We start from the raw sequence: 57,671 nt of genomic DNA, 5'->3' as shown, positions 1-57,671 counted from the left end.
ACCGCCATGCACTCGTAGAGCGCATCACTCGCCGAGCCGCTCGAAGAATCGATGCGTCAGCGCATGTCCGCAGCATCGAGCAGGGTGACCACAGTGGGCGCGATGAGCCCGGTGAGATTGTCGGCTCCGATCCCCGCGCGAGCACTGGCGCCGTCGAAGACCAGGCTGAGCTGCCGGGCCAGCAGGTCCGGATCGCTCGCGCCACCCTGTTCGGCCTCGGCCCGGAAAAAGGCCGTCAGGTTCCCCTTGATCCGGTGCGCCACCCGGCTCGCGGGGTGGTTCTGATCCTTGAGTTCGATCTGCACCGCCAGATACCGACAGCCTCGGAACTCGGGAGCCCCCGCCTGCGATTCCACGTTCTCGAAGACGCGCAGGATCCGCTCGCGGGGTGAGCGGCCATCGTCCGCCGCGGGCAGGAGCCTCGTCACGAAGGCAGAAGCGCGCTCCTCCAGGCTCGCCGCCAGCAGTTCCTCCTTGCTGTCGAACAGCATGTACATCGAGCGCTTCGAAACCCCCGCCGCCTTGCAGAGCGCCTCGACACCGATGCCGACACCGTCTCGGTAGGTGAGCGTGGCCGCCGCCTCCAGCAGCCGCTCTCGGGAACTGGGCTTCACCTCGGTGCTCATAGGAGGAGGATAACTCGATTTCAGCGAAATGAAAACTGATCGGTTTCCAGGGTGTCCCGGGCTCCGCGCGACACGAGGACCCCGCCCCGGCGTGACGTTCCGCTACGCCGGGACGGCGGTCTTGTCAGGCTTCGTCCCGACGGGGACGCGGTGCAGTCCCTTGCGGTCGTACCAGCCTGTCACGCCGAAGTCGAACAGCACGGCCGCCACGAGACCGACTGCCATCATCATCCATCCTCGGGCCAGGCCGGCGTCGGCCTGGGCGTCGTAGTAGAGGATCGAGCGGACACCGCCGGTGATCTGCCGCAGCGGCTCGAACTCCGCGAGGAAGCGGTAGAAGCCCGGCAGCGCCTCGATCGGGGTGGTGGCACCGGCCGTCGGCACCGCCATCCCGATGAAGACCAGCGTGACGACCAGCATGCCGGGCGTGCCGAACGCGGCGAGAAGGGTGAGCGCACCGATACCGGAGACCGCGATGGTACACACCGAGTACAGCCACAGCAGCGGCAGGTGGGAGGCGGCCATCCCCATGATGCCGACCGCGCCGACCATGACCAGGGTGCCCATCAGCAGCGACAGAGCGATCATGAGTGTGCTGCTGATGGCCAGGGTCTGCGCCCTGGTCGCCCGGATCAGCGGACGGTGCAGGCGCAGTGGGCCCATGTCGTTGTGGGTGTAGCCGAGGGCGTGGTCCGTCTGGCCGCTGATGACATTGGCGGAGAGCATGCCGCAGACCACGAGGACGAGCGCGTAATAGAACGCGGTCAGGCCGAGGCCGCTGTGCGGGTCGAGCGGATGGCCGTCCTCAACCGTGACGGCGGCCGGGTCGGCCAGCAGGACGCGCGCCGCGGCGGGCAGCTTCGCTTGCTCGACCACGGTCTGCGCGGTCAGTTCCTTGCCCAGCCGCAGCGAGGCGCGCTCAGCCGCCGTAGTCGAAGCCGACCGAGCCATGCTGGAGCCCAGGCTGCCGGCGGACTGGTTGGTCAGCACCGTCAGTGTCGGGCGAACCGGGCTCTTGGGGCCTGCGGTGCCGGTCAGTGCGGTGACGGAGGAGGTGAAGTTGCCGGGCACGACGAGCGCGCCGTACAGCTTGCCCTCGCCGATCTCCTCCTTCACCTCCTTCCCGTCCATCATCTTCCAGTCGATCCTGTCCCCGCTCGTGGTGGATTTCTTGATCGACTCGGTGATCCGCGCCCCCAGATTGACCTGCTTGCCGCCGACAGCGGCTCCCGCGTCAACGTTGACCAGACCCACGGGGAGCTTCTTCATGTGATCGGCCGGATCGATGTTGGCGCCGACGTAGAACACAGTGAACAGCAGCGCGAGGACGCCGGTGATGACGCCGTTGACGATCCACAGCGGCTTGGCCCGCAGGACGCGGAAGGGGTGGATTTCATTCATGACTCACTCCGGTCTGGACGACACAGCTGCATCGGGAGGAGACCGGACCGCGCAGTCGCGGACCGGCGGCCCTCGGAACGTTCGCCCCCGGCGGACCCGACCGCCGCAGAACGGGGGCCTCCTGACTCGGTGAAGGCCGTCCGGCGACCGATCGAAGCTCCATCCGATGAGCCGGGCACCAGGCCGGATGACATGAGAGGTGCCTCGTGCGCGAGTACAAGGCCCTGTCGTCGCATACCGAAGGCACCTCGTGCGGTACGAGCACGCCCCCGTGTACGCCGACGCCGGCGAGGGCGTTCACGATCGAGCACGGGTGCGGGCGCGGTGCGCCGGGTCAGGAGGTTGCGGAGCGTTTCACCGGGGGCTGCCACCCGCCGGTGACCTCTTTGACGGGCTTGTGGGGGAAGCGGCGCCGGGCGTATTCCTGCGCGTGTGAGCCCGGCAGGACGTAGAGGGTTTCCTTCTTCTCCTGGAGCGGTCGCAGCACGGTGTCCATGAAGCTCTTGCGGTCCTCCAGGTACGGGCCGAGGACGTCCTCGCCGCCGGGACAGACGGCCATGCAGTAGCCGGACTTGTAGCCGGGAGGAGAGGCCAGGCTCTGCCACATGGATGCGCTTTCGGAATCGGTGACCCGGGACCGGTAGTCGGCGGCGTCCTGGCTGTCGGCCACGGTCTGCGCCCAGTCGGTGAACCCGCTCATGAACTCACGGTAGTTATGTGTGGTGCAGGCGAAGAAGTCGAAGTCTCCGTCCTTACTGATGGCGCCGACCGGGCAGGAGGCGACGCACAACTTGCAGCCGATGCAGGGGTTGTAGTCCAGCGCCTGCCCGTACTCGCTCACCTGGGCATCCACCAGGACGGTGGCCAGCAGCACGAAGTTGCCGAACTTGGGGTGGATGACGTTGCGGTGCAGACCCATCACGCCGAGCCCGGCGGCCACCGCGACGGTCTTGTGCGCCACCACCCAGATCCGCTCGTTGGGGAAGCGGTCCATCTCCTGGGGGAAGCCGACAGACGGATTGAGCGCGCGGTAGCCGGCGTCTTGCAATGCTCGGGTAACGCTGCGGGCGGCATGATTGGCCTGCTCGTCGGTCTGATGGAACTCCTGGTTGGCCACACTGCGGGCCGGGGAGCGGCAGTTGTCGCGGTTCATCCGGACCACCATCGCGATCAGGGTCCGCGTGCCGGGCAACGCGGCCAGCGCGTGCTCCCGCTCGCCGGCCAGGTCGGGGTGGTCCAGGCTGACCGCGGCCGCGTCGTCCGCACCGGCCGCCAGGCACAGTTCGCGCAGCCAGCCCGCGTCGATCACCGCCGGTGGGCTCGCCGCGTCACCGGCCCCGCGCCGAGCGAGTACGGCCTGCACCGACGGGTGCGCAGCCAGCTTCGCCGGAAGTTCCCGAGCCGGAGGTTGCCGATCGGCGTCGCGCGCGGTGGTCATCCGATCCCCTGGTCAGCGTAGTTTTCGATCTCGCCCCATTGGCGAGAAACCGATCAGTTTCCGACCACCGTAAACCGATCAGTTTCAGCACGCAAGTCCAAGCGGCGGACAGCTCCCGACCCGTGGTGGCCACGCTCCGGCCAAGGGGCCGGCCCCTGGATCACCACCGGGCACGGATCCACCCGGTCGCCGCCCGAACGCCACCCCGCCCCCGGTCCACTACGCGCGGCGAGCAGGCCGCCGGCCGGGGGTTTTGAGAGCACAGACCTCACCGCACTCTCGCAAGTGCCGCGCCACTCCACCCCCTACGACGCGATCGCCTCGGCGGCCTCCTGCACGAGTACCGACATGCTGCGTGACCAGTACAGACGTAGTTCTTGGCACCTACAGGGGCTCGGCCGGCGCCCGGGCCTGGGCACCAACGTCCGTCCCGATCACGCATTCCTTCAATGTCCCGGCCATGGCGGGCTCGCCGGTCGCAGGGGCACGCACACCTGCGATCCGACCGCCCGGACGCCACGGGATCTGCGCAGGTCGGCCACGGCGAAGCAGCGCCGCAGCCACCGGTCGTGGCCGTCGTAGCGGGGCGTGAAGGCGGTGCGGCCGTGCACGGCGGCACGGTTGTCGATGACGATCAGGTCGCCGGCTTCGAGCACCGTGCCCACCAGCACGGCGCACATGGCGTCGTGGAGTTCGCCAAACGCCCGCGCCGCGGCCTCGTCCAGCGGCTCCATGGCGTGGAAGTCGGCGACGAGTTCGGGGGCGGTGTCCGGTCCGGACAGGACGGGCAGCGGAAGTGAGACGGCGCCGGTGTGGCCGAACGAACTGCTGTGCCGGATCTTGAACAAGGGCTCGCGCAGCACGGATACACACTCGGCGGACAGCCGGGGCAGCGCCCGGCTGATGGCACCGGAGGTGGTGCGCGCGCGGCGCTCGCGGTCGGCGCGCAGGCACAGCAGGGTCAGGAAGTCCGGCTTGAACGGGTGGAAGCCGTCCTCGGTGTGCATTTCGAGCATCACACTGCCGCTGTTCTCCTGCCGCGGCTCGGCGCCCCGGACCGGGATGATGTCCTGGACGAGGCGGCCGCCCTTCTCGTCGGCGTAGGCGATGACGTCGCCCAGCCAGGAGACCGCCGCGAGCTGGGCGAGGGTCGCCAGAGGCAGCAGTGACCAGTCCGGGGCGACACCGTCGGTCGGTGTCGGGGGCAGTGTGCCGTCGAGGGGTACGTTCCGCACGATCAGGGTCCCGTGCGGGTTGCCGGCCCGCCGGAAGTGGCTGAGCGCGCGGGCCATGCGGGGTGGCAGCCAGCGGGCCGCCACCTCGATCTCCGCGAGCAGTTCGGCGGCGTCGAGCGATGCCGGGCCGGGGTGTGGCAGCGTGTGGGCCAGCTCGGTGACGAGCTTGCGGAACCGCTCCGCCTCGTCCGGAGTCAGCTCCAGCGTCACCTCTTCCACACCGCCGAGGGCGGTCTCCTGGGGGGGCGTGAGCAAACCGGTCCTCCTCACGGTCCGATGCGCGTAAGCGGGCGGGTCAGGCCCCGGCCTCGTCCATGGCCCGGACGAGGCTCGTCGGACGCATGTCGGTCCAGTGCTCCTCGACGTAGGCGAGGCAGGCTTCCCGGGTGTCCTCGCCGTGGGCGACCGTCCAGCCGGCCGGGACCTCGGCGAAGGACGGCCACAGCGAGTGCTGGCCCTCGTCGTTGACCAGTACCAGGTATCTGCCGTCGGGGTTCTCGAACGGATTGGTCATGCGTGGGTCTCCCTCTTTCCTGTCGTGGTGCCCTTGTCCGGGGTGTCGGTGCCGTTCAGCTTTCCGGCCAGCACACGGCCGATACGGGACAGTGGTACGGCCCGGCACATCTCGTGGTGGGTGCAGTCCACCGCGTACCGCTCGACCTCTCCGGTGACCCTGGGTTCCCAGGCGGCCGCGGTGGGCATGCCGTCGGGGCGCTCGACGGCCGCCGTGAAGTGCACGAGGTCTCCGTCGAACCGGCCGGGGACGTACGCCGCCGAGAGCCTTCTGTGGTGCGCGTAGACCTCGGTCAGCGCCGTGACGCGTCGCTCCCCGATGTCCGCGAGGGGCCCGCCGCCGCGTCGCAGGAGTTCGACGGCGTCATCGATGGTCAGGGGCTCACCGGTGTCCTGGTCATGGCCCGCGAAGCTGAGCAGGGTCGACAGGATGTCCGCCACGTTCGTTTCGTCCACGGTCCCGACCGGGGTTCCGGCGTCCCGGGGGTAGGAGTCGAGCAGGGCGAGCAAGGCCACTTCGTCACCCTCCTGCTGGAGGCGGACCGCGATCGCGTGGGCGGCGAGACCGCCGAACGACCAGCCGAGGAGGTGGTAGGGGCCGGTGGGCTGTACCGAGCGGATCCGCTCGACGCAGTCGGTGACCAGGTCGTCCATCGTCTCCGGGTACGCCTCGGACCGGGCGAGTCCACGGGCCTGCAGCCCGTACACCGGCCGGTCCGGGCCCAGATGCCGCAGCAGCCCGGTGTAGCACCAGCTCAGGCCGCCGCCCGGGGGCAGGCAGAACAGCGGCGGACGGCCACCGGTGGCCCGCAGCGGGAGCAGGACGTCGAAAGCGTCGTCCGAGACCCCCAGGCGCAGCCTTTCCATGAGGCGGCTGACCGTCGGCGCCGCGAACAGGTCCCGGACCGACAGGTCCAGGCCCATGGTGTCCCGGATCCGGCTCACCAGCCGGATCGCGGCCAGTGAGTCGCCTCCGAGTTCGAAGAAGTCGTCGTCGATCCCGGTCCCGGCCATGCCGAGGATGTCGGCGAACAGACCGCAGAGGATCTCCTCCTCGGGAGTGCGGGCGGGCCGCCCGGCGGCCGTGAAACCCTGGCCAGGCTCGGGCAGGGCACGCCGGTCCAGCTTGCCGCCGGCCGTCAGCGGGAAGGCGTCCAGCACGACCACAGTGGCCGGCACCATGTGCTCCGGCAGCGTCGCGGCGACGTGGCCGCGCAGGTCGGCCGGGCGCGGTTCGGCGCCGCGGGCCGCGAGTACGTACGCCACCAGCCGCCGTTGTCCGGGCCGGTCCTCACGGGCCACGACCGCGGCCTGGGCCACCGTCTCGTGCCGGGTCAGCACCGCCTCGATCTCGCCGGGCTCGATACGGAAGCCGCGGATCTTGACCTGCTGATCCGCCCGGCCGGCGAACTCCAGGACCCCGTCCGCCCGCCAGCGGGCCAGGTCACCGGTCCGGTACATCCGCTCCCCCGGCGCCCCGAACGGGCAGGCCACGAACCGCTCCGCGGTGAGGCCGCGCCGGTTCAGGTAGCCCCGGGCGAGCTGGACACCGGCCAGGTACAGCTCCCCCGTCGCCCCGGGCGGCACCGGGCCGAGCCCCGCGTCCAGCACGTAGGCCCGCAGGTTCCGCACGGGCCGCCCGATCGGCACCGGTCGGCGGCGGGCGTGTGCGGCCTCCGTGTCCGCCGCGCCGGTGTCCGGGCCGGGCAGGGGCGCGCAGGTCCAGGACGTCGCGTGGATGGCGGTTTCCGTCGGCCCGTACAGGTGGTGCTGTTCCACACCCAGCAGTCGCTCGACGCGGTCCCGCAGGTCCGCCGGGAGCGGCTCCCCGCCTGTCAGGACCTGTCGCAGGCCCGTGCATCCGGCGGCGGCGGGCTCGTCGAGGAAGACCCGCAGCATGGACGGGACGAAGTGCACGGTCGTCACCGCGTGCTCGCGGATCACCGACGCCAGGTACACCGGGTCCCGGTGGCCCTCCGGATCGGCGACCACGATCCGGGCGCCGGTGGTCAGCGGCCAGAAGAACTCCCACACCGAGGCGTCGAACGCGGCCGGCGCCTTGTACAGGACGACGTCGGAGTGCCCCAGCGGGTACTGGGCGCCCATGCCGAGCATCCGGTTCACCACGGCGGCGTGCGGGACGACCACGCCCTTGGGGGTGCCGGTGGAGCCGGAGGTGTAGAGCACGTACGCGGGGTGCGACGGCCTCAGCGGTGTGGCGGTGTCGCCCGGGTTCCGGTCCGGCCGGTCGCCGGGGTCGCGCACCAGGCCGTCGGCGTGCAGCACGAGGACGGGCCGGGCGTCGTCGAGCATCAGTCGGGTCCGCTCGGCCGGCTGGTTCACATCGACGGGCAGATAGGCCGCGCCGGTCTTGATCACGGCGAGCAGGGCCACCACCAGCTCGGCGGAGCGCGGCAGGGCGAGGGCCACCACCCGCTCCGGGCCGGCCCCGCGCTCGATCAGCGCGTGGGCGAGCCGGTTGGCCCGCGCGTTCAGCTGCGCGTACGTCAGGGTGATGTCCTCGGCGACCATGGCGACCGCGTCCGGGGTGCGGGCCGCCTGCGCCTCGAACAGGTCCCGCAGCGTCACCGGGGGCAGCGGCCGCGCGGTGTCGTTCCACCCCGTCAGCACCCGCTCGCGTTCGGCCGGGGCGAGGAGGCCGAGCCGCCAGATCCGCTGGGCCGGGTCGGCGGCCGCGGCCTCCAGCAGCCGCAGGAACCTGGTCACCAGGTCCCGGACGGTGTCCTGGTCGAACAGGTCGGCGTTGTACTCGACGCCACCGGCCAGCCCGCCGGGCAGACCGTCCGGTCCGCGCTGCTCGGCGACCCTGAACAGCAGGTCGAACTTGGCCGACCGCGACACCACCTCCTCGGCCCGGCACCGCAGACCGGGAAGGTCCAGGGACAGGTCACCGGCGTGCTGGAGGGTCAGCATCACCTGGAACACCGGGTGCCGGCCCACCGAGCGGGCCGGGTTCAGCACCTCGACCAGATGCTCGAAGGGCAAGTCCTGGTGGGCGTAGGCGGCCAGTCCGGTCTCCCGCACCCGCTCCAGCAGTCCGGCGAAGCTCGGGTCCCCGCTGGTGTCGGTGCGCAGCACCAGGGTGTTGACGAAGCATCCGACGAGGTCGTCGAGGGCGTCGTCGGTGCGCCCGGCGACCGGTGTGCCGATGGGGATATCGGTGCCCGCGCCGTCACGGGTGAGCAGGGCCGCGAGCGCCGCCGACAGGACCATGAACAGGCTCGCGTCGCCCGCGCGCGCCAGTTCGGCGAGCCGGGCGTGGAGGTCCGGGCCCACGCGCAGCGGCACCACCCCGGCGCGGGAGCCGGCCGTCTCCGGGCGGAGCCGGTCCCGGCGCAGCTCCAGTTCGGCGGGCAGCCCGTCCAGCGTGCGGCGCCAGTGGGCGACCTGGCGGGACAGCACGCTGTCCGGGTCGTCCGCGTCGCCGAGGAACCGGCGCTGCCACAGGGTGTAGTCGGCGTATTGCGCGGGCAGCGGCGCGAAGGACGGCGCCCGGCCCGCGCACCGGGCGGTGTAGGCGGCGGACAGGTCGCGGGCGAGCGGACGGTTGGACCAGCCGTCCCCGGCGATGTGGTGGAGCACGAGCAGCAGGACGTGCTCGTCCGGGCCGAGCGCGAACAGGGCCGTGTGCAGGGGCGGTTCGGCCGTCAGGTCGAACCGGTGCGCCGCGGTTTCCGCGAGGGCCTCGGCGAGAGCGGCCTCCTCGACCCGCCGGACGGGCAGGTCGACCGTCGCGTCGGCTGGGTCCAGGATGTGCTGGCGCGGTACGCCCCCGGTGTCCGGGTAGACGGTGCGCAGCACCTCGTGCCGGGCGATCACGTCGTTCAGGGCGGTGTGCAGCGCGGCGATGTCGAGGTCTCCGGTCAGGCGCAGCGCGTACGGCATGTTGTAGCCGGCCGACGTGGGGTCCAGCCGGTGCAGGAACCACAGGCGCGCCTGCGCGAAGGACAGGGGCAGTTCGGCGGGGCGTTCCCCGGCACGCGGCGATGGCCGCCGCCCGTCCTGGGGCGCCGTGCGGAGCCGGGCCGCGAGCCCGGCCACGGTCGGGGCCTCGAACACGTCGCGTACGGCGAGTTCGGCGCCGAGCGCCGAGCGGATGCGCGACACCAGCCGGGTGGCGAGCAGCGAGTGCCCGCCGAGGGCGAAGAATCCGTCGTCGGTCCCGACCCCGGGAACGCCGAGCACCTCGGCGAACAGGCCGCACAGGACCTCCTCCGCGTGGCCGCGGGGCTCCCGGCCGCCCGCGCCGCGCCGGCCGGCGGCCGGGGCCGGGAGGTCCCGGCGTGCCAGCTTGCCGCTCGGGGTGAGGGGCAGCGTGTCGAGCACGACGATCGCGGCGGGCACCATGAACTCGGGCAGCACGGCGGCTACGTGTTCCCGCAGCTCGTCCGGATGCGGCGGCCGGGACCCGGGCGCGGGCACCACGTACGCCGTCAGACGCCGGTCGCCGGGCCGGTCCTCGCGCACCACGGCGACCGCGTGCCCGACCGTGGCGTGCCGGGCCAGCACGGCCTCCACCTCGCCCAGCTCGATCCGGAACCCGCGCACCTTCACCTGGTCGTCCGCCCGCCCGGCGAACTCCAGCAGCCCGGCGGCGGTCCAGCGGGCCAGGTCACCGGTGCGGTACATCCGCTCCCCCGGCGCGCCGAACGGGTCGGCGGTGAACCGCTCCGCGGTCAGGCCCGGCCGGTTGAGGTAGCCGCGGGCGAGTTGCGCGCCGGAGAGGTAGATCTCCCCGACCACACCGGGCGGCACCGGGCGCAGCCGTGCGTCGAGCACGTAGACCCGCATGTCGCGGATCGGCCGGCCGATCACCGGCCGGGAGCTGTCGCGGACCCGGGCGCCGACGGCGTCCACGGTGCATTCGCTGGGCGCGTAGTAGTTGTGCACCTCGGTGTCCGGGTGCTCCCGCAGTGCCTCCCACAGCGCGGCGCCCGTGGCCTCCGCGCCGAGGAGGATCACCCCCGGCCGGTGCCCGGCGCTCTCCAGCATGCCCAGTCCGGTCAGTTCGCGCAGCATGGACGGCGTGATGCCCAGGTAGTCGATGCCCCGGTCACGTACCCAGGTCAGCAGCGCGTCGGGGTCGCGGCGGGTCTCGTCGTCCACGACGTGCAGTTCGTGGCCGGCCACGAGGCCGAGGAGCTGCCCCATGCTCGCGTCGAAGGAGAGCGAGGCGGTGTGCGCCACCCGCAGTCGCCGCCCGTCGGTGGCGGCCACCTTCGCCGCCGCCGGGGCGAAGACCAGCTCGCGGTGGCTGGCGCACAGGTTCGCCAGGCCCGCGTGGGTCACCACCACGCCCTTGGGCACACCGGTCGAGCCGGAGGTGTACACGACGTACGCCGCGTGGTCTCCGCGCACCGCCGGCCGTGGGGTCCGGGCCGGCGGCGGGCCGGCGGCGAGGGCGTCGTCGAGCAGGACGACGTCCGCCGCGCCGCCCTCCAGCCGTGCGGTCACCGCGCGTTCGGTCACCACCACGGGCACGGCCGCGTCGTCGAGCATGAACGCGAGCCGCTCCGCCGGGTAGCCGGGGTCCAGCGGCACGCACACCCCGCCGGCCTTCCATACGGCGAGAACGGCGGCGATCATCGCGGCCGACCGGTGTACGCACAGCCCGACCATGACATCGGGTCCCACGCCGCGGCCGGTCAGCCGCCGCGCGAGCCGGTCCGCCCGGGCGTCCAGTTCCGCGAATGTCCACCGCGTCCCGCCGGACACCACGGCCACCGCGTCCGGGGTCAGCGCGGCCTGCGCCTCGAAGCACTCCGGCACCAGCGCGGCCGGGGCACCGCCGACGGTGCCGTTCCACTCCACCAGGACCCGGTTCCGCTCCGCCGGGGCCAGCAGGTCCAGGGCGCCGATCCGCAGGTCCGGGTCCGAGGCGGCGATCCGCAGGACCCGGACCACCCTGCCCAGGATGGCCTCCGCGGTGTCCCGGTCGAACAGGTCGGTCTGGTGGTCAAGGCGCAGCCGCAGCGGTCCGCCCGGCATCACCATGAAGTTGAGCGGGTAGTGGGTGACGCCGTGGCTCGGTCCCGCCGTCACCCGCAGCCCGCCGCCGAGCGCCGCGGCGGCGAGTCCGTCGCTCTGGGCCGGAAGGTTCTCGAACACGGTGGCCGTGTCGAACAGCTCGCCCGAACCCAGGGTGCGCTGGATGCCGGACAGCCCGACGTGCTGACAGGCCATCAGCCGCGTCTGGTCCCGCTGCAGACGGGCCAGCATGGCGGACAGGGGCTCCGCGGGGTTGAGCCGTACCCGGACGGGCAGGGTGTTGGCGAACAGGCCGATCATCTTCTCGGCGCCGGGCACCTGGGGCGGGCGGCCGGAGACCGTGGTGCCGAACACCACGTCCGTCCGGCCGGTCAGCTGGCCGAGCACGACCGCCCAGGCGCCCAGGAACACCGTGTTCAGGGTCAGGCCATGACGGCGGGCCAGTCCTTCGAGTGCCGTGGCGAGGTCGTCGGGCAGGTCGCGCAGGACCTGACCGGGCAGCCCGGGCGCCCGGGACGGGTCCGCCGGCGCGACCCTGGTGGGCTCGTCGACGCCCTTCAGCACGTCGCGCCACACGTCCTCGGCGGCCGCCCGGTCCTGGCCGGCCAGCCAGGCCAGGTAGTCACGGTACCGGGCCGCCGGGGGCATCCCGTCCTCCCGGCCGCCGCGCGTGTACAGCCGGAACAGCTCGTCCAGCAGCAACTGTGCGGACCACCCGTCGATCACCAGGTGATGGGCGGTGAGGAGGAACCGGTGGCGGTCCGGGCCGAACCGGATGAGGGTGAACCGCAGCAGGGGCGGGCGGGCCGGGTCGAAGCGACGCAGCCGGTCGTGCGCGGCGAGCCGCTCCGCCTCCGCCTCCCGCGCGCCGGGGTCCACCGCGCCGAGATCGTGCTCCTGCCAGGGCAGCTCCACCGCGCTCGGGATGATCTGCACCGGCTCGTCCAGGTCCTCGTGCCAGAAGCCGGCCCGCAGGCTCGCATGGCGGCGGAGGAGGGTGGACGCGGCGGCGCGCAGCGCCCCGGTGTCGAGGGCGCCGTCCAGGTCGAAGGCGCTCTGCACGGTGTAGAGGTCCAGCGCCGACTCGTCGTAGAGCGCGTGGAACAGCAGCCCCTCCTGCAGCGGTGCCAGCGGCAGGATGTCTTCCAGTTCCGTTTCCGCTTCCGCCCGCGTCATCGTGTTCTTCTCCTCCATGCGGCTTCGAGCTGCTCCAACTTGTTCTGGCTCATCCGCACCAGCGGTACGTCGGACGGGGTGCGGCCGCCCGCGTCGGGCCGGGCGGCGTGGGTGGCCAGGGCTTCCAGGGCGCGGCTCCAGGTGTCGGCCAGGTCGCGTACGACGGCCTCGGTCAGCGCCGCGCGGGGCCAGCCCCAGGCCGCGGTCAGCCGGGGGCCGTCCGGACCGTCCACGACGGCCACCCTCACCTCGGCCCGGTACTCCGGCGGCAGGCCGGACCCCTCCGGCCACGTGCCGGACGGAACGCGCGGAAGCCGCCCGAGGTAGTGGAACGCCACCTGGGGCGAGGGCCGCTCGGCAAGCGCCGGGGCGGTGGCGGGGTTGAGGTGGCGCAGCAGACCGAATCCCAGACCGCCCTCCGGCAGGGACCTCAGCTCCTCCTTGACCCGCTTGAGCGCCGTCCCGGCGGCGTGCCCGCCGTCCCACACCTCGCGCCGGTCCAGGCCGGTCAGGTCCAGGCGGACGGGATGGGTCGCGGTGAAGCGGCCCACGGTGCGGGACAGGTCGATGCCCTCGGCGATGTGTTCCCGGCCGGGCCGCCGGACGTCGGCCACCACGGCGTCTCCCCCGGCTTCCAGCGGGTCCGGGGCGGCCGGAGTGTCCCGGCGGCGCCGCCAGTCGGCCACCGCCAGCGCGAACGCGGTCAGCAGCACGTCCTCGGTATCGGCGTGGAAGACCGCCGGCACGCTGGTGAGGAGCGCCTCGGTGCGCTCGGCGGACAGGGTGACGGTCAGCGTCCCGGCCCCGGCCCCCGGCTCCCGGCCGGCCTCCGGCCGTATGCCGGGCTCCTCACCCGGCGCGTCGGGCCCGGCGAGGATCGCGGTCCAGCGGGGCAGCTCCGCCTCCTGCCGGACGTCCTGTGCCCGGGTGCGCAGGTGCTGGGCCCACCGCCGGAACGACGTGCCGACCGGGGCGAGTTCGGGGCGGCGGCCGGTGGCGGCCGCCGCACAGGCCGCGGCCACGTCGGCCAGCAGGATCCGCCAGGACTCCGCGTCCGCCACGAGGTGGTGCAGCACGAGCGTCAGCCGCCCGGCCCGGCCGGGACCGGCGTCCCACCAGACCGCCTGGAGCATCGTCCCGGCCTCCGGTGCGAGACGGGCCGCCGCGTCCCGCTCCGCCGCCTCGGGCCCGGGCCCGTCCGGTTCGGTGCCCACCCGGCGCAGGCAGGCCGCGGCCCGGACCGTTCCGGGCGGCGTCACCTCCAGCAGCCACTCGTCCCGGCCCTCCCCGGCGGCTTCGCCGGGGGTACGGGTCAGGCGCGCCCGCAGCGCGTCGTGGTGGTCCAGGACCGCTTGCAGGGCCGCCTCCAGCCGTTCCGCGTCCAGCCCGGCCGGGACCTCCACGGCCATCGCCTCGTACCCGGTGCCGGGGTCGGCGCCGCGTTCCCGCAGCGCGTGCAGGGCCGGGGTCAGCGGCACCGCGCCGATGCCCGCCCGCGGCTCCCCGTCCGGGGCGGGGGCGGCGCCGGGCGTCCCGGCGGCGGTGGCCAGCGCCGCCACGGTCTTGTGCCGGAACACGTCCTGCGGGGCGATCGCCACCCCGGCGGCGCGGGCCCGGCTGACGACCTGGATGGAGACGATGCTGTCGCCGCCGAGGTCGAAGAAGTCGTCGTCGACGCCGACGGACGGGAGTCCGAGCACCTCGGCGAAGATCTCGCACAGCAGCCGCTCCCGCGCGGTCGCCGGCGGGCGGCCCGCCGGGGTACCGGCCGCCTCCGGCGCGGGCAGCGCCCTGCGGTCGACCTTCCCGTTGGGCGTCAGCGGCAGTGCGTCGATGGTGACGACGGCCGAGGGCACGAGGTATTCCGGCAGCTTCTCCCGCAGCCGGGCGCGCACCGAGGCACCCAGGGGCACCGGTGGCGCCGACGCCGGGTCGTTGGTGAAGGCCCGCGGCGACGACCGGTCCCCCGTCGTCGCGGCCACCGGGAGGTAGACCCCGGTGACGGCGGACCGTGTCGCGGTGTCCGCGTCGGCGAACACCGCGTCGAAGCGGCCCTCGCCCTCGCCGTCCTCTCCCGACCAGGTGACGGCCACCCAGTACCCGAGCCGCTCGCCCAGCTCGCACAGCGTCTCCGGGTCCACCGCGCCCTCGCCCGCCAGCCGGGCGTTGGGTATCCCGGTGATGCGCAGTGGCCGCGGCCGGCGCTCCGCCAGCAGCGTGGCGCATTCCTCGGCGCCTCCGGTCACCTCCCGCCAGCGCAGCACGGGCACGTCGGCGAACGACCGGGCCGGGGAGGCGAGCGGGGCACGGCGGAGCACGACGTCGTAGCGGTACCGGGACAGCTCGTTGTGGTACCGGCCGCGCTTGAGGCGGAGGTCCACGGCGCCGACTTCGGGCACCACCCCGGCCAGGGCGGGGAAGAAGTCCGGGTCGACCAGCAGCTCCCGCTCCGGCGCGGTGCTTCCGGTGGCCGCCCGCAAGGCCGGCAGGAGCCGCAGGTCGCGGATGTCGCCGAGGAACAGGGCGCCGCCGGGCGCGAGCAGCCTCATCGCACCGCCGATCACCTCGGTCAGGTAGTCGGCGCCCGGGAAGTACTGGGCCACCGAGTTGAGCACGACGGTGTCGAAGTGGCCCTCCGGCAGCCCGGTGAAGTCGTCGGCCGGCTGGGCCCGGAGCACCACCCGGTGGGCGATGTCCGGTTCGCCCGCGACCTGCGCGGCCAGGGCTTCGACGGCGGCCGCTGACACGTCGGTGCCCCAGTACTCCGCGCAGTCGGCGGCGAGCGGGGCGAGGATCAGGCCCCGGCCGACGCCGATCTCCAGGACGCGCCCGGAGCCCGGGGCCCCGCCGCCGCGCGGGCCCAGGTCCCGGATCGTCGCGACGGTGGCGTCCCGCCACTGCCGCATCTCCGCGACCGGGATCGGCTTCCCGTCGTATGCGCTGTTCCAGCCGGTGAAGTCCTCGCCGAACGGGGCGGGCTCCGATCCTCCGTAGAGCGTGTCGTACAGCCGCCGCCACTCGCCGACGGCGGCCTCGGACTCCCCGGCCGTACCGGCCCGCGCACGGGTCCCGGTGTCCGCAGCCGGGACCACGTACCCGACCAGGCGGGTCCCGCCGGGGCCGTCGTCGCGGGCCGCCGCGACGGCCTGGGCGACGCCCGGGTGGCCCGCCATGACGGCCTCGACCTCGCCGAGTTCGATCCGGTGGCCCCGTACCTTCACCTGCTCGTCCGCCCGTCCGGCGAACTCCAGGTCGCCCGCCGCGTTCCAGCGGGCGAGGTCGCCGGTGCGGTACATCCGGGTGCCCGGCGCGCCGAACGGGTCGGCGGTGAACCGCTCGGCGGTCAGGCCGGGCCGCCGGAGGTAGCCACGGGCCAGGCCCGCCCCCGCCAGGTACAGCTCGCCGACCACGCCCGGCGGCACCGGGCACAGGGCGGCGTCCAGGACGTACGCGCGTGCGCCGGGGATCGGCGTGCCGATGGGCGGGACGCCCCCGTCGCCGGGCAGCGGACGGCTCATCGTGGCGCAGACCGTCGACTCGGTCGGCCCGTAGGCGTTGACCATCCGCCGGTCCCGGCTCCACGCCGCGGCCGTCTCCGGCGGGCAGGCCTCTCCCGCCACCACCAGGTCGGTCACCGGGGCGATCTGGTCGGGCGTCATCACGCCCAGCGCCACCGGCGGCACGGTCAGGTGCGTCACACCGTGCTCGGCCACCACCGCGCCGAGGCCGGGCCCGGGCAGCAGCCGCTCGGCCGGGGCCACCACCAGCGCAGCACCGGTCAGCAGCGCCATGCACAGCTCCCAGAACGCCGCGTCGAAGCTCGGCGAGGCGAACTGCAGGACCCGGCTGCCCGGCCCCGCGCCGAGGGACTCCCGGTGTGCGGACGCCAGGGCGGCCGCACCGGCGTGGGTGACGACCACGCCCTTGGGCAGTCCGGTCGAGCCGGAGGTGTAGAGCACATAGGCCGGGTGTGCGGGCGTCAGCGGGCGTGCCCGGTCGGTGTCACCGGGGTCGGCGGCCGGGCGGGTGGCCAGGTCCGCGCGTGAGCGGCCCCGGGCGTCGTCCAGGTCCAGCCGGGGCAGGCCGTCGGCGCCGGGCACCCGGGCGCCGCCGGTGCCGCCCGTCAGCAGCAGCGCGGGGCGGGCGTCGTCGAGCATGAACGCGATGCGCTCGGCCGGGTAGTTCAGGTCGAGCGGGAGGTAGGCCGCCCCCGCCTTGAGCGTCGCGAGGACCGCCACGATCAGGTCGGCGGAGCGCGGGAAGGCCAGGGCGACGATCCGCTCGGGTCCCGCGCCCCGGGAAATCAGCAGATGGGCCAGGCGGTTGGCCCGGGCGTTCAGCTCCCCGTACGTCAGCACCTCGTCCCCCGCGAGGACCGCCGGCGCTCCGGGGTCGCGCGCCACTTGGCGCTCGAACAGCGCCGGGAGGCAGTCCGGCGGGATCGTCCGGCCGGCCCCGCCGCCCAGCATGCGGCCGCGTTCGGCGGCGTTGAGCAGGTCGGCCCGGCCGATGGGGAGGTGCGGATCCGCGCAGACCGCTTCCAGCAGCCGGATCCACCGCGCCACCATCGCCTCGACCGTCCCCCGGTCGAAGAGGTCGGTGCTGTACTCGACCGTTCCGCGCACTCCCCCGAAGGAGCCACCAGCCGCTCCCGGCGGCGCGGGGCGTTCCGTGAGGCTGAAGAACAGGTCGAACCGCGAGGCGCCCACGCCCACGGGTTCGGGCGTCACCTCGACGCCGGGCAGGGCCAGCCCCGCCTCCGGGGTGTTCTGCAGGACCAGGGCCACCTGGAACAGCGGATGGCGGTTCGGGGTCCGGACCGGGTTCAGCACCTCCACCAGGTGCTCGAAGGGCACGTCCTGGTGGGAGTAGGCGGTCAGCGCCGTCTCCCGCACCCGGTCGAGCAAGGCGGCGAACGACGGATCGCCCGAGGTGTCGGTGCGCATCACCAGGGTGTTGACGAAGAGGCCGACCGCGTCGTCGAGCGCCTCGTCCCGGCGCCCGGCGACCCCGCTGCCGATCGGCAGGTCCGTACCCGCGCCGAGCCGGGTGAGCAGGGCGGCCAGACCGGCGTGCAGCACCATGTGCAGGCTGGCCTCCCCGGCCCTGGCGAGGCCAGCCAGCCGGCCGTGCAGGGCTGGGCTCAGGCCGAAGCCCAGCATCTCGCCGCGGTACGTGGAGACGGCGGGGCGGGGGCGGTCCACCGGGAGCGCGAGCTGCTCGGGCAGGCCGGCCAGGGCCTTCGTCCAGTACGCCACCTCCTGGGCGAACCGGCTGTCCGGGTCGTCCTCGTCGCCCAGCAGCGCGCGCTGCCAGAGCGTGTAGTCCACGTAGCCGACCGGCAGCGGCGCCCACGACGGCGCCCCGCCGCGGCACCGCGCGGCGTAGGCGGTGGCGAGGTCGCGGGACAGCGGGGCCATCGACCACCCGTCCCCGGCGATGTGGTGCACCACCAGCAGCAGGACGTGTTCGCGCTCGCCCATGACGAACAGCTCCGCCCGCAGCGGCAGGTCGGCCGCGAGGTCGAACGGGTAGCGTGCCGCCTCGCGCAAGGCGTCGCGCAGCCCCGGCTCGCCGATGTGCCGGACGATCAGTTCGGGGCGGGCGGCGGCCGCGTCCAGGACGACCTGCCGGGGCACCCCGCCGACCGCGGGGAACACGGTGCGCAGGCTCTCGTGCCGCGCCGCGACGTCCGCCAGCGCGCTCCGCAGCGCCGTCCGGTCCACCTCACCGCGCAGGCGCAGGGCGACCGGCATGTTGTACGTCGCGCCCGGCCCCTCCAGCCGGTGCAGGAACCACAGCCGCGTCTGCGCGAACGACAGCGGCACCACATCGGGCCTGGGCATCGGCCGCAGGGCCGGCCGGGCCGCGTCCGCCCGGTGCTCCGCCTCGTCCAGCCGCTCGGCGAGCCCGGCGGCCGTGGGCGCCTCGAACAGGGCCCGCACGGGCAGTTCGGTGCCGAGGGCGGAGCGGATGCGGCTGATCAGCCGGGTGGCCAGCAGCGAATGCCCGCCGAGGTCGAAGAAGTTGTCGTCCACGCCGACCGACGCCACGCCCAGCACCTGCGCGAACAGGTCGCACAGGGTCCGCTCGCGCGGGGAGGCGGGCGGGCGCGAGCCCGCCACGGAACCGAGGTACGGCGCGGGGAGCGCCGCCCGGTCGAGCTTGCCGTGGGCGGTCAGGGGAAGTTCACCGAGGACCGTCACCGCGGTCGGCACCATGTACGCGGGCAGCCGTTCGCGCAGCGCCGTGGCCAGCTCGGCGGCCAGTCCGGCGCGCTGCCGCGAGGCCGCCGGGTCGTTCGCGAACGCCTCGGGCGGTGTGGTGGCGGCGGCCGGCGCCGGGCGGTGGACGCCACCGAGCGCGGTCGTCGCCCGGCCGGGGGCTTCCGGGGTCACGAAGAGCACGTCGAGGTGGTCGGCGGTGTCGCCGGAGCGGGTCACCGCGACCCGGTGGCCGGTGCGCCCGCCCAGCGCGTGGAAGGCGTCCGGGCCGAGTTCCGGCGCCGACGACCGCTCCGCGGCGTCGAGGAGGCCGAGCAGTCCGGCGGGCGGGCGGCCCTCGTCCAGGGCGCGCAGGGCGGCGACCTCGTCCGCGATCCGCTGGTCCGGTACGCCGGTCACCCGCAGCGCCTGCCCGCGGTGCCCGGTCAGGCGCCGTTCCAGGTCGTCCATGCCGGACACGTCGTGGCCCCACCGCAGTTCCGGGGAGGTCTCCAGCGGGCGGGACACGGCGGGCGTCTTGTGCAGGACGGCGTCGTACCGGTAGCGGCTCAGCTCGTTGACGTAATCGCCGCGCTTCACCTGGAGGTCGACCCCGGCGATGTCGTCGCGTCGCGCGGCGAGCGCGGTGAAGAACGCGGGGTCCAGCATCAGTTCCTTCTCCATCAGCAGGGCCTGGTCCACCGCCCGGCGCAGCACGGCGCCGTCGGTGGAGGGCGCGGCGCGGCGCAACTGTGCCGCCGTGTGCAGGCACCGCAGCAGCCGCAGATCGCGCACGTCTCCGAGGAACACGGCCCCGCCGGGGGCCAGCAGCCCCAGCGCGGTGTCGATCACGCTGGTGAGGTAGCGGGCGTCCGGGAAGTACTGGACGACCGAGTTGATCACCACCGTGTCGAAGAAGCCGGCCGGCAGGCCGCCCGTGTCCGCGGCGGACTGGACGCGCAGCTCCACCCGCCCGGCCAGCTCTTCCCGGGCGGCCACCTGGGCCCGCAGCCCTTCGACGGCGTCCGCCGAGATGTCGGTTCCCCAATAGGTCTCGCAGTCCGGTGCGAGGCGGGCGAGCAGCAGGCCGCTGCCCACGCCGATCTCCAGCACCCGGCGCGGCCGCAGTTCACGGATCCGCGCGACCGTGGCGTCGCGCCACCGGCGCATCTGCCCGACCGGGATCGGTCGCCCGTCGTAGCTGCTGGTCCACCCGGCGAAGTCCTCGCCGAACGAGGCCGGTTCGGCGTCGGCGCGCCCGGGGCCGTAGAGGGAGTCGTACACCTCCTGCCACTCGGCGAGCTGGGCCCGTGCCGCCTCGCCGTCCCGCCGCTCGCCGGCCGCCGGGACGACGTAGGCCACCAGGTGGGTGCCGGACGCCCGGTCCTCCCACGCGACGACCGCCGCCCGCGCCACGGCCTCGTGCCGGGACAGCACCGCCTCGATCTCCGCCGGTTCGATCCGGTGGCCGCGTACCTTGACCTGCTCGTCGGCGCGGCCCGCGAAGACCAGGTGGCCGTCCGAAGTCCACCGGGCCAGGTCCCCGGTGCGGTACATCCGCTCCCCCGGCCCGCCGAACGGGTCGGCGACGAACCGCTCCGCCGTGAGCCCCGGCCGGTTCAGATAGCCGCGGGCGAGCTGCGCCCCGGCCAGGTACAGCTCCCCCGTCACGCCGGGCGGCACCAGCCGCAGTCCGGCGTCGAGCACGTACGCCCGGGTGTTCGGGACGGGCCGCCCGACCGGCACCGGGCCGTCCGGGACGGCGGCGCCGGGCGGCACCCGGTAGGTGACGCAGCCCACCGTGGCCTCGGTCGGCCCGTACTCGTTGACCACCGTGGCCTGCGGCTGCGCCCGCCGCCAGGGGCCCAGCAGTTCGCCGGTGAGCTGCTCGCCCCCGACGACCAGGTCCGCGACCGGCGTGACGGTCCCGTCCCGCCCGTCCCGCCCGGACGGGATGGTGGGCAAGGCGAGGTGACTGGGCGTCGCCTTGAGGAACGTGTACGGTCCGGGCGCCGGCGCCCCGGGTGCCAGATCCCCGATCAGCACCCGCCCGCCGCTGGTGAGCGGCGCGAACAGCGCCGTGACGGTCAGGTCGAAGGTGACCGCCGAGTGCAGCAGCGCCGTCCCGGCCGTGCCCGGGTACGCCTCGCGGGCGAACGCCAGGTAGGCCGCCACCGCCCGGTGCTCGACGAGCACGCCCTTGGGCCGGCCCGTGGAGCCCGAGGTGTGGATGACGTACGCGGGATGCGCGGGACGCAGGTCCGCCGTCCGGTCGGCGTCCGTCGGATCGCTCGGCGGTTGCTCCCCGGCGACCCGTACCACGGCGGGGGCGTCGATGGCGAGCCACCGCGAGCGCGGTCCTGGCAGGTCCGCGGCGAGCGCGCCCAGGGTGAGCCCGCAGGCCACGCGGGTGTCGTCGAGCAGGAAGCGGAGCCGCTCGGCCGGGTGGTCCGGGTCGAGCGGCAGGTACGCGGCGCCCGCCTTGAGTACGGCGAGCAGCGCGACGACGAGACCGGCCGAGCGCGGCAGGGCGACCGCCACCACCTGCTCCGGGCCGGCGCCGCGGCCGATGAGCGCGTGCGCCAGCCGGTTGGCCCGCGCGTTCAGCTCGGCGTACGTCAGGTCGGTGCCGCCGTCGGTCACGGCGACCGCGTCCGGTGTCCGCGCGGCCTGTTCCTCGAACGCCCGCGGCAGGGTCGTGGGCGGCAGCGGGGACACCGCGCCGTTCCACGTCCCCAGCAGACGCTCGCGCTCGGCGGCGTCGGTGAGGCCGAAGACGCTGATCGGCCGGTCCGGCCCGGCCGCCGCGGCCTCCAGCAGCCGCACCAGGCGCGCCGCCAGGGCCTCGGCGGTGGGGTGGTCGAACAGGTCGGCGCTGTACTCCAGCACCCCGTCGAGGCGGTCCGGGTGGCCGGTCTCGGTGTAGCGGTCGGTGAGGCTGAACAGCAGGTCGAACTTGGCCGCGTCGGTCTCGGCGACGTCGGGGGTCACCCGCAGGCCGGGCATGGCGAACTCGGGCTCGGCGTTGTTCTGCAGCGTCAGCATCACCTGGAACAGCGGGTGCCGGGCCGCCGACCGGGCCGGGTTGAGCAGCTCGACCAGGCGCTCGAAGGGCAAGTCCTGGTGGGCGTAGGCGGCCAGGTCGGTTTCCCGCACCCGCTCCAGCAGACCGGCGAAGGTGGGGTCCCCCGAGGTGTCCACGCGCAGCACGAGAGTGTTGACGAAGAAGCCGACGAGGTGGTCGAGGGCTTCGTCGGTGCGTCCGGCGATGGCGCTGCCGATGGGGATGTCGGTGCTGCCGCTGACCCGGCTGAGCAGGGCGGCGAGCCCGGCCTGCACCACCATGAACAGGGTCGTGCCGTGTGCGCGGGCCAGTTCCGCGAGCCGCAGATGCAGTCCGGCGTCGAGGGTGAACAGCACCCGTCCGCCCCGGTGGCCGGCGACCGCCGGGCGGGGCCGGTCGGTGGGCAGACCCAGTTCCTCGGGCAGCCCGTCGAGGGTGCGCGTCCAGTGGGCGATCTGGGCAGAGATCAGGCTGCCGGGGTCGTTCTCGCTGCCGAGGAGGTCGTGCTGCCACAGGGCGTAGTCGGCGTACTGGACGGGCAGCGGCGCCCATCCCGGGGCCCGGCCGTCGCGGCGCGCCGCGTAGGCGGCGGACAGGTCCCGGGCGAACGGCACGTTCGACCAGCCGTCACCCGCGATGTGGTGCATCACCAGCAGCAGCACGTGGTCATCCGCGCCGAGGGCGAACAGCTCGGCCCGCAACGGGAGTTCGGCGGTCAGGTCGAACCGGTGCCCGGCCGCCGCGGCCAGCGCCCCGGCGAGCGCGGCATCGTCGATCTCGCGGACCGGAAGGGCGACGGAAGCCTTCCCCGGGGCGAGCACGGCCTGGTGCGGGACCCCGGCGGCCTCGGGGTAGACCGTGCGCAGCGTCTCGTGCCGGGCCACCACGTCGTTCAGGGCGGCGTGCAGCGCGGCGATGTCGAGGTCCCCGGCCAGGCGCAGCGCGAACGGCATGTTGTACGTCGGTCCCGACGCCTCCAGCCGGTGCAGGAACCACAGCCGGGCCTGCGCGAACGACAGCGGCACGGTGTCCGGGCGGTGTGCCGTGGCGCGCAGGGCGGGCCGCCGGTCGTCTCCCCCGGCGTCGATCCGGGCGGCGAGCCCCGCCACCGTGGGCGCCTCGAAGACGTCCCGCACGGTCAGCTCCGCGCCGAGCACGGCGCGGACCCGGGAGATCAGCCGGGTGGCGAGCAGCGAATGCCCGCCGAGGGTGAAGAACCCGTCGTCGATCCCGGGACGGGCGCACCCCAGCACCTCGGCGAACAGCCCGCACAGGATCTCCTCCCGCGCGGTGCGCGGCGCACGGCCACCGGTCGCGCCCGCCGGATCCGGGGCCGGCAGGTCCCGGCGCGCCAGCTTGCCGCTCGGGGTGAGGGGCAGCGTGTCGAGCACGACGATCGCGGCGGGCACCATGAACTCGGGCAGCGCGGCGGCTACGTGTTCCCGCAGCTCGTCCGGATGCGGCGGCCGGGACCCGGGCGCGGGCACCACGTACGCCGTCAGACGCCGGTCGCCGGGCCGGTCCTCGCGCACCACGGCGACCGCGTGCCCGACCGTGGCGTGCCGGGCCAGCACGGCCTCCACCTCGCCCAGCTCGATCCGGAACCCGCGCACCTTCACCTGGTCGTCCGCCCGCCCGGCGAACTCCAGGACCCCGTCCGCCCGCCAGCGGGCCAGGTCACCGGTGCGGTACATCCGCTCCCCCGGCGGGCCGAACGGACCGGCCACGAACCGTTCGGCGGTCAGCCCGGGCTGGTTCAGGTATCCCCGGGCGAGCTGGACGCCTGCCAGGTACAGCTCTCCGGTGACGCCCGGCGGTACCGGGCCGAGGCCCGCGTCCAGGACGTAGGTCCGCGTGTTCCGGACCGGCCGGCCGATCGGCACCGTGTCCGGCTCGTCGTCGCAGGCCCAGGCGGTGACGTCGACGGACGCCTCGGTGGGCCCGTAGAGGTTGTGCGGCGGCGTGCCCAGGATCTTCCGCGCCCGCCCGGCCAGATCGGCGGGGAGCGTCTCCCCGCTGCACAGGACCCGGCGCAGTCCGGTGAGGCCGGCCACGGCGGGTTCGTCCAGTGTGTCGAGGAAGGCCCGCAGCATCGACGGGACGAAGTGCACGGTCGTCACGGCGTGTTCGCGGATCGCCGACGCCAGGTACGCGGGGTCCTTGTCGCCCCCGGGGCGGGCGACGACCAGCCGGGCGCCGGTGATCAGCGGCCAGAAGAATTCCCACACCGAGACGTCGAACCCGGACGGGGTCTTCTGCAGGACGGCGTCGGAGGGCTCCAGCCGGTAGGCGTCCTGCATCCACAGGAGCCGGTTGACGATGCCCGCGTGCGGCACGGCCACGCCCTTGGGACGGCCGGTGGAGCCGGAGGTGTAGATCACGTACGCGGGATGCGCGGGCGCCGGCGCGACGCCCGGATCGGTGTCCGGCCGGTCCTCGTGGTCCCGGATGTGCGCCGGGTCGTCCAGGACGAGGACCGGGCGGGCGTCGTCGAGCATGAGGCGGACCCGTTCGGCCGGGAGACCGGGGTCGACGGGGAGGTAGGCGGCGCCGGACTTGAGGACGGCCAGCAGCGCGACGACGAGTTCGGCCGAGCGGGGCAGGGCGACCGCCACCACCCGCTCGGGCCCGGCGCCCCGCGCGATGAGGCCGTGGGCGAGCCGGTTCGCCCACGCGTCCAGCTCCCGGTAGGACAGGGTGGTGCCGTCGGCGATCACGGCGACGGCATCCGGTGTGCGGGCGGCCTGTGCCGCGAGGAGTTCGGGCAGGGTGGTGGACGGGACCGGGTGCCCGGTGTCGTTCCACACCGTCACGACCCGCTCGCGCTCGGCCTCGTCGAGGACCGGAAGGTCGGCCAGGGTCCGCGCCGGGTCGGCGGCCACCGCCTCCAGCAGCGTGACGAAGCGGTCGGCGATGCCCCGGGCCGTGTCCGCGCCGAACAGGTCGCTCGCGTAGTCCAGGACGCCGCTGATCCCGGCCGTCCCGCCGTCCGGGCCGGTCTCCTCGGTCACCGTGAACGCGAGGTCGAACTTCACCGCCGTGGTCGGCACCGGCAGCGGGCCCGCCTCCAGTCCGGGCAGCAGGCCGAGCGGGACGGCGTCGGTGTTCTGGAGCGCCAGCATCACCTGGAACAGCGGGTGGCGGGCCAGCGAACGGGTCGGTTCGACCACGTCGACCAGGTGCTCGAACGGCACGTCCTGGTGGGCGTAGGCGGCCAGGCCGGTCTCGCGGGTGCGTGCCACCAGTTCGGTGAAGGCCGGGTTGCCCGAGGTGCTGGTGCGCAGGACGAGGGTGTTGACGAAGCATCCGACGGCGTCGTCCAGCGCGTCGTCGGTGCGGCCCGCGACCGGGGTGCCGAGCGGGATGTCGGTACCCGCCCCCAGCCTGGTGAGCAGGGCGGCGAGCGCGGCCTGCACCACCATGAACAGGCTCGCGTCGCCCTCCCGGGCGAGGTCGCGGAGCCGGGCGTGGGTCGCCGCGCCCACGGTGAACGGCACCCGGCCACCCCGGTGGGAGGCGACGGCGGGGCGCGGCCGGTCGGTGGGGAGGGTGAGCTGTTCCGGCAGGTCGGCCAGGGCCCGCGTCCAGTACGCCACCTGGCGGGAGAGCAGGCTGCCGGGGTCGTCCTCGCTGCCGAGGAGGTCGTGCTGCCACAGGGCGTAGTCGGCGTACTGGACGGGCAGCGGCGCCCACCCCGGGGCCCGGCCGTCGCGGCGCGCCGCGTAGGCGGCGGACAGGTCCCGGGCGAACGGCACGTTCGACCAGCCGTCACCCGCGATGTGGTGCATCACCAGCAGCAGCACGTGGTCATCCGCGCCGAGGGCGAACAGCTCGGCCCGCAACGGGAGTTCGGCGGTCAGGTCGAACCGGTGCCCGGCCGCCGCGGCCAGCGCCCCGGCGAGCGCGGCATCGTCGATCTCGCGGACCGGAAGGGCGGGAGCGGCCCGCTCGGGGTCGAGCACGAGCTGCCGGGGGGTGCCGCCGGTGTCGGGGTAGACCGTGCGCAGGATCTCGTGCCGCGCGGTCACATCGGCGAGGGCGGCGGTCAGCGCGGCGCGGTCCAGGGCACCGCGCAGCCGCAGCGCGAGCGGCATGGTGTACGCGGCGCCGGCGCCGTCGAGCTGGTGCAGGAACCACAGCCGCGCCTGCGCGTACGACAGCGGCATCGGATCCGGGCGGTGCGCGGCCGGGAGCAGCGCGGGCCGCACCTGGCCGTCCGTGTCCTCGATCCGGGCGGCCAGGCCCGCCACCGTGGGCGCCTCGAACACGTCCCGCACGGCCAGTTCCACGCCGAGTACGGCGCGGACCCGCGAGATCAGCCGGGTGGCCAGGAGGGAGTGCCCGCCGAGGGTGAAGAACCCGTCGTCGATCCCGGGACGGGCACACCCCAGCACCTCGGCGAACAGCCCGCACAGCGTTTCCTCGCGCGGAGTGCGTGGCCCACGGCCGCCCACGGACGCGGTGGGGTCCGGGGCCGGCAGGGCGCGCCGCGCCACCTTTCCGCTCGGCGTCAGCGGCAGCACGTCGAGCACGACGACCGCGGCGGGCACCATGAACTCCGGCAGGCTCCGGGCGGTGTGCGCCCGCAGGGCGGCCGGGTCCGGGACCGCTCCGGGCGCGGCGACCACGTAGGCGACCAGCCGCCGGTCGCCGGGGCGGTCCTCCCGTACGACGGCCACGGCGTGGGTCACGTCGCGGTGGCGCGACAGGACGGCCTCGACCTCGCCGAGTTCGACGCGGAAACCGCGGATCTGCACCTGGTCATCGGCTCGTCCGGCGAATTCCAGCGCCCCGTCGGCGGTCCAGCGGCCCAGGTCGCCGGTGCGGTACATCCGCGTCCCGGGCGGCCCGAACGGGTCGGCCACGAAGCGTACGGCAGTCAGTCCGGGGCGGCCGTGGTAGCCGCGGGCGAGCTGGGCGCCGGTGAGGTACAGCTCGCCCACCACACCGGGCGGGACCGGGCGCAGCCCGGCGTCGAGGACGTACGCCGCCATGCCGGGGACCGGCCGTCCGATGCGGGGCCGTTCGGCGCTCGCGACCGTGGCGCCGATGGCGTCGACGGTGCATTCGCTGGGCGCGTAGTAGTTGTGCACCTCGGTGGCGGGCAGGGCGCGCAGCTCCCGCCACAGCGCCGGGCCGGTGGGTTCCGCGCCGAGCACGATCGCGGCGGGTTGGTGTCCGTCGCCGCCGAGGTGGCCGAGGGCGAGGAGTTCCCGGGTGAGGGTCGGGGAGACGGCCAGGTAGCCGATCCGGTGCCGTCGTACGTAGGCGCCCAGCGCGGCGGGGTCGCGGCGGGTGTCCTCGTCGATCACGTGGAGTTCATGGCCTGCGAGGAGGCCGAGCAGCTGGCCGACGCTCAAGTCGAACGACAGTGACGCGGTGTGCGCCACCCGCAGCCGCCCTCCCGACGCCCGTGCCGCCGGGGCGAAGACGCGTGTCCGGTGGGAGGCGTAGAGGTTGGCGATGCCGCCGTGCCGCAGGACCACGCCCTTGGGCACCCCGGTCGATCCGGAGGTGTAGACGACGAACGCGGCGTGGTCGGGGCGGACGGCGCGCGGCGGGAGCGGCTCGCCGGACGGCTCCTCGTCGCCCGAGTCGCCCGAGCCGTCCAGGTCGTCCAGCGGGACCAGGTCCGCGGTGTGGCCGCCCAGCCGCGCGGTGGCCGCCTCCTCGGCCACCAGGACGCTCACCCCGGAGTCGGCGAGCATGAACGCCAGACGCTCCTCGGGGTATCCCGGGTCCAGCGGTACGCACGCCCCGCCCGCCTTCCAGATGCCCAGCACCGCGGGCACCATCGCGGCCGAACGGGTCACGCACAGCCCGACCAGGGTGTCCGGGCCGACGCCGCGCTCGGCCAGCCGCCGGGCCAGCCGGTCGGCCCGCGCGCGCAGCCGGGCGTACGTCAGCGTCTCGCCACCGGCGACCACCGCCGGCGCGTCCGGGGTCAGCGCCGCCTGCCGCTCGAACAGTTCGGGCGCGGTGAGGCCGGGGGCGGCGGCGGTGGTGCCCGCCCAGTCGGTGAGGATCCGCCGTCGCTCGGCGGGGGCCAGGATCTCCAGGCTTCCGATGCGCGCGTCCGGGTAGGCGGCCGCGGCGCGCAGCAGCCGTAGGTAGCGGGCCAGGAGCCGCTCGGCGGTGGCGTGGTCGTACAGGTCGGCGCTGTACTCCAGGACGCCGCCGAGCCCTTCGGGCTCACCGGCCGGACCGCGCGCCTCGGTGAGGCCGAAGGAGAGGTCGAACTTGGCCGCGCCCACCTCGGCCATGTCCGGGCTCACCCGCAGCCCGGGCAGCTCCAGCCGGGGTTCGGCGTTGTTGTGCAGGGTCAGCATGGTCTGGAACAGCGGGTGCCGGGCCGCCGACCGGGCCGGGTTGACGACCTCCACCAGGTGCTCGAACGGCACGTCCTGGTGGGCGTAGGCGGCGAGCGCGGTCTCCCGCACCCGGGCCAGCAGGTCGGTGAACCCGGGGTCGCCGGAGGTGTCCAGGCGCAGCACGAGGGTGTTGAGGAAGAAGCCCACGAGGCCGTCGAGGGCGTCGTCGGTGCGTCCGGCGATCGCGCTGCCCAGCGGGATGTCGGTGCCCGCGCCGAGGCGGGTGAACAGCGCCGCGAGACCGGCCTGCAACACCATGAACAGGCTCGCGCCCGATGCGCGGGCCAGCGCGTCCAGCCGGGCGTGCAGGTCCGCGTCGATGCGGATCGGTACGCTTCCGCCGGTGTATCCGGCGACCGCGGGGCGGGGCCGGTCGGTGGGCAGGGTCAGCTCCTCCGGCAGCCCGTCCAGGGTGCGCGTCCAGTAGGCGATCTGTCCGGAGAGGACGCTGTCGGGGTCGTCCTCGCCGCCCAGGAGTTCCCGCTGCCACAGCGTGTAGTCCGCGTACTGGACGGGCAGCGGGTCCCACCGCGGCGGCTCACCGCGCAGCCGGGCCGCGTAGGCGGTGGACAGGTCGCGGGCCAGCGGGCCGTTGGACCAGCCGTCACCGGCGATGTGGTGGATGACCACCACCAGCACATGGGTGTCCGGGGCGAGCGCGAGGAGTTCGGCGCGCAGCGGTGTCCGGTGGGTGAGCTGGAACCGGTGGGCCGCGGCGGCGGCGACGGCCTCGGCGAGGCGGGCCCGCCCCGGCTCCCCGGTGTCGTCGATCCGGCGCACCGGCAGCTCGACCGCGGCGGCTGCCGAACCCGCGTCCAGCACGACCTGGTGCGGTACGCCGCCGGTGTCGGGGAAGACGGTGCGCAGGCTCTCGTGGCGGGTCACCACGTCGCCGAGGGCGGCGGTGAGGGCGGCGTGGTCGAGGTCGCCTTCGAGGCGTACGACGAACGGCAGGTTGTAGTTGGGGGCGGCGTCCTCCAGCTGGTGCAGGAACCACAGCCGGGCTTGCGCGTAGGACAGCGGGATCGCCTCGGGGCGGCGCGCACGGGGGCGCACCGGGGGGCGTCTGCGGCCGTGGGCCCCGGTCAGCCGGGCGGCGAGACCGGCCACGGTGGGGGTCTCGAACACGGCGCGGATGGGGAGTTCCGCGCCGAGTACGGTGCGGACGCGGCTGACCAGGCGGGTGGCGAGGAGGGAGTGGCCGCCGAGGGTGAAGAACCCGTCGTCGATCCCGGCCCGGTCCACGCCGAGGACCTCGGCGAACAGCCCGCACAGGATCTCCTCCTCGGGGCCGCGCGGCGGGCGGCTCGCGCCGGTCCGGGCCCGGGCGGGCGCGGGGAGGGCGTGCCGGTCGACCTTGCCGTTGGCGGTCAGCGGAAGCGCGTCGAGCGTGGTGAACAGCGCCGGGACCATGGCCTCGGGCAGCCGCCGCGCCAGGTGCGCGCGTAAGACCTCGGGGTCCGGTTCCGCGTCGCCGGCCGGGACGACGTAGGCCACCAGCCGCCGGTCGTCCTGCCGGTCCTCGCGGACCGCCACCGCCGCCTGGGCGACGGCCGGGTGGGTGGTCAGCGCGGCCTCGACCTCGCCGGGTTCGATCCGGTGGCCCCGGACCTTGACCTGGTCGTCGGCGCGGCCGGCGAACATCAGCGTCCCGTCCGTGGCCCACCGGGCCAGGTCCCCGGTCCGGTACATCCGCTCCCCCGGCGCACCGAAGGGGCCCGCCACGAACCGCTGCGCGGTCTGCCCCGGCCGGTTGAGGTAGCCGCGCGCGAGCTGGGGGCCGGCGATGTACAGCTCGCCGGTGACACCGGGCGGCACCGGGCGCAGCCGGTCGTCGAGCACATAGGCCCGCATGCCCGTCATGGGGCGGCCGATCGGGAGGGTTGCGGTGTCCGTGGGCTCGCCCGGGGCGAGGGGGAAGTCCAGGCATCCGACCGTGGTCTCGGTGGGACCGTAGTGGTTGACGACGGAAACCTGCGGGTGGCGAACGCGCCAGGCGGCGAGCGGCCCGGCGGGCAGCGCCTCGCCGCCCAGCATCAGCTGCCTCACCGGGGCGAACGCCTCGGGGAGCGCGGCCAGGAGCGCCAGATGGCTCGGGGTGGCCTTCATGAACGTGACCGGGGAGCGGGCCAGCCGCGCCGTCAGCCAGGGGCCGTCGTCCAGCGCGGCCACGACCGCGCATCCGCCCGAGGTGAGGGCGCCGTACAGGCCCGTGACGGCCAGGTCGTAGGCGAGCGCGGTGGGGACCAGGACGGTCCCGTCCAGGCCGGTGTAGACGCGCCGGGCGCGGGTCACGTAGTCCGCCAGGCCGCGGTGGCCGACCACCACGCCCTTGGGGGTGCCCGTGGAGCCGGAGGTGTAGATGACGTAGGCGGGGTGGTCGGGCAGCAGTGGAGCGATCCGGTCGGTGTCGCGGGGGCACGTGGCGGGCTGCCGTTCCAGCGCCCCTACGGTCCCGGGGTCGTCGAGCAACAGGGAACCGGGGTGCGCGGGCAGGTCGGCAGCCGCCTGCCGGGTCGTCACCAGCAGGGCCGGGGCGGCGTCACCGAGCAGGACGGAGACGCGCTCACGGGGCTGGGCGAGGTCGATCGGCAGATAGGCGGCGCCGGACTTGAGCACGGCGAGGAGGGTGACGACGAGTTCGGCGGAGCCGGGCAGCGCGACGGCGACCACCCGCTCCGGGCCGGCCCCGAGAGAGATCAGCAGCCGGGCAAGGCGGTTCGCCCGGGCGTCGGCCTCGGCGTACGACCATTCGGCGTCCGGCGCGGCCACCGCGGGGGCGTTCGGGGTGGCGGCGGCCTGCCGCGCGAACAGCTCCGGCAGCAGCGCGGGCGGCCGCCGGCCGGGTGCGCCGGCGTCGTTCCACTCGGTCAGCAGGCGGTGGCGCTCGGCCGCGCTCAGCATCTCCAGGCGGGACAGGGGCCGGTCCGGGTCGGCGGCGGCCGCCTCCAGGAGCCGTACCCAGCGGTCCGCCAGGGCCCGGACGGTGGCGCGGTCGAAGAGGTCGGCGCGGTACGAGGCGTAGCCCTCGATACCGGCCGGGTCGCCGTCGTCCGTGGTGGCCCCGGTCAGGTTGAGCGCCAGGTCGAACTTGGCGGTGTCCGACTCCACCCGCTCGGCGACGGCGCGCAGACCGGGCAGGTCGACGGCCGGTCGCAGCCCGCTGTTGAACGTCAGCAGCACCTGGAACAGCGGGTGGCGGCTCAGCGACCGGGCGGGATTGAGAACGTCGACCAGGCGCTCGAAGGGCACGTCCTGATGGGCGTGGGCGGCCAGGTCCGTCTCGCGTACGCGGGCGAGGAGTTCGCCGAACGCCGGGTCGCCGGAGGTGTCGGTGCGCAGCACCAGGGTGTTGACGAAGAAGCCGACCAGGTCGTCCAGGGCTTCGTCGGTACGGCCCGCGACGGGCGTGCCCACGGGGATGTCGGTGCCCGCGCCGTGCCGCGTGAGCAGCGCGGCGAGCCCGGCCCGCAGCACCATGAACAGCGTCACCCCGTGGCGTTCGGCCAGGGCCGCGAGCCGCCGGTGCGCGGCGGCGTCCAGGCGCACCGGCACGGTGCCGCCCCGGTGACCGGGCACGGCGGGGCGGGGGCGGTCGGTGGGGAGGTCGAGTTCGGCGGGGAGCCCGGCCAGCGCGCGGGCCCAGTAGGCGACCTGGCGCGCGACGGCGCTGTTCTCGTCGGCCTCGTCGCCCAGCAGTTCCCGCTGCCACAGCGCGTAGTCGGCGTAGGCCACCGGCAGCGGGTCCCAGCGCGGCGGCCCGCCGCGCAGCCGGGCCGCGTAGGCCGTGGACAGGTCGCGGGCCAGCGGGACCATGGACCACGCGTCCCCGGCGATGTGGTGCACCACGACCGACAGCACGTACCGGTCCGGGCCGAGGGTGAACAGCTCGGCGCGCAGCGGGGTTTCGCGGGTCAGGTCGAAGGCGGTGGCGGCACTCGCGGCCAGGGCACGGTCCAGTTCGGCCGGGCCGACGTGGCGTGCGGGCAGGGTGACGGCGGCGTCGGCGGGGTCGAGCACGGTCTGCCGGGGCGCGCCGTCGGACTCGGGGAAGACCGTGCGCAGGGGCTCGTGGCGGCACACCACGTCGGTGAGCGCGGCCCGCAGGGCGGCCGGGTCGAGCGTGCCGTCCAGCCGCAGCACGAACGGCATGTTGTAGTCGGCCCCGGCCTCCGGCCCCTCCAGCCGGTTGAGGAACCACAGCCGGCGCTGGGCGGAGGAGAGGGGGACCGCCTCGGGCCGCTCCATGGGGCGCAGCGGCGGCCGGGTGGGTCCGTCCGCCGCGGCGAGCGCCGCGGCGAGACCCGCCACGGTCGGGGCCTCGAACAGGGTGCGCAGCGGGAGTTCGGTGCCCAGCGCGGTCCGTATCCGGCTCAGCAGCCGGGTCGCCAGCAGGGAATCCCCGCCGAGGTCGAAGAAGCCGTCGTCGATCCCGGCCCGCTCCACGCCGAGGACGTCGGCGAACAGCCCGCACAGCAGCCGCTCGGTCGCGTCGCGCGCCTCGCGCCGGGCCCCCGCGGGGGTGAACTCCGGGGCCGGGAGTGCGGCCCGGTCGAGCTTGCCGTTGACCGTCAGCGGCAGCCGGTCCAGCACGACGACGGCTGCCGGGACCATGTGTGCGGGCAGGATCCGCGCCGCGTACGCCCGCAGCCCGGCCGCCTCGGGGCGGGTGCCGGGCGCGGGGACCGCATAGGCCACCAGCCGTTGGTCGCCGGGCCGGTCCTCCCGCAGGAGCACCACGGCCCGGGCGACCGCCTCGTGGCGGGCGAGCGCGGCCTCGATCTCCCCGGGCTCGATCCGGAACCCGCGCAGCTTCACCTGGTCGTCGGCGCGTCCGGCGTAGTCCAGCCGGCCGTCCTCGTGGAGCCGGGCCCGGTCCCCGGTGCGGTACATCCGCGTCCCCGGCGGGCCGAACGGGTCGGCCACGAACCGTTCCGCGCTCAGCCCCGGGCGTCCCAGGTAGCCGCGCGCCAGACCGGGCCCCGCCACGTACAGCTCGCCGGTGACGCCGGGGGGAAGGGGCTGGAGGGCGCCGTCGAGCACGTAGGCGCGCAGGTCGGGGATCGGCTCGCCGATGACGCCGCGGGGCGACTCGGCCATGGCGTCGGCCTCGCCGAGCGGCGCCGCGGTGACGTGCACCGTGGTCTCGGTGATGCCGTACATGTTCACCAGCCGCGGGGCGTCGGCCGGGTGGCGCGCGTACCAGTCCCGCAGCCTGCCGGGGTCCAGCGCCTCGCCGCCGAAGATGACGGTGCGCAGGGCGAGTTCCGCCGGGCGCTGGGCCTCCTCGACGGCGCGGATCAGTTGGTGGAAGGCGGACGGGGTCTGGTTGAGCACGGTGACCCGCTCGCGTACGAGCAGGTCCAGGAACTCCCCGGGGGCGCGGCCGACGTCGTGCGGTACGACGACCAGCCGGCCGCCGGACAGCAGCGGGCCCCACATCTCCCAGACGGAGAAGTCGAAGGCGAAGGAGTGGAACAGCGTCCACACGTCGTCCGCGCCGAAACCGAACCACGCCTCGGTCCCGGTGAACAGCCGCACCACGTTGCGGTGCGGGACGACCACGCCCTTGGGGGTGCCGGTCGATCCGGAGGTGTAGATCACGTACGCCGGGTGTGCGGGGTCCAGCGGCCCGGTGCGGTCGGCGTCGGTGAGGTCGCCGCCGGGCGTGGCGGCCAGGGCGCGGAGGGTGGTGTCCGCGTCGAGCAGCAGCGCGGCGTCCGTGCCGTGCGGCAGCCGTGCGGCCACGTCGCCCGTGGTGACCAGGCACACCGGGTCGGCGTCGGCCAGTGTGAGCGCGATCCGTTCGGGTGGATAGCCGGGGTCGACCGGCAGATACGCCGCGCCCGCCTTCACCACCGCGAGGAGGGCCACCACCAGGTCGGCGGAGCGTGGCAGTGCCACGGCCACCAGCCGTTCCGGCCCGGCCCCGCGGTCGATGAGCAGCCGGGCCAGCCGGTTGGCCCGGTCGCCCAACTGTGCGTAGGTCAGGGCGGCGTCCCCGCCGGTCACCGCGATGGCGTCCGGGGTGCGGGCGGCCTGTTCCTCGAACAGCCGCGGCAGTGTGTGCGGCAGGGCGTCGTGGCGGGGTGCGGGGGCGGGTGACACCGCGCGTGCGCGCTCGTCGGGCGGCAGCAGGTCGAGCCGGCCGATCGGTGTCTCCGGACCGGCCGTCGCGAAGCTCTCCAGCAGGCGCAGGACGCGGCGCCCGTGGGCGGCGCCGTCGTCGGCGTCGTACACCGCCGGGTTGGTGTCCAGGTGGAGGCGCGGCGTGCCGTCACCGGCGCGGTCGTCGACGCACAGGGAGAGATCCTGGACCGGGCCGATCGAAAGGTTGCCGGGGACGGCCCGCGCCTCGCCGAAGGCCAGGTCGTAAAGGAAGGGCATCACGTTGACCGTCGGGCCGAAGAGGCGCCGACCACCGGCCACCGCCCCCAGCTCCCGGCTCAGATCCTCGTAGCGGTAGCGCTGGTGCCTGAGCAACTGCCGGGCCTCGTCGGTGACGTGCCGCAGCAGCTCCCGGCCGGTCATCGCGGGCCGGATGTCCAGCCGCAGCGGCAGTTCGTTGGACATCGGCCCGCGGATGCCGCGTCCGGCGCCGGTCCGCCCGGTCACCGGGATGCCGAGGGCCACGTCGCAGGCGCCGGTGGTCCGGCTCAGGTACACGGCTGTGGCGGCCATCAGCACGGTGGGGAAACCGACCCGTAATCGGCGTGCCAGCGCCCGCAGTCCGGCCGTGGTCGCGGCCGGTATCCGGGCGGTGTGCCGGTGGAAGCTCCGCGAGACGGCACCGGTCCGCCCCGAGAGGCTCACCGGTTCGGGGCGGTCCGTCAGCCGGCCCAGCCAGTGGTCCCGGTCACCGGCGAAGCGTTCCGATCCGCGGTACGCCGCGTCGTCGGCCAGCAGCAAGTCCAGCGAGCCGCTGCCGTCCTCGCGCACCGGCTCACGGCGCACCAGGGCGGTGTACACCTCGGCCACGCGGTGCGCGAACAGCGCGCACATGTATCCGTCGGTGACCAGGTGGTGGCCGCGCAGATAGAGGACGTGGCGGGCGTCCCCGGTCCGCAGGAGCGCGAGGACGAAGGTCCGGCCGGACTCCAGGCTCACCGGACGCGCCACTTCGGCCCGCATCCACGCCTCGGCGGCGGCGCGCGGATCAGGCTCCCCGGACACGTCGAGCACCGGGAACGGCCAGTCGGACACCGGCGCGTACACCTGCCGGGGGCCGTCGTCGCCCTCGGTGAAGCCGACATTGAGCGTGTCGGTCTCCGCCACCACCCGGCGCAGCGCGTCCTCCAGCGATGCCACCTCGAGCGGACCCGTGATCTCCAGGTACTCGGCGGTGTTGTAGGCCGGGCTCGTGGGATCGAGCCGCTGCGCGAACCAGATGCCTCGCTGCGCCACCGAAAGGGGCCAGCTGCGGCGCGGATCACCGGACACTACTCGTCCAATCTTCCGGCACTCACCGAACGGCAAGGCAAGTGGAATCGATGATGATGCCCCGGCTCGGGACCAGCAGTGCGGTAAGCGATTGCGCGCATGGAGCGTACAAAGGCTCCGGTCAGTCGCTCCACGGTGACCTACGCCACGTTTGACACGTCAGCTTTCACGTCGCACGACTCCTCGCCCGGCCAACGCGGCGGCGAACCCGGCAGACCACGCATTACCCGTGGCAGGCCGTGGGAGGTCCTGACGTGTTCTGTTCACTCATCTCGTGCGATCAGGCCATAATGTGCCCCCGGTAGTTGCCTCAAGCCCGACGCCCGGCCCGAAGAACCCCGGAGTTGGTCGCCCGTGGGCCCGATGGGCAGGCTGTGCGGTCGAAGGCAGCCGCCGCGGATCCGGGTGCGCAGGACTTTGCCTGTGCTGAGGCTATGCGCCGCCGCCGTCCCCAGCAGTCGGCAAGGAAGTCCCGCGCCTCGGTGTCGAAGCCGTGGCCGATGGCGCGCAGAGGTCTCCACGGCCCTTCCGGGGGGACGGCCAGGCCCTGTCGGCGGGCGCGAAGCGCGGGGCGTCCCGCATCAGCAGCCGGAGGTCCTCGGGATGCCTCCGCGGCCACGAGGTCAGCGCCTCCTGGCCGCTCATCACCTCGTGGTATTGGAGCAGCGTGCTGAGCTCGACGTACTGGCGGGACCGCCAGGAATCGCGCCCACCCTGCTCGCGGACGGCTCCCTCCCCTCCTCCAGGAGCACCCGACGTCCCTGGTCGACCCATCCGCTCACCGGGTTCCACGCACCCCAATACCCGGCGGCGTGATCAACCAGTACGGATACGCCGCCTGGCCAGGAACGACGAGTTTCCGAACGGCACAGGGCATCAGGGCTTGCGATGCACGGAAACGGCATACTTCCCGTCGGCGTAGGGATCGCGAGCCCACGTCGCGTACCTGGCTTCCATGGTGAGTCCCACCGCACGGCAGTGCGCGTCGTAGTCGTCCAGGGTGTAACCGCGGTCCAGGGCGAAACCCGCGACGAGCCGCCCGGCCGGACGCACATGAGCCGCCGCCCCGGCCACCAGGGCCGGTTCCGTTCCCGGTGGGGTGAACAGAGGGACGTTGCCCGCCAGCACCACGACATCGAAGGACAACCCCAGGTCGAGGTTGATCAGATCCTGCAAGTACCAGCGGATCTCCGGGGCCAGCCGCCGGGCGGTGGCGAGCATCGACTCATCGGCGTCCACACCCGCCACGTCGATCCCGTGACGGGCCAGCTCGATGGCCACCCGGCCGGTACCGCAACCCGCATCGAGGACCGTGGCGGGCTGGAAGGAGCGGACCAGCGCGGCCTCACCGTGGATGTCCCCTCCTTCGGCGGCGATGCGGTCGAACCGGGACTGGTACTCATCACCGTTCCACATCATGCGGCCAGCGTGTCACATGCGCGCATGCGCACGACCATACGGGCAGCGAGCGACGCCGGCCGCTTCCGGAATCCGCCCGAGGAAGTTGTCACCAGCCTGGCTCAGCCCCTCTCGAAGGCATGCTTGGCACACTATTTCACATTGACCATCCACGCACGCACCAACTGCCGCGCTACCGCACCTGTCGCCACGACAAGGGGTCACCGCAGGTCATGGGATCTGGACAGGGGAACGTGGTCGCAAAGTGGTCGCATGATCCACCAGCGCAGACCGACCATGGAGGTGGTACTTCACCGCGCAATTGCCGGAAGTGATCTCCATGCGCCCCGCTGCCACTCGGGGGCGCGTCCACCGCCGGTACGGCTGCCGGGACGAGCAGCACCGGCAGCGCGGCGGCCGCCGCGCGCGGCTCGCCGCCGAGTCCGATCACGGCAGATGGACCTTCGCCGTCGACATGCCCGCCTCCGACTCCCGGCGGCACACCGTCCGCGCTGCGCCGGATGTCGGAGGGAGAAGACGGCGGGTTCTCAGCCGACCCGAACCGGACCGTCGCCGACTACCTCACCGTCCACCGCTGTCCGGCCACCCTCTCCAGCGCCCTGGGCGACGCGGTCAAACACCACCGCCTCAGCCACAACCCCGCACGCCCCACCGTCATCCCCCGCCCACCCGCGGCCGAACAGCTCGGCGAGCATGCTCATCACCGCGCGCGGCTCGGAGATGGAGCTGGTAGGGACATCACCCCCGTCACCGGCTGGCGCCCCGTCGTCGGCCTGGGCAGCGATGGATCGCACAGGGTCGTACACCATGCGGGCCCACCGCTGATCGTCGTCACGCCGGAGCGGCCGGTAGACGCCGCCTTCCACCACCCACACGGTGTCGGGGACGAACTGGTGCCGCGGGACAGCTGTCCACGCGTGCCGTATCCACGGCTCGGCGAAGTCGAGCTGGTCGGCCGCCCGCGCACGCAGCGTTTTCAGATCGGTCACTTGCGATGGGTTCCGCTGCCGGGCCTGGAAATGTCCGGGTGGCTGCCGTCCTGGTCACGCGGCGAGGGCTGCTTCGGCTGCGGGTTCGGTTCTGAGAGCTTCCCGTGCGCTCCCAATGCGGGCCTCCTACGGCGATGGTCAGTGGCCAGTCTCGGCCCGGCCAGTGGATGGTGGTAGGGCGCACGTGCGTCACCTGGGGCGCACTCCTGCCGTGCGCCTACTGATCGACGGGCAGGCGGCGGGCGAGCCTGGTCACCAACTCGTCGGCGACGTCGGCCATCTGGCCCCGCTGGTCCGCCAGATCTTGCAGCAGCCGCAGAACGACGTACCCCTCGCCGCGGAATGCCGCCCTGGCAGAGTCAGCAGCCAGGGCCGATCGGCGGAGACGAGGTCAGGGCGAGCGCAGCGACCCGCAGCTCGGTCGCCCACGTCCGCAGATCAAACCCCAACGTGTACTCGATGCAGCACCCGCATTGCGGGATCAGCGATACGAACGATTGCACCTCCTCGGATTCGACCTCCATCTCCCACCAGTCATCCGTCGCCAAGTCGGCGGGAGCGATTTCACCATTGACCAGCCTCGCCGCCAGTCGGCGCAGAGCGTGACGTCGTGCAAGGCCCTGATCGGGCAACTCGATTCCGGCCTCGGAAAGTGCTTGCTCGAACGCGTGACGGACATCGCGGGCATCCGCGTTGCGAGGTAACCCGGCGAGCTCGCACAGCGCCGGGGTGTCCAGCCCTGCCGCCAGTGCCCCGGCAGCAACCATCGGCAGATCCTCCGGGCGGATCTCATCCGCCCGATAACGGCAGGCCACCTCACCCAGAGCCCTGAGGCCACTCTGCGTCGGGGTTCCCGGTTCCGGTGTCGTTCCTGCTGCTCCCATGGCTCGTACGATGCCACCATCGTGCACAGGTCCGAGAGCCTGTTGTTCGAGGACAGCTGGAACGTCGACGAGCTGTGGACGCCGCGGCGCCGCGACCTCACGGCTGTCGGGGCAGCGGCCGACACGACAGGCGTAACGTGGTGTGATCGAGCCTGTGCATCGAGTTCGTACAGTGGGCCCATGTGGCGCCTTCCGCAAGCCGGTACCCTCGCCGTCCTCAAACTTCCGGCGGCCCTGTTGCTGGTCAGCCTCGTGCTGGTGGGCTTGGGCACGCTCCTGTCAGCGGGTGGTCTGACCGTGCTGACGGTGCACCCCACGCGAACGGTTACCCCGAATCCCACCGACACGGACACCACGTCCGGCCCGCCGACCTCACCGCCCACCACGCCGCCGACCTCGCCCGTCACATCCCCACCTACCTCATCGCCCACTTCACCGCAGTCCGCGCCCGCCACGCCCGGCCCCGCGTCGGGCCCACTGGCTCAGGACGCACAACAAGTGGTGGCCAATTCGGCGGCGCTGCTCACCTCCTGGATCGGGCTGATCAGCCAGGTACTAGGGCTGCTGACGGCGATGATCGGCCTGGCCACCGCGGGCCGTCGTCCGGCCACCGCCGAGCCCGCTGACGGCGGTGGATCCGAGCCACCCGAGGACAGGAGACCTCGTCATCGGTGACCGCCGTGATGTCACGCCACTGGGCCCGCGAGAGGGGAACTTGCTCCTGATCCATTCAGGTGAGGTGGCAGGCCGCCTCCGCGTGCGAGCCCGGGCGGTGCGGTACGTAGAGCGGCATGGCCACTCACCCCGATCCCCCGCCTAACGCCGAGACCGTGACCCGCGATTCCCTGGCGAACCGCAAGGGATACAGCGACCACTTCATGGGAACGGCTGTACCGCTGCCGGTGCCTGCCGATCGATGTCCGGCGCAATGACAACTGGCGCTTCGACCCCCGCCTCCCCGAAGCCCAGCAGACCGGCAGGGCAAGCAACTGGCAGGGCCTGGAGAGATTTCTGCTCGAGATCCGCCCTACCGGGGCATCCAGGTCCCGCTCCGGTTCTGGAAGGTCGCAGCTCTCATGCAAGACGGGGACCTGGCGGCCACCGCCTACGTTCTGGACCAGAGCCCCGACCTCACCAAAGACGCCGCTGCCCAAGCCATGGCCGAAACCGCTCGAGCAGGCGCCCCTCCCCCGCTCGGCGCTTTCCGTACTTTCCCGGTACCCGTCCTGGACCACCGGAGTGTGCGCAGCACGGCCTTGGACACTCCTGGAGATGTGGGGACGTCGCCGTGGATCGTGTCGGATGAGCTGTGGGACCGCCTGGAACCGCTGCTGCCGCAGCGTGAGCGGCGCTTTCGCTATTCGAACACGATGACGTACGCCCCGACCCGACCCAAGGTCCAGGTGCAGATCTGTTCCACGATTGGCCCAGTTGGTCACTCTTCAAATGGATCACATGTCCGGGTCACCAGCTGCCTAGGCTCGACATCAATGCGGCTGAGACCACGAGCGACCTCTGGAGGGGATCCCGAGGTCGACACTGGTACCTGCTGTGGGTTTCCGGCCCGTACCTCCCGGTCGGCCGGACTGAATGAGAGGACGAAGATCTGCTGTGAAGGCGTGCGGAGTGTCCGGGGCCGATAAGGAAGTCGCCCTGCTGGAGTTGCCCGAACCGTCATCTCCCGAGGCCGGTCAGATCCTGGTGGCGGTTGAGGCGGCCGGGGTCGGCCCGTGGGACGAACTGCTAAACGGCGCTGGTTGGGACGTGGGGCTGCGCCCCCCGGCGGCGCTGGGAGTGGAGGGCGCGGGCAAGGTGCTGGCCATGGGCGCGGGGGTCACCGGGTTTGCCGTAGGCGACCGGGTGCTCGCACACGAGGCCCCACTGCCCGGGGGAAGCGGCTTTTGGGCCGAACGCGTTCTGATCAACGCGGATCACACGGCAGCCTGCCCACCCGGGCTGGACGCCGCGCACGCGGCGGCGCTGCCGGTCAACGGACTCACCGCGTTGCAGGCCCTGGAGAAGCTGGACCTCAGCCGAGGACAGCGGCTCCTGATCACCAACGGAGGCGGGGCCACCGGAGCTCTGGCCGTCCAGCTCGCCGCGGCCAAGGGCATCGAGGTGACCGCGACCGCGTCTCCTGCCGCCGCAGAGCGCCTGCTCGGTCTGGGAGCGATGGAGGTCGTCGACTACCACGACCCGAACTGGTCGGCCAAGGTACACGGCGGGTTCGACGCCGCCCTCACCATCGCCACCGGCACGGCGGACGCCGCCCTGCCTTTGGTGCGGGACGGCGGCCGACTGTGCTCCCTGACCTCGGACGCGCCTCCGGAGGAGCGAGGCATCACGAGTTGGGACCTCTACGTCGAGCCCAACGCCGCGCAGCTTGTCCAGCTGGCGGAGCAGGCCGCCGCGGGAACCTTGAAACTCGCACCGGAAGCCCTGCCGCTGAGCGAGGGACCGGCTGCGTTCGCCCGGGTGGTTACCGGACGGGCAGGCGGCAAGAAGATCGTGCTCACCCGAGCATGATCGGTGGCCGGCCGGCCCAGGTGCTGCCCGGGCGAGCCAATGCTCCCCGCTGCGACCAGCGGCTTTCCGGTGCCCGCCAGTGCCTCGCCGCGAGCATGATCGGGAGCTCCGCAGCGGCCACGGCGTGGATCCCGCCGGAGGGAAGCAGGTCCCGCCTGTGCGCGACGTGGATGACGCCGTCGGAGTCCGCGGCCGCCTCCTTGAGCCCGTCGAGATCCTCGAGGTCGCCGCGGCGCACCGTCGGTGACACCAGCGCTCCGCGAACGCGACTTGGCCAAGGCCGCGCCGCTCACCGATGCCCTGACAGAGGCGCTGCGGCAGCGCGGAGTCCCCGACCGGCTGACCGGCCTGGCTGCTCAAACCGGCTGGGGCCACCTTCCACCAAGCGGCCCAAGCCTGGACCGACGACCCCTCACAGAGCTTGGACGCGCATCTCCTCCAAGCCTTCGACGATCTGCGCGCCCTCTCCGCGACTGTCCCACCGGCACAGGCACAGCCTGAAAGCTGACCATGCCCCGCGCACGGGCACCGATCATCACTCCTGTCGGCGTCGGGCTGTTCCCCCGAGAGCCACGGCCCAGGGGCTGGGGGTGTGGCGCATCAGACGTGCTGCCCGGCGTCGAGCAGGGCGAGGGCGTTGCTTACCCCCTGATCGAGGAGCTGATTGGCGAGTTGACTGTCGGTCAAGGCGCGCGAAAGTTGCAGTGTCCCTGCCATCAGGCCGAGGAGGCTGAGCGCCTTCACCCGTGCGGAGGACGGGGCCTCGGGCGCCATGCGGGCGGCAATGCCGTCGATGAGGACCAGCACGCCGTCGGTGTACGCCTGCCTGGTTGTGTCGGTACAGCGCCCGATCTCGTCGAGCAGAGCGGCATTGGGGCAGCCGTCGCCCAGGCTGGCGCGGTGCTGGGGCGACAGATACCCGCGCACGATCTGCTCGAGTCCGGCACGGCCAGGCGCAGCCCGCGCGACGACGTTCTCGGCCTGTGCCTTCAACTGGTCGGCGATTGCCGTGGTGACGAGGTCATCTTTGGATTCGAAGTGAGCATAGAAGGCTCCATTGGTCAGCCCCGCGTCCTTCATGAGCGTCGAGACCCCGGAGCCGTCGATACCGTCTTGCTTGAACCGGCGGCCCGCCGTCTCGATGATCCGCCGCCTCGTCTTCCACTTGTGCTCTTTTCCGTACCGCACCACAGCACACACTCCTTCGCCGGCCGGAAGGACCAGTCGCCTTTCACCGACGTCGCCAGTCTATGGTATTGCGAACGTAATCCAAAGAGTCGGCAGCGGCGACGGTCGGCCGCCTCCTCGCCAGTTGCCCTCAGCGGCAAGGACGGCGAGCGAGCGTCGGGCTTTCATCAGTGAGGGCAGCCACGGACCCAGCGCCTGAACTCGCCCTCGTCGGCGCGGCTCATGGTGTCGGCCGTCACCATGAGCCGCGCCGACCACCCCCAGGCGTCGGCGCTCATCACCCAGGACGCCGTCGACCTGCTCCTGTCCGCCAAGATGTCGATGCACTCCCTGTTGTCCCGGCTGCCCCACGGAGCGAAGGCCCTGCCTGCGGAGTCACCCCTGAGAGGCGGGCACCGGGAAGAGCATGCAGCTGCTGGTGGCGTGGGCGAGCAGACGGTCCTTCGCGTCGACCAACTGTGCCTGGGCGAGGGCAGTTCGGCGGCTCTTGCTGACAACCGTGCCGATGGCACGCACCGGGCCCGTGTCCACGGTGATCCGTCGCAGGAACTTCACGGTCAGGTCGAGCGAGGTGTACGCCATGCCCTGCGGGAGGGCGGATTGGACGGCGCAGCCCGCCGCCGAGTCGAGCAGGGTGGCGAAGATGCCGCCGTGCACGCTGCCGATCGGGTTGTAGTGCTCCTCGCCTGGTATCAGCGAGAAGACCGCCCTGCCGGGCTCCACCTCGTCCAGGGCGAAGTCGACGGTGCTGCTGATCGGCGCCCTCGGCAGCCTCCCCGCCTGCACCTCGCGCAGGAAGTCGATGCCGGCCATGCGCCCGGCGGCCTCCGCCGAGATCGCGGGATCGTCCCAGTGATAGGTGCGCGTTCGCCCCACGGTCCGGCGCCTTCCCTCTGACTGTCAGCTGACTATTCCAAGTGAAGCTAGACGTGCGTTCACCTGACTGTCAAGGGCGAAGGCAGGCCCCTTACGATGGCGGGATGGAGTGGCTTGAGGCGAGCACGGAGAACTGCCCCGTCCAGCGCACGCTCAACGTGATCGGGGAGAAATGGACGCTGCTGATCCTGCGTGACGCCGTCAACGGAGTCCGCCGCTTCGCCGACTTCCACCGCCACATCGGCCTGTCGGAGGCCGTCCTCAGCGACCGTCTCCGCAAGCTGACCTCGTCCGGCATCCTGAAGACCATCCCCTACCAGGAGCCTGGAAGTCGCTCCCGCAACGAATACCGCCTGACCCGCAAGGGCTGGGACCTATGGCCCGTTCTGATGGCGCTGAGCCAGTGGGGCGAGGCATACACCCTCGACTCCGAGGGTCCGGTACTGGATGTCCGCCACACCGAGTGCGACGCCCCGGTCCGCGTCGTCGTCGAGTGCTCCGCGGAACACTCCCCCCTCACTCCCCGTGAAGTCACTGCCCGGCTGGGAACAGGCGCCCGCCTCCGGTCGTGAGCCATCGACCTCGCGGTCGCGGGCCGGACATCCGCCGCCGAACCGAACTCGATGGCGTAGATCGGGCCGTCGCTGTCAACCGGATGCGACGGATTCTCGGCCCGGAACGGCGACCCGAAAGTCGGCGAGCTCGGTCGCGCGCGGCGGTGCGCGCGCGTAGTTGAAGCCGCCGTCGTGATCGGCCGTCCCGGCCGTCGCCCGCGGGACCGGGACGAGGTCGCGTGCGTCGCGGACCCGCGCGCCGCCGAAGGCCAGGTCGGCATCCGTCCACCGTCCCGATCCGGCAGGCACGCGGATCTTGCAATTGCCGCGCCCGTACCGCTCGGTCAGATCTTCGCCTTCTCCCGGACCCACGCGCCGATCTGCGCGATGGCGGCGTCGGCCTCCGGAACCCGGCCGGCACCGTAGACGTACGAGTGCTGGCCTCCCGGGACCACCACGGTCGCCGTGTCGATTCCGGCGTCCTCGACACGGGCGGCGAACTCCTCGTCCTCACCGGCCAGGACCTCGTATGTTCCCCAGGAGATGAGGGTCGGGGGCAGACCGCTCAGATCCGCCCGGTTCAGATTGATCCTGGCGTCCGTGAACTCAATGCCCGTGCCGCCGAGCCAGGACTCCCGGAAGAACTCCAGCAGATCCTTGCTGAGTATCTTGTCCGTCTCGGCCTTGGTCACCATGGTCTCGTTGGCGATCTCGAGGTCGCACCAGGGGGAAATCGACACGATGGCGCCAGGCAGCGGCTGCTGCTTGTCGCGGAGGCGAAGCGCCAGGGCGACAGCGATGAACCCGCCGATCGAGTGGCCGATCGTGATGATGTTTCCCGGCTCATACCCTTCGGACAGCAGCCAGTTGAATGCCGCCTCCGCGTCGTCCACCTGAGCCGGGTATTGGTGTTCCGGTGCTCGCCGGAAGTCCAGGACCAGTACGGGGGCCCCCGCGGCCTTGGCGATATGGCCGGCGAGCTTTCGGTCGACGAATGCTGACGACAGAACGGAGCCCCCGGCGTGACCGTGCAGGAGGACGTAGTCGGCGTTGGTGTCGACCGGTTCGCACCAGATTCCCAGAACGCCGCCCGCGTCCACTTCCCGATAGGTGACGCCTTCCGGCTCCCGGGCCGCGAGATGGACACTCTCCGACCGGGTGCGTATTGCATCCAACTCGGACTCGGGAATCACCAGTCCGGCCATGAAGTCCGCGAACTCGATCGCTTCCGGGCTCAGTTCAACAGCAGCGTGATCAGACACGTGGCACCTCCATGGGCCATTTGGGCATACCGGCCCGCCGGGACCGGTATCGCCGGGGTATGTCAGGCGGTGTGGGTGGGGTAGTCGGTGTAGCCGACCTCACCGCCGCCGTAGAAGGTGGCGGGGTCGGGGGTGTTGAGCGGCGCGCCGGTGCGTACGCGCTCGACCAGGTCGGGGTTGGCAAGTGCCATCACACCGACGGTGACGATGTCGGCCAGGCCGTCCTCGAGGTCCTTGGCGCGGGTGGCGATGTCGGTGCCGGCCCGGTTGAGAACCAAAGTACTCGGCCACAGCCTGCGGAGGGTGTGCAGGTGTTCGTCGTCGCCGCCGTGGCCGATGTGCAGGTAGGCGAGGTTGAGCGGGGCCAGGGCGCGCACGAGTGCCGGGTACAGCTCATGGGTGTCGCTCTCGGCGATGTCGTTGAACGGGTTGCCGGGAGAGATCCGGAAGCCGGTGCGGCCGGCGCCGATCTCCTCGGCCACGGCGGTGGCGACCTCCACCGCGAAGCGGATGCGATTGTCGAGGGAGCCCCCGTAGCGGTCGGTGCGCTGGTTGGTGTTGGTGGCGAGGAACTGGTGCACGAGGTAGCCGTTGGCGCCGTGGATCTCGACGCCGTCGGCGCCGGCCGCGATGGCGGCCCCCGCGGCGCGGCGGAAATCCTCGACCGTGGCGGCGACCTCCTCGGTGGCCAGCTCGCGCGGTACCGGCATCTCCTGAGGGCCGGACGGGGTGAACATGGTGCCCGCCGGCCGGACCGGGGAGGGGGCGACCGGCTGCCGGTGATGGGGAGTGTTGTCGGGGTGGGACATCCGTCCGACGTGCATGAGCTGGATGACGATGCGTCCGTCCGCGCCGTGGACGGCGTCGGTGACCTTGCGCCAGCCGGCGATGTGCTCCTCGGAGTAGATGCCGGGGGTGAGCAGGTAGCCCTGGCCGTCGGCGTTGGGCTGGGTGCCCTCGGTGATGATGAGGGCGTGCGAGGCGCGCTGGGCGTAGTACTCGGCGTTCAGCTCGGTGGGTATGCCTTCCGGAGTGGACCGGTCCCGCGTCATGGGGGCCATCGCGAGCCGGTGCGGCAGGGAGATCTCCCCGACGACGATCGGGTTCCACAGGGCGTTCAGCATGGATGATTCCCTAAAATAAGGTGTGAGAGAGCTGCGGGGTGTTGGGTTGCAACGAGTAGCGCCTTCGCGGCGACCCCCGCCGGATGCGCCCGGTGACCTTCCACCGTGGATGTTCTCGGGGATCTCGTCGGCGGCGAAGCCGAACTTCGACGCGGCCCGTACGTCGGTGACAACGGATCCGCAATACGAGTGTCCCGTCCCTGCGGACGCGGACGGCGCCGACCGCAGGACGGCCGCCGGCGCGGTGACCGCCGGCGGATTCCGACGTTCTGCTTCAGAAATCGCCTTGCGCTCGATGCACTGCGCCGGGCCGTTCGGCGGCGTTGCTGCTGTATGACCTCGGCAAATCACGAATCGGCGCCCTTGCAGTCGGACCGGGATGTCACGTGGGCATGCGGTTGTTCTTGCGGATCTGCTTGTCGAACGCTCCGGCGGGGAGGAGGCGGCGCACCGTGGTGACGCGTGAGGCCAGCGGACCGGCGGTGTAGCGCAGCTTCGGCTTCTTGTCGGTGGCCGCAGTGACGATCACTTTGGCGACGACGGCGGGGGCGTCGCCGCCCTTCATCGCATCCGCCATCACCTCGTCGAAGACGCGCCGTCGCTCCGCGTACAGAGGCAGCGGGGTGTCGGGCTGCGCGGCGTTGGTGTCGAAGCTGGTCTTGGTATAGGCGGGCTGGACGAGGAGGACCCGGACGCCGTGCTCGCGGACCTCGTGGTCCAGCGACTCGGAGTAGCCCTCGATGGCGTGCTTCGACGCGACGTAGAGAGCCATGAAGGGCTGGGGAGCGACCCCGAGGACGGACGAGATGTTGATGACGCGTCCGCCACCCTGAGCGCGCATGTGCGGCAGGACGGCCTTCGTCATACGGACGACACCGAGGACGTTGATGTTCAGGACGCTCTGGGCCTGAGTGACGGAGTTCTCCTCGACGGCGCCCGCCGAGCCGATGCCCGCGTTGTTGACCAGGACGTCGATGCGCCCGAACCGGTCGATCACCTCTGCGACCGCGGCGGTGGCCGAGTCGTCACTGGCCACGTCGAGATCGAGGTACGTCACACCGGCGGGCGGGGTGAGTCCGGAGGTCTTGCGGCTCGTTCCGATCACCTCGAAACCCGCCGCGACGAAGGCGCGGGCCGTCTCCTTGCCTATCCCCGATGAGGCACCTGTCACGAGCGCCACCGGCCGAGTTGTCGCCATGACAGACTCCCTTGAGTTTTGGATTACGTTCGTATGCCTTACGTTCGTACGACCATATGATGCTTATTGGTCGCTGGCAAGGGTCACGTCCGGCGATCCGAGAAAGAACCGCGAAACGGAGGGGTGCGGCACGGGAAAGACCACGAGCGAACGACGAGCAGCTGACCGAGACGGCCGGCCCTCGCATCACCCGAGACGGCATGCGAACGGTTTCAGATCGCGACAGGTGGCGCAGGGGGTGCCACCAGGTCAGAGTCGGTAGGCGCAGTCAGAGAGACTCGGCGCCGATCAGGCCGAGCACCAGGGCGCCGTCACCCGCAAGGGTGGAGATCAGCCGCCCTCTGTCCACAGGCGAACAGGCGTGTCATGGGCTGCATGGACGACATCACCGAGACGCCGGCCTCGCGCCCCGGCAAGATCCGCGCCGCCTCGCGCGGGCCGAGCGCGCCGTATTCACCCTGTGCCGCTCGGCCTGGCGCTCACCGCGGCAAGATCATCGACCGTGCTGCTGCGACTGGCCCACCTCGGCGTGACGAACGCGTTCGCGATGCTTCGCCTGCTGCGACCGGGACAAGGACGCGGAGATCCTCGCGCTGCGCCACCAGGTCACCGTTTCGGAACGTCAACTCGGCAAGGACAAGGTCCGGTTCGCACCCAGCGATCGGGCATTCCTGGCGGCGCTGCTGCACCGGCTGCCACTGCACGTCCTGCGAAGATTACGGCTGCTTGTACGCCCTGACACGGTGCTGCGTTGGCACCGCACCCTCATCGCGCGCCGCCATGCCGCCTCCTGCCGGCCCAAACGTCCGGGACGGCCGCGCACAATGCGCTCGATCCGCGTCCTGGCGCTGCGGCTGGCGAAGGAGAACCCGAGCTGGGGGTACAGACGTCTACACGGCGAGCTGCTTGCGCTGGGGGGTGAAAGTGGGCGCGTCCACCGCGACCCTCCACGCCCTGCGCGAGTCCGAGCAGTTCTACAACGGACACCGACCACACCAGGGCATCGTGAACGCCAGGCCGCCGCACCCCTTGCCCCCGCCGATCGACGATCCCGAGGCTAGCGGAAAGCTCCTTCCAGTCCGCCCTCGAACTGATGTTGTCCGAACTCGCGGTACAGGCCCCCGCCCCGCCTCGGGGCGTAGACGGAACCGGACCGCCGGTCACCCCGAGCTGGGCGGTGACCGGCGGCCTGACCTTCCGGTGTCATCGTGCGTCGGCAGCGCCTGGTGCTCATGACCCAGGTGGCTTGGGCTGTGGTGGACCGGCCTGTGCATGGTGACCGACCGCCGGCAGGCCACCCAGCCGGCATGTCCGCCGAGCCAGGGCCACACTTCAAGGCTGGTAATTTCCTGAGAATTGAGACGGTACCTTGCGCAGGCCCGTTTCAATGATCGTTGACGCGGCGCGCGTGAGGGGAACTGTCCACACTGCCCATGAAGCGGGATTAGTCGAACGCCTTCCTTTCATCCCGACCCGAGGACCGGAATCTCGTGAAAGAAATCATCAGCGCCGTTCTCTCCGATGACGCTGCCTCCGAAGACTTCGCCGCGCTCCCCGTACCCGATTCCTATCGCGGCGCGCTCACGCTGAAGGAGGAGGCCGGGATGTTCGAGGGGCTCGCTTCCTCGGACAAGGACCCGGAGAAATCGCTACACATCAACGAGGTTCCAACGCCGTCGCCCTGCGCCGGTGAGGTGCTGATCGCGGTCATGGCGAGCGCGATCAATTACAACACGGTGTGGAGCGCCATCTTCGAGCCGCTGCCGACCTTCGCCTTCCTGGAGCGCTACGCCAAGGCCGGGCCGGAGGGCGCCCGGCACGACCTGCCGTATCACGTCGTCGGATCCGATCTGTCCGGGGTCGTGCTGCGCACCGGGCCCGGAGTGCGGCGCTGGAAGCCCGGGGACCGGGTGGTGGCGCACTGTCTGTCGGTGGAGTTGGAGAGCTCCGACGGGCACAACGACACGATGCTCGACCCCGAGCAGCGCATCTGGGGCTTCGAGACCAACTTCGGCGGCCTCGCTGAGATCGCCCTCGTCAAGTCCAACCAGCTGATGCCCAAGCCGGCCCATCTGACCTGGGAGGAGGCGGCCTGCTCGGGGTTGGTGAACTCCACCGCGTATCGGCAATTGGTGTCCCGGAACGGCGCCGGGATGAAGCAGGGCGACAACGTGCTGATCTGGGGGGCGAGCGGCGGGCTCGGCTCGTACGCGACCCAGTTCGCGTTGCACGGCGGCGCCAACCCGGTCTGTGTGGTGTCCTCGGACGCCAAGGCGGAACTCTGCCGGGCCATGGGCGCCGAGGCCGTCATCGACCGCAGCGCGGAGGACTTCCGGTTCTGGGCGGACGAGCGGACTCCGAATCCGAAGGAGTGGAAGCGCTTCGGAAAGGGGATCCGCGAGCTGACCGGCGGCGAGGACGTCGACATCGTCTTCGAGCACCCGGGTCGGGAGACCTTCGGCGCGTCGGTGTACGTCACCCGCAAGGGCGGCACCATCGTCACCTGCGCCTCTACGTCCGGCTACACCCACGAGTACGACAACCGCTACCTGTGGATGTCGCTCAAGCGCATCGTCGGCTCCCATTTCGCCAACTACCGCGAGGCGTGGGAGGCCAACCGGCTCATCGCCAAGGGAAAAATCCACCCCACCCTCTCCACCGTATTCCCGCTGGCCCAGACCCCGGCGGCGGTGCGGCGGGTCCATGAAAACCGTCACAGCGGCAAGGTCGGCGTACTGTGCCTCGCCCCGACCGAGGGCCTCGGCGTCCAGGACCCTCAGGCCCGCGCCCGTCACCTGCCATTCATCAACCGGTTCCGCGAAGCCGCCGAGTAGCGCCCCCGGCCTTCCCGCCGCCCGCACCGAGGGCGGCCGGCCAAGACTAAGGATTTGCGGGTGCGGTTCGGACTCCACTGAAGACAGCGCTACATCGCGACCTGGATCGGAAGGGACCGACGAGACTTGGAAACGAAGGACGACGCCACAACGGCCTGGATCCGCCGCTATCACCCGTCCGTCGGCAGTACCGCGCGGCTCATCTGCTTCCCCCACGCGGGCGGTTCGGCCAGCTTCTTCCACCCGGTGTCGGCACGGTTCTCGCCCGAGGCCGACGTGGTGGCCCTCCAGTACCCCGGCCGTCAGGACCGGCGCCGCGAGCCGTGCATCGAGGACATCGGCGCGCTCGCCGACCTTCTCGCCGAGGAGATCCAAGCCCTCAGCGACAAGCCCACGGTTTTCTTCGGGCACAGCATGGGTGCGGTACTGGCCTTCGAGACCGCCTTCCGGCTCGAGCAGCAAGGGGTCAAACCGCCCCACGCGGTGATCGCCTCCGGGCGGCGCGCTCCCTCGACCCGCCGGGACGAGCAGGTACACAAGCGCGACGACGACGGCATCGTCTCCGAGCTCAGGCTGCTCAACGGCACCGACTCGGCGGTGTTCGGCGATGACGAGCTGCTGAGGATGGCGCTGCCCGCGATTCGCGGCGACTACCGGGCGATCGAGACCTACGCCTGCGAGCCGAGCCGGAAGATTCGCTGTCCCATCACCGTCCTGACCGGCGACGCGGATCCGAAGACGACGCTGGAAGAGGCGATCGCCTGGCGACCGCACACCGAGGGATGGTTCCAGGTCAAGGTGTTCCCCGGGGGCCACTTCTTCCTCGCCGACCATCAGGCCGAGGTGAACGACGAGATCGCCAGAGAGCTCGAAGCGGCCCGTTCGGCGGGACAGAGCGCTCCGGCAGGACGTTGAGGAGAGGTCTGTGCCGACATCCCGAGAGCTGCCCGCCCTGACCACCGAGGCGCGGCCCGTGCTGGACCCGAGCCCGCTGCGGGAGCTGCGGGCGAGCGCTCCGGTCTGCCGGGTCCGTACGCCGGCGGGTGACGAAGCCTGGCTGGTCACCCGGCATGCCGAGGTGAAGAAGCTGCTCCACGACGAGCGGCTGGGCCGCTCCCACCCGAGCCCGGGAACCGCTCCGAGGTACGTCAAGAACTCCCTGCTCGACCTGCTCGTCGCCGACGACCCGCAGGTTGCGCGCGAGGCGCACGCCAGGACACGGGCACTGTTCACACCGAACTTCTCGGCGAAGCGCATCCGCGCTCTGCGCCCGCGCATCGAGGAGTTGGCGACTGACCTGGTGGAGGACTTCGCGGCGCGGGAACGGCCGGTCGACCTGCACGCGTACTTCTCGTCGCCGTTCTCCCTGCGGATCCTGTGCGAGCTGATCGGGGTGCCGGACGAGGACCGCGAGCGGTGCGCGGCGCTGCTGGCCGGTATGGGCCGGATCGACACCGGGCAGTCCATGGTCACCGGGCCAAAAGCCCTGTTCGGCTTGCTCGCCGGGGTCTCTGCGCGCAAGCGGGCGGAGCCGGGCGACGATGTGATCTCCCGGATGTGCGAGGCGGGCATCCCGGACGACCATGCCGGTTCGCTGGCCGCGGTCCTGTTGTTCGCCGGGCTGGAGAGTGTCGCGACCCACATCGACCTCGGGGTGGTGCTGCTGTCCGCTCACCCGGAGCAGCGCGACGCGGTGCTCCGGGATCCGGCCCTGCTGACCGGCACGGTCGAGGAAGTACTGCGGTCCGCCAAGCGATCCGGAGCGACCTTGCCGCGGTACGCGAGCGAGGACATCGAGATCGCCGGTGTGACCATTCACGCCGGAGAGCTGGTACTGCTCGACTTCGCGCTGGCGAACTTCGACGAGCAGGCGTTCAGCGAGCCGGAGCTGTTCGACGTCGCCCGCTCGCCGAACCAGCACCTGACCTTCGGCCACGGGATCTGGCACTGCGTCGGCGCGCCTCTGGCCCGGGTGGAGCTGAGCACCGCGTTCACCACCCTGTTCTCGAGGCTGCCCGGACTACGACCCGCGGTGCCGTTGGACGAACTGCGAACGCGGGGCGGCGAGTTGGTCGGCGGCCTCGCCGAACTGCCGGTGACCTGGTAGCCGGGCCGGACCGGATTGCGAGAGCGGAGAGAAATGGAAACTGCTGGCAGGCCGGACGCCGCGAAACGCGTGGACTTCCCGCTGAGACGGCCCGGTGACCCCCTCCCACCCCCGCAGTACGAGGACTTCCGTGAGCGTGAGGGGCTGGTCTGGTCCACCATGCCCACCGGTGCCCGGGTCTGGCTGGTGACGCGATACGAGGACGTCCGCGCGGTGCTCACCAACCCGAAGATCAGCTCCAACCCCGGACACGAGGGCTTCCCCAGCCCCGGCCGGACCGGCGGGCCGCCCGCGCAGGACCAGGTGCCCGGCTGGTTCGCGGCGCTGGACCCGCCCGAGCACGACCGGTACCGCAAGGTCCTGATCCCGGAGTTCAGTGTCCGGCGCATCAGGGAGCTGCGGCCGCGGATCCAGGAGGTCGTCGACGACTGCGTCGAGGCGCTGCTGGCGAAGGGCAGCCCCGCGGACCTGGCTGCCGACTTCGCGGTGCCGATTCCCTCTCTGGTGATCTGCGCGCTGCTCGGGGTACCGCAAGCGGACCGTGGCTTCTTCGAGTCGCGTATCCGTGTCCTGGTCACGCTGAGCGCCACCGACGAGGAGCGCGACGAGGCGTCCAAACAGATCCTGCGCTACTTCAGCAGGATGATCGCCATCAGGAAGCGGCGCCCCGGCGACGACCTGATCAGCGTGATGATCAGGTCGGAGACGATGACCCCGATGGAGATCGGCGGCGCGGCGATGCTGCTGGTCATCGCAGGCCAGGAGACCACGGCGAACAACATCGCGCTCGGCGCGAGCACTCTGCTGTCGAACCGTCAGTGGATCGGCGACGACCGGGTGGTCGAGGAGCTGTTGCGCTACTACTCCGTCGCCGACCTGGTGCCGCTGCGCGTTGCCCTGGAGGACGTAGAGGTCGCCGGGCAGCTCATCAAAGCCGGTGAGGGCATCGCCCCGCTGGTCGCCGCGGCCAATCACGACGGTTCCGTGTTCTCCTGCCCGCACCAGTTCGACCCCGGGCGCTCGGAGCAGCACCACATCGCGTTCGGCTTCGGCCGCCATCTGTGTCTCGGGGCGCATCTGGTGCGCACCGAGATGGAGCTCGCCTACCGGACGCTGTTCGAACGGATCCCGACGCTGGAGCTGGCCCGACCCCTCGAGGAGTTGTCGTTCAGGAACAACGGCGTGCTGTTCGGCCTGGATTCGCTGCCGGTCCGCTGGTAGCCCTCTCTCCGTCCCTGCCCTCCCTCTGTCCGTGACCCTCCTCCGATGAACAAGGAGCCTGGAATTCCCATGGCCATACGTCTCGCCCGGCTCCCCGCCTCGTCCACGGTGGCCGAAGTCTCCGCGGCACTCGACCGCGACGGCGGTGTGATCGTGGAAGACCTGATCGACAAGACCACCCTCAAGGGGCTCTGGGACGACCTGGGTCCCGCCCTGGAGAAGACCGGGTACGGGGACAGCTCGTTCGCCGGACAGCGGACCAAGCGGCTGTGCTCGCTGTTCGCGCGCTCCCGGCACATGGAGAAGGTCGCGCTGAACCCGCTGTTCCTCGGCGCCGCCCGCGACCTCATCGAGCGGCCCGTACCCAGCTGGTTCGGTCCGCAGCGGACCGAGATCGCGCCGAACGTACAGGTCAGCATCACGCAGGTGATCCAGATCTGGCCCGGGGAGACACCGCAGCCCGCGCACCGCGACGACATCGCGCATATGCTGCCCTCCCCCGGGCCGACCAACCGCGTGCAGATCATGCTGGCGATGGACGAGTTCACCGACGAGAACGGCGCCACGATGGTGTACCCGGGCAGCCACGCCTGGGACGCGGAACGGGGCCCACGGCCGGAGGAGGCGGTGCAGGCGGAGATGGAGCCCGGCTCCTGCCTGATCTGGGTGGGCGGGCTGTTCCACGGCGGCGGGCCGAACCTCTCCGACGATCCGCGGACCGGTCTCACCATGGCCCTGGTGCGCGGCAACCTCCGCCAGGAGGAGAACCAGTTCCTGGCCGTGCCGAAGGACATCGTCCGGGAGTACCCGGAAGAGTTGCAGCGCCTGCTCGGCTGGGGCCTGTGCCCGCCGTTCATCGGCTGGTACGAGCACGCGGACCCCAACCCCCTGCTCCGCGCCGAGTCCTGAGCGCACCTCGCACCTGACCGGCCGCGTCGGGGACCCGGGTGCCGTCCCGAGGCCGAAGACCGGAAACCGAAGGCCACCGTGGGGATCCCTCCCGCACGGTGGCCTTCGGCGTCGGTCACCGGTCCGTGCCGGCGCCGCGCCTCATCCTTGCTCGTTCAGCCATTCGTGCACCCGCCGTGCGGTCGACTCCGCGTCGCCCTCCAGCAAGGTGAAGTGGTTTCCGGTCACTTCGAGCACCTCGTGGTCAAGCGGCCAGGAGGGCCGCGTGGCCTCGAGGAGCAGCTCAGGCACGAACTCGGCTGCCTGTACGAAGAGCGTCGGGGTGACGGTCGGCCCCGGCCGCCAGCCGCTGAACAGCCGCGCGTAGTGCGCCATGGCGGTGAGCTGGTCATCGTCCACCGGGATCTGGGGGAATCGCCGCATCAGCCGGTGAGTGGTGGCCGCCATGCCCAGTGCGAGGTTGTCGCCCGCGCCCGTGGGAGTGTCCAGCAGGACCAGCGCGCGCGGCGGTGTTCCAGCCGCCTCCAGTCGCGCGGTGAGGATGTGGGCGAGCCAGCCCCCCGAGGAGTAGGCGACGAGTGTGAGCGGTTTGTCTCCGAACGCGCGCAGCACCGCGTCCGCCTGCCGGGCGGCAGTGGCGTCGAGATCGTCCGGAAGCGCCTCGCCCGGTCCGCAGCCGGGTGTGGGCAGGACCCAGACGTCGCGGGTGCCGCGCAGGGCTTGGGCGAAGCGGGCGAACTGGTACGGGCTCGCCGGGGCCACCAGCGACGGGAGGCACAGCAGGGGCTCGGCCTCCGAGCCGTCCGACAGCCGCACCGGCTCGGCGCCCGTCGGCCCCTCGCCTCCGGTGTCACAGACCTGGAACCTGGGACGCGTTCCGGCCGCGAGGTCGAGCAGGTCCAGCCCGCGCTCGTGCTGCTCCTGGTCGAACGCGTGCCGAAAGAGGTGTGTGACGGTGCCGCCCCGCGCCATGCCGTCCGCTCGTTCCGCCCCGGCCGTGGCCATCGGCCCGGCCGACCCGGACAGCCCGGCCAGCAGATGGGTCGCGAGCGCGCGCGGCGTCGCGTGCTCGAACAGCGCCTCTGCGGTCAGGACCAGTCCGGTCGCCCGGCTGAGCCTGGTGCGCAGGTCGGTGATCGACAGGGAGGTGAAGCCCATTTCGAGGAACCTGCGGCCGGTTTCCACCTCCGTCACGTCGGTGTGGCCGAGAACGGACGCGATCTGCGAGGTGATCAGACCGAGCAGTGTCCGGTCCTGTTCCTCGGCCGTCATGCCCCGGAGCCGGACGGCCAGTTCGCGGTGGTCCTCGATGCGCTCCGCCCCCGGAAGGGCCGAACTCCGCTCATGGTCGCCCGCGCCCCACCGCGAGAGGAGCGGTGTCGTCCCCGGCTCGACCGCCCGGTCCGCCAGCCAGAAGCGGCGGCGCCGGAAGGCATACGTCGGCAGCTCGATCCGCTTGGCGCCGGTCCCGGCGAAGAGCGCGGCCCAGTCCACGTCCGTGCCGCGTACGAACATCTCGGCGGCGGCGGTCAGCAGGCTCTCGGTCTCGCCGCGGTCCCGGCGCAGGACCGAGACCGCGGTCTCCACATCGGACGGTACGAGGGAGGTGAGCACCGGATCGGGGCCGACCTCCAGCAGGCGGGTCGAGCCCAGCTCACCGGTCGCGGTCCGCACCGCGTCGTGGAAACGGACCGGACGGCGGATCTGTCGCACCCAGTAGTCTCCCGTCGCCCAGTCCCGCTCCCCCACCGGGCCCCCGGTGACGGTGCTGACCGCCGGAACCACCGGCTGCCGGTAGGCGACACTTTCGGCGATACGGGCGAAATCCGCCAGCATCGGCCGCATCAGCGGTGAGTGGAAGGCGTGGCTGACCCGCAGCCGGGACACCCGGCGGTCCTCCGCGCGCGCCACCGCCATCGCCCGCTCGACGGCGTCCTCATCCCCGGAGATCACCACCGCCGAGGGGCCGTTCACTGCCGCGATCGCGGCTCGCCCGCCCTCCGGCAGCGTCTTGGTGGCCTCGTCGAGGATGCGCACCACCTCGTCCTCACCGGCCTCGAGCGCGGCCATCGCACCACCCGTGGGCAGTGCTTGCATCAACCGGGCGCGCGCCGCGACCAGGCGGGAGGCGTCGGCGAGGTCGAACACGCCCGCGGTACGGGCCGCCACCAGCTCGCCGATGGAATGCCCGAGCACGACATCCGGGCTCATGCCACAGGAGCGCAGCAACTCCACGAGGGCGGTCTGCACCGCGAACAACGCCGTCTGGGCATACCCGGTCCGGTCCAGCAGCGCCGCCTCGTCCGAGCCGTCCGGGGCGAACAGCACCTGACGGACGGTGATGTCGAATCCGGCGGCGCCGTCGAGTTCCGCGTCCAGATGGGCGCACACCTCGTCCAGGGCACCAGCGAACGCCGGGAACCGGTCGTAGAGTTCCCGGCCCATGCCGATGCGCTGGCTGCCCTGCCCGGTGAACATCCACGCCGTGCGGCCCTCGGACACGACGCCCGACACCACGGAGGCTTCGCCGCCCGCCAGAGCGGTCACGCCCGTACGGAGCGCCGCGTCGTCGGCACCCAGCACCACCGCGCGATGGTCGAGCAGCGCGCGGGTCGTCGCCAGCGAGAAGCCCACGTCGACCGGGGATCGATCCTGCGGTCCCCGCTCGTCGAGAAGAGCCGCGAGGCGGCCGGCCTGTGCCCGCACCGCGTCCGGGGTACGTCCGGACAGCACCCACGGCACCACCGGCAACTCCGGCCCTGCCGACGGCCGCTCCTCCGCCACCGGCTCCGTCTCGGGGGCTTCCTCAACGATGACGTGGGCGTTGGTCCCGCTGATACCGAACGACGACACACCCGCCCGACGCGTACGCTCACCCCTCGGCCAGGCACGAGCATCCGTCAGGAGCCGCACCGCCCCCGAACCCCAGTCCACATGCGACGAGGGTGAGTCCACGTGCAACGTCGCCGGCAGCTGCTGCGCACACAGCGCCATCACCATCTTGATCAACCCGGCGGCACCGGCAGCGGCCTGAGTGTGACCGATGTTGGACTTCACCGAGCCCAGCCACAACGGACCCCCCTCACGATCCCGCCCATAGGTAG

The 57,671-nt window shown here is 72.6% G+C and carries 26 protein-coding genes; 8 read left to right on the top strand and 18 right to left on the bottom strand.

Going from position 1 to position 57,671, the window contains the following annotated elements:
- Positions 1-56: 56 nt before the first annotated feature.
- The 10 genes from ABZ562_RS00130 to ABZ562_RS00085 all read right to left on the bottom strand — a co-directional run bounded on the left by ABZ562_RS00130 (position 57) and on the right by ABZ562_RS00085 (position 38,768).
- Complete coding sequence (locus ABZ562_RS00130) at positions 57-626, bottom strand: TetR/AcrR family transcriptional regulator (protein ID WP_361471658.1); 570 nt, start codon at positions 624-626, stop codon at positions 57-59.
- A 102-nt stretch (positions 627-728) separates the two neighbouring features.
- The gene (locus ABZ562_RS00125; protein ID WP_361471655.1) at positions 729-2,027 is read right to left on the bottom strand and encodes an SNG1 family protein; all 1,299 of its coding nucleotides are present in this window, start codon (positions 2,025-2,027) and stop codon (positions 729-731) included.
- 334 nt (positions 2,028-2,361) lie between these two features.
- A complete protein-coding gene (locus ABZ562_RS00120) occupies positions 2,362-3,465 on the bottom strand; it encodes a 4Fe-4S binding protein (protein WP_361471652.1) in 1,104 nt (367 codons plus the stop codon).
- Positions 3,466-3,911: 446 nt separating this feature from the next.
- Positions 3,912-4,955 carry a TauD/TfdA family dioxygenase gene (locus ABZ562_RS00115; RefSeq protein WP_361471650.1) on the bottom strand — a complete coding sequence of 348 codons (1,044 nt, stop codon included), beginning with the start codon at positions 4,953-4,955 and terminating at the stop codon, positions 3,912-3,914.
- Between the two features lie 40 nt (positions 4,956-4,995).
- Positions 4,996-5,214 (bottom strand): MbtH family protein, encoded by a 219-nt coding sequence (locus ABZ562_RS00110; RefSeq protein WP_361471647.1) that lies wholly within the window; start codon positions 5,212-5,214, stop codon positions 4,996-4,998.
- Complete coding sequence (locus tag ABZ562_RS00105; protein ID WP_361471644.1) at positions 5,211-12,398, bottom strand: amino acid adenylation domain-containing protein; 7,188 nt, start codon at positions 12,396-12,398, stop codon at positions 5,211-5,213. Before ABZ562_RS00105 ends, ABZ562_RS00110 begins: the two co-directional genes overlap by 4 nt.
- A complete protein-coding gene (locus ABZ562_RS00100; RefSeq protein WP_361471642.1) occupies positions 12,395-35,476 on the bottom strand; it encodes a non-ribosomal peptide synthase/polyketide synthase in 23,082 nt (7,693 codons plus the stop codon). Before ABZ562_RS00100 ends, ABZ562_RS00105 begins: the two co-directional genes overlap by 4 nt.
- Before the next feature lie 876 nt (positions 35,477-36,352).
- Positions 36,353-36,895 (bottom strand): class I SAM-dependent methyltransferase, encoded by a 543-nt coding sequence (locus ABZ562_RS00095; protein ID WP_361471640.1) that lies wholly within the window; start codon positions 36,893-36,895, stop codon positions 36,353-36,355.
- A gap of 527 nt (positions 36,896-37,422) precedes the next feature.
- On the bottom strand, positions 37,423-37,884 hold the full coding sequence (locus ABZ562_RS00090; protein ID WP_361471637.1) for a hypothetical protein: 462 nt from the start codon (positions 37,882-37,884) through the stop codon (positions 37,423-37,425).
- A 359-nt stretch (positions 37,885-38,243) separates the two neighbouring features.
- Positions 38,244-38,768, bottom strand: a complete 525-nt coding sequence (locus tag ABZ562_RS00085) for a hypothetical protein (RefSeq protein WP_361471634.1) — start codon at positions 38,766-38,768, stop codon at positions 38,244-38,246.
- A gap of 180 nt (positions 38,769-38,948) precedes the next feature.
- Between ABZ562_RS00085 and ABZ562_RS00080 the strand changes: the two genes are divergently transcribed.
- Positions 38,949-39,443, top strand: coding sequence for a hypothetical protein (locus tag ABZ562_RS00080; protein ID WP_361471631.1), 495 nt, complete (start codon positions 38,949-38,951; stop codon positions 39,441-39,443).
- 951 nt (positions 39,444-40,394) lie between these two features.
- Complete coding sequence (locus ABZ562_RS00075; protein WP_361471628.1) at positions 40,395-41,294, top strand: NADP-dependent oxidoreductase; 900 nt, start codon at positions 40,395-40,397, stop codon at positions 41,292-41,294.
- On the opposite strand, the gene ABZ562_RS00070 is transcribed toward ABZ562_RS00075, so the two are convergent.
- From ABZ562_RS00070 to ABZ562_RS00060, 3 genes are all read right to left on the bottom strand, one after another.
- Positions 41,281-41,544 (bottom strand): hypothetical protein, encoded by a 264-nt coding sequence (locus ABZ562_RS00070; RefSeq protein WP_361471626.1) that lies wholly within the window; start codon positions 41,542-41,544, stop codon positions 41,281-41,283. The two genes, ABZ562_RS00075 and ABZ562_RS00070, sit on opposite strands and share 14 nt — an antisense overlap.
- Before the next feature lie 350 nt (positions 41,545-41,894).
- Positions 41,895-42,485: a TetR/AcrR family transcriptional regulator gene (locus tag ABZ562_RS00065; protein ID WP_361471623.1), complete on the bottom strand. Its 591-nt coding sequence runs from the start codon at positions 42,483-42,485 to the stop codon at positions 41,895-41,897.
- Positions 42,486-42,857: 372 nt separating this feature from the next.
- Positions 42,858-43,358, bottom strand: coding sequence for a PaaI family thioesterase (locus ABZ562_RS00060; RefSeq protein WP_361471620.1), 501 nt, complete (start codon positions 43,356-43,358; stop codon positions 42,858-42,860).
- A gap of 104 nt (positions 43,359-43,462) precedes the next feature.
- Between ABZ562_RS00060 and ABZ562_RS00055 the strand changes: the two genes are divergently transcribed.
- A complete protein-coding gene (locus ABZ562_RS00055) occupies positions 43,463-43,930 on the top strand; it encodes a helix-turn-helix domain-containing protein (protein ID WP_361471617.1) in 468 nt (155 codons plus the stop codon).
- Positions 43,931-44,005: 75 nt separating this feature from the next.
- Here the strand turns inward: ABZ562_RS00055 and ABZ562_RS00050 are convergent, their stop codons facing one another.
- The 4 genes from ABZ562_RS00050 to ABZ562_RS00035 all read right to left on the bottom strand — a co-directional run bounded on the left by ABZ562_RS00050 (position 44,006) and on the right by ABZ562_RS00035 (position 47,496).
- Positions 44,006-44,284, bottom strand: coding sequence for a hypothetical protein (locus ABZ562_RS00050; RefSeq protein WP_361471614.1), 279 nt, complete (start codon positions 44,282-44,284; stop codon positions 44,006-44,008).
- On the bottom strand, positions 44,257-45,174 hold the full coding sequence (locus ABZ562_RS00045; RefSeq protein WP_361471611.1) for an alpha/beta hydrolase: 918 nt from the start codon (positions 45,172-45,174) through the stop codon (positions 44,257-44,259). Before ABZ562_RS00045 ends, ABZ562_RS00050 begins: the two co-directional genes overlap by 28 nt.
- Before the next feature lie 62 nt (positions 45,175-45,236).
- Positions 45,237-46,298: an alkene reductase gene (locus ABZ562_RS00040; RefSeq protein ID WP_361471608.1), complete on the bottom strand. Its 1,062-nt coding sequence runs from the start codon at positions 46,296-46,298 to the stop codon at positions 45,237-45,239.
- 382 nt (positions 46,299-46,680) lie between these two features.
- Entirely contained in the window at positions 46,681-47,496 is an 816-nt protein-coding gene (locus ABZ562_RS00035; protein WP_361471605.1) for an oxidoreductase, read from the bottom strand.
- A gap of 1,490 nt (positions 47,497-48,986) precedes the next feature.
- Here ABZ562_RS00035 and ccrA point away from each other — a divergent pair.
- The 5 genes from ccrA to ABZ562_RS00010 all read left to right on the top strand — a co-directional run bounded on the left by ccrA (position 48,987) and on the right by ABZ562_RS00010 (position 54,567).
- Entirely contained in the window at positions 48,987-50,330 is a 1,344-nt protein-coding gene (gene ccrA, locus ABZ562_RS00030; RefSeq protein ID WP_361471602.1) for a crotonyl-CoA carboxylase/reductase, read from the top strand.
- A 126-nt stretch (positions 50,331-50,456) separates the two neighbouring features.
- On the top strand, positions 50,457-51,245 hold the full coding sequence (locus tag ABZ562_RS00025; RefSeq protein WP_361471599.1) for an alpha/beta fold hydrolase: 789 nt from the start codon (positions 50,457-50,459) through the stop codon (positions 51,243-51,245).
- Between the two features lie 10 nt (positions 51,246-51,255).
- Positions 51,256-52,437 (top strand): cytochrome P450, encoded by a 1,182-nt coding sequence (locus tag ABZ562_RS00020; RefSeq protein ID WP_361471596.1) that lies wholly within the window; start codon positions 51,256-51,258, stop codon positions 52,435-52,437.
- Positions 52,438-52,470: 33 nt separating this feature from the next.
- Positions 52,471-53,658 (top strand): cytochrome P450, encoded by a 1,188-nt coding sequence (locus ABZ562_RS00015; protein ID WP_361471593.1) that lies wholly within the window; start codon positions 52,471-52,473, stop codon positions 53,656-53,658.
- A gap of 69 nt (positions 53,659-53,727) precedes the next feature.
- On the top strand, positions 53,728-54,567 hold the full coding sequence (locus tag ABZ562_RS00010; protein WP_361471590.1) for a phytanoyl-CoA dioxygenase family protein: 840 nt from the start codon (positions 53,728-53,730) through the stop codon (positions 54,565-54,567).
- 141 nt (positions 54,568-54,708) lie between these two features.
- Here ABZ562_RS00010 and ABZ562_RS00005 read toward each other — a convergent pair.
- A partial coding sequence (locus ABZ562_RS00005) for an alpha/beta fold hydrolase (protein ID WP_361471587.1) occupies positions 54,709-57,671 on the bottom strand: 2,963 nt, incomplete at its 5' end.

The organism is Streptomyces sp. NPDC019937 (genome assembly GCF_040631655.1).
GTDB lineage: Bacteria > Actinomycetota > Actinomycetes > Streptomycetales > Streptomycetaceae > Streptomyces.
Note: the sequence above shows the minus strand (reverse complement) of the source record. Positions and strands in the feature narration are given on the sequence as shown.

What these genes read in the sequence shown, in the direction of transcription:
- ABZ562_RS00130 (WP_361471658.1), bottom strand. Translation starts at nt 626, where the DNA reads ATGAGCACCGAGGTGAAGCCCAGTTCCCGAGAGCGGCTGCTGGAGGCG.
- ABZ562_RS00125 (WP_361471655.1), bottom strand. Translation starts at nt 2,027, where the DNA reads ATGAATGAAATCCACCCCTTCCGCGTCCTGCGGGCCAAGCCGCTGTGG.
- ABZ562_RS00120 (WP_361471652.1), bottom strand. Translation starts at nt 3,465, where the DNA reads ATGACCACCGCGCGCGACGCCGATCGGCAACCTCCGGCTCGGGAACTT.
- ABZ562_RS00110 (WP_361471647.1), bottom strand. Translation starts at nt 5,214, where the DNA reads ATGACCAATCCGTTCGAGAACCCCGACGGCAGATACCTGGTACTGGTC.
- ABZ562_RS00105 (WP_361471644.1), bottom strand. Translation starts at nt 12,398, where the DNA reads ATGACGCGGGCGGAAGCGGAAACGGAACTGGAAGACATCCTGCCGCTG.
- ABZ562_RS00095 (WP_361471640.1), bottom strand. Translation starts at nt 36,895, where the DNA reads ATGATGTGGAACGGTGATGAGTACCAGTCCCGGTTCGACCGCATCGCC.
- ABZ562_RS00085 (WP_361471634.1), bottom strand. Translation starts at nt 38,768, where the DNA reads ATGGGAGCAGCAGGAACGACACCGGAACCGGGAACCCCGACGCAGAGT.
- ABZ562_RS00080 (WP_361471631.1), top strand. Translation starts at nt 38,949, where the DNA reads ATGTGGCGCCTTCCGCAAGCCGGTACCCTCGCCGTCCTCAAACTTCCG.
- ABZ562_RS00055 (WP_361471617.1), top strand. Translation starts at nt 43,463, where the DNA reads ATGGAGTGGCTTGAGGCGAGCACGGAGAACTGCCCCGTCCAGCGCACG.
- ABZ562_RS00040 (WP_361471608.1), bottom strand. Translation starts at nt 46,298, where the DNA reads ATGCTGAACGCCCTGTGGAACCCGATCGTCGTCGGGGAGATCTCCCTG.
- ABZ562_RS00035 (WP_361471605.1), bottom strand. Translation starts at nt 47,496, where the DNA reads ATGGCGACAACTCGGCCGGTGGCGCTCGTGACAGGTGCCTCATCGGGG.
- ABZ562_RS00015 (WP_361471593.1), top strand. Translation starts at nt 52,471, where the DNA reads ATGGAAACTGCTGGCAGGCCGGACGCCGCGAAACGCGTGGACTTCCCG.
- ABZ562_RS00010 (WP_361471590.1), top strand. Translation starts at nt 53,728, where the DNA reads ATGGCCATACGTCTCGCCCGGCTCCCCGCCTCGTCCACGGTGGCCGAA.